The 57,671-nt window shown below is 52.2% G+C and carries 45 protein-coding genes and 1 pseudogene (1 of these 46 running past the window's edge); 12 read left to right on the top strand and 34 right to left on the bottom strand.

Annotated elements, in window-relative coordinates; genetic code table 11:
• A protein-coding gene (locus tag ELR57_RS25245) for a glycoside hydrolase family 35 protein (protein ID WP_126962246.1) crosses the window boundary here: on the top strand, nucleotides 1-538 show its final stretch. The gene continues 1,220 nt to the left of window position 1, outside the view; the window shows 538 of its 1,758 coding nt (coding positions 1,221-1,758); its start codon lies off the left edge, out of view; its stop codon occupies nucleotides 536-538.
• Between the two features lie 81 nt (nucleotides 539-619).
• Here the strand turns inward: ELR57_RS25245 and ELR57_RS25240 are convergent, their stop codons facing one another.
• The 3 genes from ELR57_RS25240 to ELR57_RS25230 all read right to left on the bottom strand — a co-directional run bounded on the left by ELR57_RS25240 (nucleotide 620) and on the right by ELR57_RS25230 (nucleotide 4,515).
• Nucleotides 620-2,287: a GTP-binding protein gene (locus tag ELR57_RS25240; RefSeq protein ID WP_126962244.1), complete on the bottom strand. Its 1,668-nt coding sequence runs from the start codon at nucleotides 2,285-2,287 to the stop codon at nucleotides 620-622.
• 1 nt (nucleotide 2,288) lies between these two features.
• On the bottom strand, nucleotides 2,289-3,188 hold the full coding sequence (cysD, locus tag ELR57_RS25235; protein ID WP_126962242.1) for a sulfate adenylyltransferase subunit CysD: 900 nt from the start codon (nucleotides 3,186-3,188) through the stop codon (nucleotides 2,289-2,291).
• A gap of 154 nt (nucleotides 3,189-3,342) precedes the next feature.
• Entirely contained in the window at nucleotides 3,343-4,515 is a 1,173-nt protein-coding gene (locus tag ELR57_RS25230; protein WP_126962240.1) for a cobalamin-independent methionine synthase II family protein, read from the bottom strand.
• 212 nt (nucleotides 4,516-4,727) lie between these two features.
• Here ELR57_RS25230 and ELR57_RS25225 point away from each other — a divergent pair, with 212 nt between their 5' ends.
• Together ELR57_RS25225 and ELR57_RS25220 are read left to right on the top strand one after the other, a co-directional pair.
• Entirely contained in the window at nucleotides 4,728-5,375 is a 648-nt protein-coding gene (locus ELR57_RS25225) for a bifunctional transcriptional activator/DNA repair enzyme AdaA (RefSeq protein ID WP_126962238.1), read from the top strand.
• Nucleotides 5,365-5,895 carry a methylated-DNA--[protein]-cysteine S-methyltransferase gene (locus tag ELR57_RS25220; protein WP_126962236.1) on the top strand — a complete coding sequence of 177 codons (531 nt, stop codon included), beginning with the start codon at nucleotides 5,365-5,367 and terminating at the stop codon, nucleotides 5,893-5,895. The genes ELR57_RS25225 and ELR57_RS25220 overlap by 11 nt, the downstream gene beginning before the upstream one ends.
• Nucleotides 5,896-5,951: 56 nt before the next feature.
• Here the strand turns inward: ELR57_RS25220 and ELR57_RS25215 are convergent, their stop codons facing one another.
• The 4 genes from ELR57_RS25215 to ELR57_RS25200 all read right to left on the bottom strand — a co-directional run bounded on the left by ELR57_RS25215 (nucleotide 5,952) and on the right by ELR57_RS25200 (nucleotide 16,333).
• A complete protein-coding gene (locus ELR57_RS25215; protein ID WP_158630170.1) occupies nucleotides 5,952-10,544 on the bottom strand; it encodes an S-layer homology domain-containing protein in 4,593 nt (1,530 codons plus the stop codon).
• A gap of 537 nt (nucleotides 10,545-11,081) precedes the next feature.
• Entirely contained in the window at nucleotides 11,082-12,185 is a 1,104-nt protein-coding gene (locus tag ELR57_RS25210; protein WP_126962232.1) for a response regulator, read from the bottom strand.
• 19 nt (nucleotides 12,186-12,204) lie between these two features.
• A complete protein-coding gene (locus ELR57_RS25205) occupies nucleotides 12,205-15,291 on the bottom strand; it encodes an ATP-binding protein (protein WP_158630169.1) in 3,087 nt (1,028 codons plus the stop codon).
• 70 nt (nucleotides 15,292-15,361) lie between these two features.
• Complete coding sequence (locus ELR57_RS25200; protein ID WP_126962305.1) at nucleotides 15,362-16,333, bottom strand: tRNA dihydrouridine synthase; 972 nt, start codon at nucleotides 16,331-16,333, stop codon at nucleotides 15,362-15,364.
• A 238-nt stretch (nucleotides 16,334-16,571) separates the two neighbouring features.
• On the opposite strand from ELR57_RS25200, the gene ELR57_RS28165 reads away from it, so the two are divergent.
• Nucleotides 16,572-18,002 (top strand): chitobiase/beta-hexosaminidase C-terminal domain-containing protein, encoded by a 1,431-nt coding sequence (locus ELR57_RS28165; RefSeq protein ID WP_238162689.1) that lies wholly within the window; start codon nucleotides 16,572-16,574, stop codon nucleotides 18,000-18,002.
• A 42-nt stretch (nucleotides 18,003-18,044) separates the two neighbouring features.
• Here the strand turns inward: ELR57_RS28165 and ELR57_RS25185 are convergent, their stop codons facing one another.
• The 14 genes from ELR57_RS25185 to ELR57_RS25125 all read right to left on the bottom strand — a co-directional run bounded on the left by ELR57_RS25185 (nucleotide 18,045) and on the right by ELR57_RS25125 (nucleotide 33,583).
• Nucleotides 18,045-18,737, bottom strand: coding sequence for a response regulator transcription factor (locus tag ELR57_RS25185; RefSeq protein WP_238162688.1), 693 nt, complete (start codon nucleotides 18,735-18,737; stop codon nucleotides 18,045-18,047).
• A 4-nt stretch (nucleotides 18,738-18,741) separates the two neighbouring features.
• A complete protein-coding gene (locus tag ELR57_RS25180; protein WP_126962228.1) occupies nucleotides 18,742-20,889 on the bottom strand; it encodes an ATP-binding protein in 2,148 nt (715 codons plus the stop codon).
• A 264-nt stretch (nucleotides 20,890-21,153) separates the two neighbouring features.
• Complete coding sequence (locus ELR57_RS25175) at nucleotides 21,154-23,877, bottom strand: S-layer homology domain-containing protein (protein WP_238162687.1); 2,724 nt, start codon at nucleotides 23,875-23,877, stop codon at nucleotides 21,154-21,156.
• 1,426 nt (nucleotides 23,878-25,303) lie between these two features.
• The gene (locus ELR57_RS25170; RefSeq protein ID WP_126962224.1) at nucleotides 25,304-25,678 is read right to left on the bottom strand and encodes a hypothetical protein; all 375 of its coding nucleotides are present in this window, start codon (nucleotides 25,676-25,678) and stop codon (nucleotides 25,304-25,306) included.
• 13 nt (nucleotides 25,679-25,691) lie between these two features.
• Nucleotides 25,692-25,862, bottom strand: coding sequence for a hypothetical protein (locus ELR57_RS27975; protein ID WP_158630168.1), 171 nt, complete (start codon nucleotides 25,860-25,862; stop codon nucleotides 25,692-25,694).
• Between the two features lie 291 nt (nucleotides 25,863-26,153).
• Nucleotides 26,154-26,918 carry an ABC transporter permease gene (locus ELR57_RS25165; protein WP_192896618.1) on the bottom strand — a complete coding sequence of 255 codons (765 nt, stop codon included), beginning with the start codon at nucleotides 26,916-26,918 and terminating at the stop codon, nucleotides 26,154-26,156.
• Nucleotides 26,915-27,679: an ABC transporter permease gene (locus ELR57_RS25160; RefSeq protein ID WP_126962222.1), complete on the bottom strand. Its 765-nt coding sequence runs from the start codon at nucleotides 27,677-27,679 to the stop codon at nucleotides 26,915-26,917. Before ELR57_RS25160 ends, ELR57_RS25165 begins: the two co-directional genes overlap by 4 nt.
• The gene (locus ELR57_RS25155) at nucleotides 27,676-28,383 is read right to left on the bottom strand and encodes an ABC transporter ATP-binding protein (protein WP_126962220.1); all 708 of its coding nucleotides are present in this window, start codon (nucleotides 28,381-28,383) and stop codon (nucleotides 27,676-27,678) included. The genes ELR57_RS25160 and ELR57_RS25155 overlap by 4 nt, the downstream gene beginning before the upstream one ends.
• A 73-nt stretch (nucleotides 28,384-28,456) precedes the next feature.
• Complete coding sequence (locus ELR57_RS25150) at nucleotides 28,457-29,464, bottom strand: sensor histidine kinase (RefSeq protein ID WP_126962218.1); 1,008 nt, start codon at nucleotides 29,462-29,464, stop codon at nucleotides 28,457-28,459.
• Nucleotides 29,461-30,141, bottom strand: coding sequence for a response regulator transcription factor (locus tag ELR57_RS25145; protein ID WP_126962216.1), 681 nt, complete (start codon nucleotides 30,139-30,141; stop codon nucleotides 29,461-29,463). The genes ELR57_RS25150 and ELR57_RS25145 overlap by 4 nt, the downstream gene beginning before the upstream one ends.
• A gap of 17 nt (nucleotides 30,142-30,158) precedes the next feature.
• Complete coding sequence (locus ELR57_RS25140; protein ID WP_126962214.1) at nucleotides 30,159-31,802, bottom strand: M56 family metallopeptidase; 1,644 nt, start codon at nucleotides 31,800-31,802, stop codon at nucleotides 30,159-30,161.
• Between the two features lie 9 nt (nucleotides 31,803-31,811).
• Nucleotides 31,812-32,165, bottom strand: coding sequence for a BlaI/MecI/CopY family transcriptional regulator (locus tag ELR57_RS25135; RefSeq protein ID WP_238162686.1), 354 nt, complete (start codon nucleotides 32,163-32,165; stop codon nucleotides 31,812-31,814).
• A 344-nt stretch (nucleotides 32,166-32,509) separates the two neighbouring features.
• A complete protein-coding gene (locus ELR57_RS25130; protein WP_126962210.1) occupies nucleotides 32,510-33,136 on the bottom strand; it encodes a type 1 glutamine amidotransferase family protein in 627 nt (208 codons plus the stop codon).
• A gap of 75 nt (nucleotides 33,137-33,211) precedes the next feature.
• Nucleotides 33,212-33,583, bottom strand: coding sequence for a helix-turn-helix transcriptional regulator (locus ELR57_RS25125; RefSeq protein ID WP_255414980.1), 372 nt, complete (start codon nucleotides 33,581-33,583; stop codon nucleotides 33,212-33,214).
• A 214-nt stretch (nucleotides 33,584-33,797) separates the two neighbouring features.
• Here ELR57_RS25125 and ELR57_RS25120 point away from each other — a divergent pair, with 214 nt between their 5' ends.
• The 3 genes and pseudogenes from ELR57_RS25120 (at nucleotide 33,798) to ELR57_RS25110 (ending at nucleotide 35,610) form a co-directional block, all read left to right on the top strand.
• Nucleotides 33,798-34,577 carry a class I SAM-dependent methyltransferase gene (locus tag ELR57_RS25120; RefSeq protein ID WP_126962208.1) on the top strand — a complete coding sequence of 260 codons (780 nt, stop codon included), beginning with the start codon at nucleotides 33,798-33,800 and terminating at the stop codon, nucleotides 34,575-34,577.
• Nucleotides 34,578-34,633: 56 nt separating this feature from the next.
• Nucleotides 34,634-34,933, top strand: a pseudogene (locus ELR57_RS25115) (IS1595 family transposase); the annotation flags it as partial.
• Nucleotides 34,934-35,016: 83 nt separating this feature from the next.
• A complete protein-coding gene (locus ELR57_RS25110) occupies nucleotides 35,017-35,610 on the top strand; it encodes a GNAT family N-acetyltransferase (RefSeq protein WP_126962206.1) in 594 nt (197 codons plus the stop codon).
• Nucleotides 35,611-35,777: 167 nt separating this feature from the next.
• Here the strand turns inward: ELR57_RS25110 and rlmD are convergent, their stop codons facing one another.
• The 9 genes from rlmD to ELR57_RS25065 form a co-directional block, all read right to left on the bottom strand.
• Nucleotides 35,778-37,313: a 23S rRNA (uracil(1939)-C(5))-methyltransferase RlmD gene (gene rlmD / locus ELR57_RS25105; RefSeq protein ID WP_126962204.1), complete on the bottom strand. Its 1,536-nt coding sequence runs from the start codon at nucleotides 37,311-37,313 to the stop codon at nucleotides 35,778-35,780.
• An 83-nt stretch (nucleotides 37,314-37,396) separates the two neighbouring features.
• On the bottom strand, nucleotides 37,397-38,314 hold the full coding sequence (locus ELR57_RS25100; RefSeq protein ID WP_255414979.1) for a diacylglycerol kinase: 918 nt from the start codon (nucleotides 38,312-38,314) through the stop codon (nucleotides 37,397-37,399).
• The gene (locus ELR57_RS25095; protein ID WP_158630167.1) at nucleotides 38,301-39,119 is read right to left on the bottom strand and encodes a sirohydrochlorin chelatase; all 819 of its coding nucleotides are present in this window, start codon (nucleotides 39,117-39,119) and stop codon (nucleotides 38,301-38,303) included. Before ELR57_RS25095 ends, ELR57_RS25100 begins: the two co-directional genes overlap by 14 nt.
• A 199-nt stretch (nucleotides 39,120-39,318) precedes the next feature.
• A complete protein-coding gene (locus ELR57_RS25090) occupies nucleotides 39,319-40,944 on the bottom strand; it encodes an ABC transporter substrate-binding protein (RefSeq protein ID WP_126962198.1) in 1,626 nt (541 codons plus the stop codon).
• A gap of 118 nt (nucleotides 40,945-41,062) precedes the next feature.
• Complete coding sequence (locus ELR57_RS25085; RefSeq protein WP_126962196.1) at nucleotides 41,063-41,986, bottom strand: carbohydrate ABC transporter permease; 924 nt, start codon at nucleotides 41,984-41,986, stop codon at nucleotides 41,063-41,065.
• A gap of 35 nt (nucleotides 41,987-42,021) precedes the next feature.
• Nucleotides 42,022-42,996 (bottom strand): ABC transporter permease, encoded by a 975-nt coding sequence (locus ELR57_RS25080; protein ID WP_126962194.1) that lies wholly within the window; start codon nucleotides 42,994-42,996, stop codon nucleotides 42,022-42,024.
• Nucleotides 42,997-43,182: 186 nt separating this feature from the next.
• Nucleotides 43,183-44,796, bottom strand: a complete 1,614-nt coding sequence (locus ELR57_RS25075) for a response regulator (protein WP_158630166.1) — start codon at nucleotides 44,794-44,796, stop codon at nucleotides 43,183-43,185.
• The gene (locus ELR57_RS25070; protein ID WP_158630165.1) at nucleotides 44,771-46,612 is read right to left on the bottom strand and encodes a cache domain-containing sensor histidine kinase; all 1,842 of its coding nucleotides are present in this window, start codon (nucleotides 46,610-46,612) and stop codon (nucleotides 44,771-44,773) included. The genes ELR57_RS25075 and ELR57_RS25070 overlap by 26 nt, the downstream gene beginning before the upstream one ends.
• 183 nt (nucleotides 46,613-46,795) lie before the next feature.
• Nucleotides 46,796-47,116, bottom strand: coding sequence for a YerC/YecD family TrpR-related protein (locus ELR57_RS25065; RefSeq protein WP_126962189.1), 321 nt, complete (start codon nucleotides 47,114-47,116; stop codon nucleotides 46,796-46,798).
• A 247-nt stretch (nucleotides 47,117-47,363) separates the two neighbouring features.
• On the opposite strand from ELR57_RS25065, the gene ELR57_RS25060 reads away from it, so the two are divergent.
• Nucleotides 47,364-47,861 carry an oligopeptidase gene (locus ELR57_RS25060; protein ID WP_126962187.1) on the top strand — a complete coding sequence of 166 codons (498 nt, stop codon included), beginning with the start codon at nucleotides 47,364-47,366 and terminating at the stop codon, nucleotides 47,859-47,861.
• 62 nt (nucleotides 47,862-47,923) lie between these two features.
• On the opposite strand, the gene ELR57_RS25055 is transcribed toward ELR57_RS25060, so the two are convergent.
• The 3 genes from ELR57_RS25055 to ELR57_RS25045 all read right to left on the bottom strand — a co-directional run bounded on the left by ELR57_RS25055 (nucleotide 47,924) and on the right by ELR57_RS25045 (nucleotide 50,636).
• Entirely contained in the window at nucleotides 47,924-48,883 is a 960-nt protein-coding gene (locus tag ELR57_RS25055; protein ID WP_126962185.1) for a DUF1861 family protein, read from the bottom strand.
• 107 nt (nucleotides 48,884-48,990) lie between these two features.
• Nucleotides 48,991-49,989, bottom strand: coding sequence for an inorganic phosphate transporter (locus tag ELR57_RS25050; RefSeq protein WP_126962183.1), 999 nt, complete (start codon nucleotides 49,987-49,989; stop codon nucleotides 48,991-48,993).
• 32 nt (nucleotides 49,990-50,021) lie between these two features.
• The gene (locus tag ELR57_RS25045) at nucleotides 50,022-50,636 is read right to left on the bottom strand and encodes a DUF47 domain-containing protein (RefSeq protein ID WP_126962182.1); all 615 of its coding nucleotides are present in this window, start codon (nucleotides 50,634-50,636) and stop codon (nucleotides 50,022-50,024) included.
• A 339-nt stretch (nucleotides 50,637-50,975) separates the two neighbouring features.
• Here ELR57_RS25045 and ELR57_RS25040 point away from each other — a divergent pair, with 339 nt between their 5' ends.
• Nucleotides 50,976-52,085, top strand: coding sequence for a rhamnogalacturonan acetylesterase (locus ELR57_RS25040; RefSeq protein ID WP_126962180.1), 1,110 nt, complete (start codon nucleotides 50,976-50,978; stop codon nucleotides 52,083-52,085).
• A gap of 28 nt (nucleotides 52,086-52,113) precedes the next feature.
• On the opposite strand, the gene ELR57_RS25035 is transcribed toward ELR57_RS25040, so the two are convergent.
• The gene (locus tag ELR57_RS25035; RefSeq protein ID WP_126962178.1) at nucleotides 52,114-52,641 is read right to left on the bottom strand and encodes a general stress protein; all 528 of its coding nucleotides are present in this window, start codon (nucleotides 52,639-52,641) and stop codon (nucleotides 52,114-52,116) included.
• 172 nt (nucleotides 52,642-52,813) lie between these two features.
• On the opposite strand from ELR57_RS25035, the gene ELR57_RS25030 reads away from it, so the two are divergent.
• The 3 genes from ELR57_RS25030 to ELR57_RS25020 all read left to right on the top strand — a co-directional run bounded on the left by ELR57_RS25030 (nucleotide 52,814) and on the right by ELR57_RS25020 (nucleotide 57,576).
• Complete coding sequence (locus ELR57_RS25030; RefSeq protein ID WP_126962176.1) at nucleotides 52,814-54,559, top strand: cache domain-containing sensor histidine kinase; 1,746 nt, start codon at nucleotides 52,814-52,816, stop codon at nucleotides 54,557-54,559.
• 3 nt (nucleotides 54,560-54,562) lie between these two features.
• A complete protein-coding gene (locus ELR57_RS25025) occupies nucleotides 54,563-56,125 on the top strand; it encodes a response regulator (RefSeq protein ID WP_126962174.1) in 1,563 nt (520 codons plus the stop codon).
• Nucleotides 56,126-56,235: 110 nt separating this feature from the next.
• Nucleotides 56,236-57,576, top strand: a complete 1,341-nt coding sequence (locus tag ELR57_RS25020) for an ABC transporter substrate-binding protein (RefSeq protein WP_126962172.1) — start codon at nucleotides 56,236-56,238, stop codon at nucleotides 57,574-57,576.
• The last annotated feature ends 95 nt before the right edge of the window (nucleotides 57,577-57,671 follow it).

Genomic DNA, 57,671 nt, shown 5'->3' with positions numbered 1-57,671 from the left:
AGCGCTGGTTTACTTGGACGATGAGTTCAAAGGGATCGTCGAAAGATGGGATTCCAGCAAGAAGGTTCATTTCGAAGTGCCGAGCGGAGGAGCGCGTCTGCGAATTCTCGTCGAGAATATGGGGCGCATCAACTACGGTCCTTATCTAGCCGATCGCAAAGGGATTACCGAGGGAGTTCGCCACGGCAATCAATTCCTCTACGGTTGGACCGTTTGGACGTTGCCGCTTGATAACTTGAAGCCTTTGTCCTTTGCGGCCATAGAGAAAGAAACGATGAACGGCCCGGCCTTCTATCGTGCGGAATTAACCATTGAGAATACGCCGGCAGACACGTTCTTGAAGCTGGAAGGATGGTCCAAAGGGGTCGTTTACGTCAACGGATTCAACTTGGGAAGATATTGGAGAACCGGTCCTCAGCAGACGCTTTACATTCCTGCACCGCTTCTTCGCCAAGGCAACAACGAATTCATCGTATTCGATATCGACGGAACGGATAGCTTGGAATTGCAGTTCGTGGACCAGCCTCTACTAGGGTAACGTAACATTCGAAGGGCAAGAAAAAGGAACAGAACCCTCCGTCGCGAAAGACGGAGGGTTCTTTATTCATGCTTATCGCAATTAAATCTCGTAGCTGATCGAATTCGGATTTTGGGCGATAACCGCTTTGACGACGCGGTTGAACGCGTCATTCGCCGCTTCTTCGAAGGACTTGTTCGTCTCGTCCGAATTCACTTCGATATACTCTTTGCCGATGATTTCCCTTGCGGTCTCAAGGTCGCTTGCGCTGGAAGAATCATAGGATACCAGCGCGATAAGCCCTGCATCGTTCAATACTTTGGCAACCTCCGCGACTCTCCGGAGCGAATCTCCCTGTACGTTCTCGAGCAGCATCGTATGGTAGCCCGAAGCCACCAGCCGCTTCTCGACTTCCTTCGCAAGTGCAGCCTTAGCCGAATTCGCGCCGGCGAACCAGACGGTCAACGGAGTCTGTCCCTTCTGCTGGGCGCGAACCTTCCTCGTGATCTCCGTATCCAGCCCCGCCGAGCTCTGCAGCGCTTCCTCGATGACCCCGCAAGCGGAAGTCATATTCGTCACGCGGTCGATCAGAATGAAGCCGCCGATGCTCTTGTTCTCTTCAAAGGTATCGAAGACGATGCTGTCGGATAACGAGAATTCGACCTTCGCCAATTCATTCTTGACGATTCGATCCGCCGGGACCGTATTGCCCGTATTAATATCGATCTTATGAATAATAGCCGTCACGGTACCGGGAAGAGTCTTCGTTCCTACCTTCACCCAATACGGCTTGCCCGGAGTCAGAACGGAATCGTCCATCCACAGAATCGTGGAACTGAAGCTGTCGGCCTCTTGAATCCGACTATCCGTCGTCAGCACGCAGCCCCGGGAAACGTCGACTTCGCGGTCCAATTGAATGGTAACGGGCTGACCGGCATAAGCCGAATCCCGATCTTGGTCGGTTACCAGGATCCGTTTAACTTTCGCCTTCTCATGACTAGGCAGTGTCGTCAGCTCGTCGCCAACCGAGATTTTCCCCGCTTCGATCTGGCCTTGGAAACCTCGGAACGTATGGTCCGGCCGGCAAACGCGCTGAACGGGCATCATGAACGCTTTCGTGTCGCTGGTCGTATGCACATCCACATTCTCTAAGTAAGGCAACAAAGCAAGCCCTTCGTACCAAGGGGTATTGGACGATTTGGACGTGATGTTGTCCCCTTCCGTAGCGGACACGGGAATGACCTGAATGCTTTGAATTTTGAACTCGGCCGTCGTTTGGAGGAAATCTTCTTTGATCGCCTCGAACGTCTTCTGGTCGAATTCGACCAAGTCCATCTTGTTCACGGCCAACACCAGATGCTTGATCCCCATTAGCGCGCAGATCCGGGCATGGCGCTTGGTCTGGGTAATGACGCCTTTGGTCGCGTCGACCAGGATGATCGCAAGATCCGCGAACGAGGCGCCAACCGCCATGTTGCGCGTATATTCTTCGTGTCCCGGCGTGTCCGCCACGATGAAGGAACGATGATCCGTCGTAAAATACCGGTAAGCCACGTCGATCGTAATCCCCTGCTCGCGTTCGGCCAGGAGTCCATCCAGAAGCAGCGAATAGTCGATCTTGCCGCCGCGGCTGCCCAGCCGGCTATCGAGCTCGAGCGCTCGCTCCTGGTCGGCGAACAAGAGCTTGGCTTCATAGAGCATATGCCCGATCAGAGTGGATTTGCCGTCGTCCACGCTTCCGCAAGTGATAAATTTCAGCAGACTTTTCATCTTAGAAGTAGCCCTCCCGTTTGCGCCGTTCCATGCTTCCGGCCGCTTCTTGGTCGATAACCCGGCTGGTCCGCTCCGAGGAGACCGCGCCCAGCGTCTCTTCGATAATCTCGTCCAGCGTAACGGCATCCGACTCGACCCCGCCGGTCAGCGGATAGCAGCCCAAGGTGCGGAAGCGGATCTTCTTCATCTCCACCTTCTCGCCGGGCTCGAGCTTCATCCGCTCGTCATCCACCATGATGATATGGCCGTCGCGATTGACGATGGGCCTTACGTCCGCGGAGTAGAGAGGGACAATATCGATGTTCTCCCGGCGAATGTATTGCCAGATATCCTTCTCGGTCCAGTTGGAGAGCGGGAAGACGCGAATGCTCTCTCCCTTGTTGATTCTCGTGTTGAACAGCTTCCACATCTCCGGCCGCTGATTCTTCGGATCCCACGAATGATTCTTGTTCCGGAACGAGAAAATCCGCTCTTTGGCGCGCGATTTCTCCTCGTCGCGTCTTCCGCCGCCGAACGCGACCGTAAAGCCGTACTTATCCAATCCCTGCTTCAAGGCTTGGGTCTTCATAATATCGGTATAGGCAGAGCCGTGATCGAAGGGGTTGATCCCTTGCTTAATGGCTTCCTCATTGGAATGAACGATCATCTCGATGCCGAATTCCTTCGCTTTGCGGTCGCGGAATTCGATCATCTCTTTGAATTTCCAGGTCGTATCGATATGCATGAACGGAAACGGCGGTTTCTCGGGATAGAAGGCCTTGAGCGCCAGATGCAGCATCACGGAGCTGTCCTTCCCGATCGAATACAGCATGACGGGCTTCTCGCATTCCGCCGCTACTTCTCGGATAATGTAAATCGCTTCAGCCTCGAGTTGATCCAGATGCGTAAGTTCTTGCATGGGCAAGGCGGCCTCCTTATAATCCTTACTAAAACCATCGTATTTGTACCTATACTATCAGATAATAACTTTTATGCAAAGTGGAAAAAAGTAAATTTCCAATAAAAAGACTCAGGTATGGGAACCTGAGTCTTGGGCCGTTGCCCAAACTTGCTTACACCTTTATTTCCGTTCCCCAATATTGCTCGGCGATGCGTTGGCCTTGCTTGATCTTCGCCCACTGTTCCTCTTCCGTCAATTCATTGCCGCCGTCGCAAGAGGCGAAGCCGCACTGGTGGGACAGCAGCAATCTGTCCTTGTCGATAATCTTCGATGCTTCGTCAAGCATGCGAACGACGCGGGCTTCATCGTCAAGCGTATGGGTCTTGGAGGACAACAAGCCAAGCACGATCTCCGTTTCCGGCCTGTCTTGGAACACCGCAAGCGCCTCAAGCGAGCCAGCGCGCTCGTCGTCCCATTCCAGGAAGAAACGATCGTATTTAAGCTGCTTCAAGAATAGATTCGCGATCTTCGCGTACGATCCGCCGCCCATGTTACGGGAATCATAGTTGCCTCGACAATTGTGGGTCCACATTTTCAATCCCAAGCGATGGCCGAAATCGATTACCGTATTGTTAATCTCAATGAATTCCGCGGCTAGAGCCTGCACTTCCTCTTGATCGATATTCTCGCCGGTATACGGGGAGTTCGGGTTATCGTCCGCGAACAGCTCCCATAGGCAATCGTCGAACTGCAGAATCTTGCCCCCGGCAGCGGCGAATTCCTCGACAAAGTCCTTATAAGCCTTCACAAGACCTTCTTTGAGCGCCTGTCTATCCTTATAGTAGGCTTCCGTGCCGCCAATGTTATCCGACCAGGACAACTCGCCGAAAATATGGGACGGGGATGGGACGCACAGCTTGGTTTCGCGGTCTCCGGCAAGGGCAAGAAGCTTCTTATAGACTTCAATGAAGTGATGGTTCTTGCCGCCCAATTCTCCCGTAATGCGCAAGCCGATATCTTTGCGGGTCTCGTACTTGGAAGTGCCATCCGTATCTCGGAAGAAGTAGCCATGATCCGCGATATAGCGGCTAACGCCTTGGAAGCCCCAGACGAAGTCCAGATGCCACATCGACTTGGAATATTCCCCGTCCGTAAGAATGGACAACCCGTTCTGAATTTCTTTGTCGACTACTGCCTGAATCGCATCCGCTTCGCACTGCTCATAGCCTTGGAAATCTTGGTAGAAGGGATAACGGATATCATCGCGATGTTCGATTTGATGCTTATATTCTAATAAGTTCGACGGACGCAGCAGGCTGCCTACGATTTGAAATTTGTTGCACATGTGAGTTCCTCCTCTAGCTAGCTCATGTCTCTCGGAATGCTCTGATTCTAGCACGGAGGAACTCATTCTACGTAACACTTAAAAGCGATACCTGGTTGTAGGCAGAAGCTATATCGAGCTTCGGCTATAAGTTTCGTTATCTTGCTGTTCTATTCGAATTAGCATACAAACAGCTCTTCAGAGGGTTATACTTATGAGGGAGGTGAGCGAGAATGGCAGATCGAGGCAGTCCTTATACGGATCGGGCGTTCAAGCGAGATGAGTCTAAGACATGCCCCCCTGAACCCGTCACCGATGAACAATGGCTAGCCATCATCAACAATGAAGCTTCCTATGATGGTCAATTTTATTACGCCGTAAAGACGACCGGAATTTTCTGCCGACCCTCTTGCAAATCAAGGCCGCCTAACAGAGAAAATATCGGCTTCTATCCAACGGCCGATCAAGCGCTGGCCGCCAAATACCGTCCCTGCAAACGGTGCAAACCGACAGGGCAGCGATTGCCTAATGAAGAATGGATCGCCCTGGCGATCGACTATATAGATCGGAACTACAAAGAGATGTTAACGTTGGAGAACCTCGCCGCCATTTGTCATGGCACGCCTTATCATCTTCATCGCACCTTCAAAAAGGTAATGGGCATTACGCCCGTGGATTATATCCAGCACATTCGGATCGAGAACGCCCAAACGATGCTGACTTCGTCAACTGCGCCGATTGCGGAAGTTGGAGCGCGCGTCGGTTTGTCGAACACCCCGTATTTTATTACCCTGTTCAAAAAGAAAACCGGGCAGACGCCGCAAAGCTATCGAAAGCGGCATTATCAACAACTCGAGGAGAGCGTTCAAAATGACGAATAAAATGAGCGGTCCTATCTACTGGTCGATTCTTTCCAATGAGGATTGGAACCTGCATATTGCCGCAACCGATGAGGGCCTTTGCTTTGTCGGTTCGCAGAACCAGCAGCTTGAAGAGCTAATCCAGTGGGCGAAAACCCGATATCCCGGCGGCAGCCTGATTCGAGACGATGAGAAGCTTCGTCCTTACGCGTCCGAACTTGCCCAATATTTGCAGGGAACACGCGAGCGCTTCACAGTCCCTATCGCCTTTCATGGAACGCCTTTTCAAGAAGCCGTATGGCATGCGCTCCGCGACATCCCGTACGGACAAACCAAATCCTACTCGGACATTGCCCAGCACATTAAGAAGCCTGCTGCCGTTAGGGCCGTCGGCGCTGCCATCGGGGCGAACCCGATCCTGATTACCGTTCCCTGCCATCGTGTCATCGGCAAGAACGGGGCGCTTACGGGCTACCGCGGCGGCATGGAAATGAAAACGAAGCTGTTGCAGTTGGAACGGGACTCCTTACGCTTAACCTAAATGGCAAAGAGACCTGGAATCTCAATGGATTCCAGGTCTCTTTGTGATCACTGATCTTAAATCAGTTCGGACTTCCGAAGCAGCCGCTGGATAACCGCCGCAACCTCGGCTCTAGTGATGTAAGCTTTCGGCGCGAGCTGCGTACCGCTTCTCCCCATGATAATGCCTGCTTGAATGCTGTTCGCGATGCTGCTCTTCGCCCAATCGGACGAAGCGGATGCGTCTGCGAACGGACTAAACAGCGATTCGGCCGATTGCTCCGAAAGTTTGGCGTTTAGACCGGTAATCTTCATCGCCTTGGCGATGATGACCATGGCCTGTTCCCGCGTAATCTTGTCTTGCGGGCGGAAGGAGCCATCGCCGATTCCGTCGATCAATCCGTATGCATATGCCGTACTGATGGCGCTTTTGTACCAATCCGACTCCTTGATATCCGAGAAAGGAGCGGCTTCTTTGCTTGGCTTCAACCCCAATCCGCGGACGATAATCGCCACGAATTCCGCACGGGTAATGTCTCGGTTCGGGCTGAACTTGCCATTGCCGGTACCTTCGGCAACCATGCGGGATCCCATGTCGTTCGCCGCATCTCTCGCCCAATGGTTCTCGACGTCGCTGAATTCGATCGGGTGCCACACGACCGAATAGGTGCTGTTGGTCAAGCTGTTGATGACGGCGTAATACTTGCCATCGATGACCATGACCTTGGTCGGCACATGGCGGGAAGTGCCGTCCGGATCGACGACGACGCCCGTCGTGATCTTGTTGGGGTCAATGCCGTCCGGAATGGCAATAGCACGTTCAACGTAAACGCTGAATGCTGCTACTTCTTCCGTCTTGTCCCCATAAGTCCACTTGACGATAAAGTCCATTGCCGACAAGACAGGCGTATAGCTTCCGTTCGTTGCCGCTTGCGAGACGACCTTGGCCATATCGTCCGGCGTTGTGCCGAATTGAAGCTCGACCTTGATGTCTTGAAGAGAAACCGTCTTGCCGATTTGGTTCGAAATCTCGTTCATGTTAATCTGCAAGGAAGGAACCGTGTAAATGGCACGATCGGTCTTCACGACCAGAGTAGCATGCAGATCTTCCATCTCCTGAATCAGCTGACCGTTAAGCTGAGCGACGACGACATCGGATTTGGTGCTCACCGGAACCGTCACGACCGCGCCGAATCCTTCGGCCGCAAGCTTGTCCTCAAGTTTCTTCTGATCGACGATGACGATCGTCCCCGATAGCCCGTTAATCGTCGTCGATTTTGCTATCCCTGCCTTCTCGACTTTGCCATTAACCAAAACGATGACGCCGTCTTCGGATTCGCTTGCTTCATTGGATTCCGAAGAATTTCCTGTTGACGGAGACGGATCGGGGCTTGAGCCTCCATTCCTAACCGTTACGGTGAATGTCTTGGTATCCGTCGATCCGGCTGCGGTCTCCCACTCCGTACCGTTCCATGTTTGCTTCTGGAACGTTACCGTTACCGTATGGCTTCCCGCGGTCGATGGCGAATAAAAAGACGTGTAATTGCCATTGCGGTCCTTCGCGAACGTTCCCATCTTGCCGCTCTCCGTCGAGCTCCAGCTAATTGGCACGTAACGCTCGTCACCGACAAATGCGCCGTCAGCCGATTCCCGGTCGCCCGCGGCCGTCAGCGTGACCTTACCGCCAGTCGTTACGCTGTCCGGACTTGCGCTAACGCTGTTGTTGTCGGAGTCCGCTTCGGTCGGTTCCGTTGCGGCCGTTACCGTTACCGTTGTCGTCTTCGTATCCGTCGTTCCGCTTACCGCCACCCACGCCGTACCATTCCACTTCTCCTTCTGGAACGTCGCCGTTACCGTGTGGCTTCCGACGGCCGAAGGCAAATAAGCACTCGTGTAGCTGCCGCTACCGTTCTTCATGAAGGTTCCCGTCTTGCCGCTCTCCGTCGAACTCCAGCTTACCGGCACGTAACGTTCATCGCCCACGAACGCGCCGACGGCCGATTGCCGATCGCCCCCAGCTGTAAGCATAACCGTTCTGCCAGTCGTTACGCTGCTAGGGCTTGCGTTGACAACGTTGCTATTGGCGTCTGCCGTCGTTGCCGTTGCCGTTACCGTTATCGTCTTCGTATCCGTCGTTCCGGTGACCGCCACCCACGCCGTACCGTTCCACTTCTCCTTCTGGAAAGTCGCCGTTACCGTATAGTCTCCGGCTGCCGAAGGCTTATAGGAAGCCGTGTAGCTGCCGTTGCCATCCTTCGTGAATGTTCCCGTCTTGCCGCTCTCCGTCGACCTCCAGCTTACCGGCACGTAGCGCTCGTCTCCTGCTATCGTGCCGTCATCCGCCTGGCGGTCGCCTTCTGCCGTCAAGGTGACCGTTCCGCCGGACGTAACGCTGTCCGGGCTTGCGTTGACCTTGTTATTGCCGGCATTCGCTTTATTCGGTTCCGCTGCAGCCGATACCGTCACCGTGGTCGTCTTCGTATCCGTCGCTCCGGCGACCGCTACCCACGTCGTACCGTTCCACGTTTGCTTCTGGAACGTCGCCGTTACCGTATAGCTTCCGGCGGCCGAAGGCGTATAGGCGGACGTATAGTTGCCATTATTGTTCTTCGTGAACGTTCCCGTCTTGCCGCTCTCCGTCGAGCTCCAGCTTACCGGCACGTAACGTTCGTCGCCGGCGATTGCGCCGTCTTCCGATTGCCGGTCGCCAATAGCCGTCAGCTTGACCGCCGTGCCCGACGTTACGCTGTTCGAGCTCGCGCTGACCGTGTTGTTGTCGGCATCCGCTTCCGTCGGTTGCGTCGGTTGCGTTACGGCCGTTACCGTCACGGTTGTCGTCTTCGTATCCGTCGCTCCGGCGACCGCTACCCACGTCGTACCGTTCCACATTTGCAGCTCGAACGTCGCCGTTACCGTATGGCTTCCGGAAGCCGAAGGCGTATAGGCAGACGTATAGTTACCGTTGTTATCCTTCGTGAACGTTCCCAGCTTGCCGCTCTCCGTCGAGCTCCAGCTTACCGGCACATAACGCTCGTCGCCGACAACCGTGCCGTTCGCCGATTGCCTGTCGCCCGCAGCCGTCAGCGTGATCGACGTGCCCGACGTTACGCTGCTCGGGTTCGCGCTGACCCCGTTGCTGCCGGCATCCGCTTCCGTCGGTTGCGGTTGCGCTACGGCCGTTACCGTCACCGTGGTCGTCTTCGTATCCGTCGCTCCGCTAACATCGTTCCACGCGGTACCGTCCCATGTTTGTTTCTGGAACGTGACGGTAACCGTATGGGTCCCCTCCGCCGCTGGCTTGTAATCGGATGTATATTTCCCGTTGCTGTCCTTCGCGAACGTTCCCGTCTTGCCGCTCTCCGTCGAACTCCAGTCTACCGGCACGTAACGCTCGTCGCCCACGAACGCGTCGTCCTCCGCCGGACCATCGCCTTCGGCAGTCAGCGTGACCGTTCCGCCGGACGCGACGCTGCTCGGGTTCGCGCTTACCTTATTGTTATCGGCATCCGCCGTCATTGCAACTGCTGTTACGTTGACCGTCTTCGTATCCGTTCCGTTATAATACCAAATGCCGCCATACCACATTTGCTTTTCGAAAGTAGCCGTTACCACATAATTGCCCGCCGCCGAGGGTTTGTAATCGGAGGTGTAGTTGCCATCGCTGTCCTGAGTGAACGTTACTGACTTTCCGTTCTCGCTCGATTTCCAACTCAACGGTACATACCGTTCATCGGTATTTTGCTTCCCTGCGGCTACCTCTTGGCGATCGCCTTTAGCCGTAAGCGTGATCGTTTCTTTGGACGAAACGACGCTCGGGTTGGCCGTGATGCTGTTCTTGGCAGGGTCCGCCTTCGCGATGACTATGATTACGGTCAAAGTCGGCGGAGATGTCAAGGAAACGGCGGGAGGCTGATCGTTCCACTGATCGTTATACCACATCTGCCTCATGAATTTAGCATCCAATGTCATTGTTCCGCCTGATTGAGGAGTGTACTGGGCAGTGTAGCTGCCATCGGCGCCGAGCGTGAAGGAACCGCCTGTATTGCCGCCGTTCTCGCTAGATGACCAAGTCAGCGGTAAATAACGTGTGTCCCCATAAGAGGGCGAACCGTTCGGAGATTTGTCCCCTTCCGCTGTCAGAGTGACCGTCTCGCCTCCGTTAATCGTCGTTGAGCTGATCGTAAGCTTGTTTTTGAGCTTATCGGCATTGTAAGCCTGAACGGTTACATACAGATCCATGTCGGGAGGCTGAATGGTCTGAGTGCTTTTCCATTCTTTTGCATATCCATCATATTCGAATGCTTTGAAGGAAACCGTCACTTTGAAGGTTCCTGTCATCGAAGGCGTGTACACGGAAGTGTATCGGTTGTCGCTGCCTAAAGTGAAAGAACCCGACGGACTGCCATATTCAGTCGAAATCCACTTGTCCGGAACAATCTTCTTATCCCCATGCGCGATTCCGTCTGCGAATTGACGATCGCCTTCCGCAACGATCGTGAAGGATGAGCCGCTGCTTATGGTCGTTCCAGGCTCGACTGCAGCCTTATCTTTGGATGTAATTGCCGTTGTCGGCGCCGGGGATACCAGGAACTGGGTCGTCTTAACGTCAACATCGCCGGTATTCACCCAATCGCTGCCGTCCCATACTTGCTTTTTGAAATAATACTTCAATTCAAATAAACCTAACGTACTGCTTAGGTTAAACCAAAGGATACCGGTATTCTCCAAGTTTGACATGCCGCCATCATAGTCGGTATACCAATGATCGAATACGTATCTCTCATCTCCGACAACTTCCGGAGAACTGTATTCTCTATCTCCCTCTACTGAACCGTTGTTTATTCTGATATTTCCGTTAGGTAAATACGACTGCACTGAAAGGTCTTGATACTTATTTCGGCTCGGATCCGCCAAAGTAGGGTCCGACGCAGCCGCTGCCTTTTGTCCGCCAAAAGCAAAATCAGGCAAAAGCAGGGCCAAAACGAGAAATCCCGCAATAAACCCTTTTAAACTTCTTATTCTTCGAGTCATCCTTCTGTCCCCTTCGTCGTATAATGTGAACTCGAGCTGCCGTTTTCTCAACAGGAATCGGCAATATTGTACAACAAGGGAATAAACGCAGAATAAACAAACAGCGACTTTAGTCCTAGATAGAACGACAAAAAAAGAAGAGTCCCCCGTCGTTTCGGGACTCTTCTCCATCTACTCTCAGCTATTCGCGTTTGCAAGCAATTCGGATATGCGGGGATCGGGCAGCGTCCCAAACTCGAGCCTTAGGGATTCTTCCAAGCGATGATATTGCCGAAGCGCCTCCGTTTTTCTTCCCAGCTCGATATATAATCGGATCGTCTCCTGAGCAATGTCTTCTCGAATCGGATCCCACTTCAGAATATCGACAAAGTACTGGAGCGACTGATTTGCCTCGTTCTGCTCCAGGCAAAGCCTTGCGGCAGCTTCCAGCAATTCGAGATAACTCGCCTCAAGCCGACGCGACTGTTCGCCGGCCCAATCATATCCTTTGCCATTCAACAGCGGCCCTGCGTACAGCAATTTCGCCCGTTGGAACAGATCATGGCTCTTAGCCGGATTCAGACGAATCTGCTTCAACAGTCGTTCGAACTCGTACAGATCGCAGGTTATACCGCTCTCTTCGATCCGAATCTCGTTTCTGCCGGCGACAATGATGCCCCCCGCATTATCCGTATCGATAGCCTTCCGAATATAGTATAACGTCGAGTTTAAATTTTTCCACGCCTTCTCAAGCTCCAATCCGCTCCACAACGTATCGACGATCTCTTCGCGAGTGACGGAACCTCTGCACAGAAGAAAAGCAAACAGCTCCTCTGTCTTCGGGCTTCTCAGCTTTAAAGGCTCTTCCAACCGATTCCGAGTAAAAGCCTTTAATCCATTGAACAATCGAACCTCCAGAGCCGGCTTGGCAAGCTCCGTCCTCCGTCTCGCTTTTATTCGGTTCAGGGTTTGGGACAACCGTTCGGCCGTTGCGGGCTTGATCAGATAATCCAGCGCGCTTCTATCGAAAGCTTCAACGGCATAGTGGTTATAAGCGGTAACAAAAACCACTTCGATGCCGGGATCGATCGCGTGAAGCCGTTCGGCCAGCTCCATCCCGCTTATTCCCGGCATTGCGATGTCCAGGAAAGCGACGTCTATCGGGTTCGTTCTCACGTATTCGCAAACTCCCAACGAATTGAGAAACGTTTGGCACCTATCGATCTCGCCGCTGTCGAATAGCATTTTCTCTAACCGTCTTACCGACAGCTCTTCATCGTCTACTACGATGGCGCGCAGCATGCTTTAGCCTCCAATCCGCTCAATCCGGAAATGCCGGAATATCGAAATACACCTTCGTGCCTATGCCTTCTTGACTTTCTATCCGAATGGTCTTGCCGTACAGGAGCCTCAGGCGCTGACTGATGTTCCATAGGCCGACGCCTCTCTGATTATCGTTCATTCCGATCGCTTCTTCCCGCACTTTGTCATTCATCCCGGAGCCGTTATCTTCGACGGCGAAGCGAATCGTATCGTCTTCGCTTTGTTTAACCTCTATTCGGACGGTTCCGCCCTCTAAGGTAGACATCAAGCCGTGTCTGATCGCATTCTCTACCAACGGCTGCAGAATCAGCGGAGGAATTCGCGCATTCCGATCGGCATCCACGTCGTATTCGACTTGCAATCTATCTCCGAAGCGCGCCTTTTCGATGATGATATAGGCTTGGACCAGCTCCATCTCGTTCGCCAATGTAGTAAAGGAGTCCAACTGCTTGAAGTCAAAGCTGTTCCGCAAATACATCGACAGCTGGAGAGTCAGTTCCTCCGCCTTGGCAGGGTCGTATATACAGAGCGCGGCAATCGAGTTCAAGGCGTTGTTCAGAAAATGAGGCTTGATCTGAGAGCGCAAAAAGGCGATCTCCGCGTCTCTGGCGGTTTGCACGGATGCCTTCAAATGGATCAAGCTTCGAACGCGCGCCTTCAGCTCCTCCGATTCGAACGGTTTGCCTACAAAATCGTTCGCCCCGCCTTCCATCGACAAGACGATCTCGGCAGCCCTATTATTCGCCGTCAGCATAAGCACCGGCAGCTCGGAGGAAGATTGCCTAGCCCGAATCGCTCGCAGCACTTCATAGCCGGACATGTCGGGCATACGAACGTCGAGGATAACCAGGAAGAAATCCCGTTTTCTCTCCAGCTCCGTTAATGCCAATTGCCCGCGATTGACCACAACGAGAGAATATCCCTCCAGAGCGAACAGATTCATCATCGTTTGCAGGTTGGCAAAATCGTCGTCGACGACAAGAATCGATTCCGGCCTGGCGCCTTCGATGTAGATCGGATATTCGATATCGGAGCTTGTTGCATTCGAGTGCGGAAGCTTCAACTCCTCTTCCAGGCTTGCGCTTGCTGCCTCGAACCGCGAAATGGGGAGCGTAAACCGGAATTCAGAGCCGTTGCCCGGGGTCGAGATAACCTTAATCTCCCCGCCGTGAAGCTCCACCAATTCCTTCGTAATGCTTAAGCCGAGACCCGTCCCGTTTCTATTCTTGGTCACTACCGGATCTACTTGGTCAAACGGGTTAAAGATACGCTGCTGCATATCCTCCGCTATTCCGATCCCCGTATCGCGGACGCGGATCTCCACCTTATCGAGGATAACGACGGAACCGATCTCCACCGATCCCTTCTCGGTAAACTTGACCGCATTCCCCACTAAATTATGTAGGATCTGAACAAGCCGATTGCTATCCGCATGCACGGCCGGCATATCCTCCGGCACATTGTTGACAAGCTCGATCGGCTTGCCTCCTAGCAGGAACGAGTGAATGCGGACGATCGAGTCGACAACGGTCTTTAGATCGATGACGCTTCTATGCAAGGCGATATCGCCATTCTTCATTTTCGAATAATCAAGCAGTTCGTTCACGAGCTGGGTTAATCGGCGCCCGCTGTCCATCACAATAGTCAAATTTTTAGCCTGCTTTTCGTTGACGGCTCCCGCCGCCCCTTGCAGCAAAGTATCGGTAATGTTCACGATGGCGTTCAAAGGAGTTCTCAGCTCATGCGAAGTGTTGGAGAGAAAATCGTCCTTGATCTTGTCCAGCTTGAGCAATTGTTCCTTCATTTGGTTAATCGTATGATAGGCCTCGAAAAAGCGAAGAACAAGGAGAAAGACAATGATGCAGTTAAAGAGGAAAATATAGAATTGCCCTAGCCAGAGATTCTCCGTTAAGGATAAAGCGAACAACAACAGCGCTATCGAATATAGATTGACGCTAAGAATCGACATAAACAACAGGAAGGATTTGAACCGGTCCGCTCTGGCGCTTCTGATATAGAGCACGGCCACTCTCGCAAGAAGCCCGAATAGCAAAGTTTGATAAAAAATAGTGGCGCCGGAATAAAGAATCACATACCACCGAATGGGAAGAACGACAATCAGCACAACTAATATGCCCAGCACGATCGTCGTCGCTTTGGTCCACTTCAAAGAAATAATGTTCTTCTGCAATTGATAGAAGAAGATGGTCAGCATGATAAACGCGGTTAGCGAGCTGATGTCCTTGAGTTTATATAAAAATTCGAATGAAAATCCGGGCAAGTACAGAAAGAGAGGCCGTTCTCCGGTCAGTCCGCTATAAAGGGCAAAGAACAAGCATAGAATGGCGAAAGAAAGCAGGGAGAAGTCCGTCCGGCGGTAAATAGCGGTGGTTGCAAAGCAGATGAAGAAAATGAGAGACAATGTGGCAAGAATGGCAAACAAGCTGAACTCGCGCATAACGTCCTTCTGATGCTGCTGCATCATGACCGCTTGATCGCCAAAATAAAGGGATACCGGTATGCCCGCATTTACATAATCGTAATTGGAGACTTGAACGATAATCTCCACATCGCTTCTATCGGCAGTAAAATAACCGATCTGCGGAGCGTTCCCCGCTCTATAGCTTGAGGCGTCCCCGGACGGCTTGCCGTCCTCAAGCAGTTTGGCTCCGTTTACGTAAATCGTGCTGGCAAAACGAACATTCATTTTTTTCAAGGCAAAGGAACCGCTAACGGGCAAGTGGGTCAATGTCATCCGGTAAGTAGCGGAACCGTCAGCGGGAAAAGATTGACCATCGATTCGTTTGCCGTTCCATTGCCCAGGTACCTTCATATAAGCGGTGCGTACCGGTTTTTCATTCGTCTTGAAGTCTTCTGGAGTCAGCAATCGGTTCCAATAAAACTCCCAATCCCCGTTTAGTCTAATGCTTTTAGTATGAGGATTCGTCCAGGAGGCGAGGTCCATCACGCCGTCTCGAACCTGCAGAACATCTGCGTCTCTTTGGCTCTCCATATACATGGTTAGCGGAATGAATGAGAAGGCAAGGAAGCTGACGAGACAAACCAGCAAGGTTCTTCTGAGCACGATAGACGCTCCTCCGGCGGTGATGCTTCTCATTCTCTCATTATCGTTTCTTCGTGTCTAGAAAAACGGGTCAATCAGCGTGCTTGCCGCTAAATTCATCCAGCAATGCGCGCACTTCGCTTGTCGACTTTGCGTTCATTAAGGTATTTCTTAATTCGCTTGCCCCTCGGAATCCACGGACATAAATTTTAAAGAAGCGAGTCATTGGCTTGAACAAACGCGGTTCCAGCGCAGAATATTGATCATGGAGATCCAGATGAAGCCGTAAGAGGCCGAGCAATTCTTCGCTGCTATGCTCCCTCGGCTCCTTCTCGAAGGCAAACGGATTGTTAAAAATACCGCGCCCGATCATAACGCCGTCTACGCCGTATTGTTGGGCGAGTTGTAAGCCGACTTGACGGTCGGGTATGTCTCCGTTTATGGTCAACAGCGTATCCGGAGCCACTTCATCGCGAAGCTTCTTTATCTCCGGGATGAGTTCCCAATGAGCGTTTACCTTGCTCATTTCCTCTCTTGTCCGCAGATGAATGGATAGATTAGCGATATCTTGTCTCAGGATATGGGTTAGCCAATCGCGCCATTCGTCTACCGCGCTGAACCCGAGCCTTGTTTTGACGCTTACGGGCAGTCCTCCGGCTTTGGCCGCTTGAATGATGTCTGCTGCGACTTCGGGACGACAAATCAAGCCGCTTCCCTTCCCGTTCTCCGCAACGTTGTCTACGGGGCACCCCATATTGATATCTATGCCCTTAAACCCTAGTTCCGCCATGCCGATGCTCATCTGACGGAAGTATTCCGGCTTATCTCCCCATATGTGCGCGACAATGGGTTGTTCATCCTCCGTAAAAGTCAAACGACCGCGCACGCTATGGTGCCCATCCGGGTGGCAATAGCTCTCCGTGTTCGTGAACTCCGTAAAGAAAACATCGGGTCTCGCCGCTGCGCTCACGACATGGCGAAAAACGACGTCCGTCACATCTTCCATGGGCGCCAGTACAAAGAAAGGGCGCGGCAGCTCGCGCCAAAAATTAGTTGTTGTCATATCAAAAACCTCTCCGACTCTGTTCATGGTCATGCTTCTTCTACCCTTATAGCATGTTAAGCACCTTTTATCAAACGGCATAAAATCCTAACTGAACGCATGGCAAAAAAAAGTGCGATCTTAAAGTTTTCTTTATGTTTCATAGTTGTGCTAATCTATCATGATAAAATCGCAAGGAGGAAAATCGATATCATACTTCAGGAGGACAAACGATGAGAAAAAAATGGTTGGTTTACTGATGGCGATGCTGCTGCTCATAAATTCCGCCATCTGCTATGCCGATAGTGCAACAGCTGCTAAGTCTGCAGCCGATTTTGCAGACTTGAAGGATCTGGACGCGGCAACGAAGGCCAAGTTCGACGCCATGATCAGCGCTGGGATTTTCGACGGCGTCAGCGATACGACATTCGGGCTCAAAGACGAGATGAACCGAGCCCAGTTCGCCAAGGTTGCGGCATTGATTATGGGCCTTGATGTCAATAAAGATCTGAAGGCGTCCAGCTTCAGCGACGTCCAAGCGGATGGCGCCAATGGTTATGCGCTGCCCTATATTGAAGCGCTCAAAACTGCCGGCATTACGGATGGTTATGGCGAAGGTACATACAATCCGGCCGGCAAAGTAACCAAGGAGCAGCTGGCCACGTTCTTGGTCCGAATCCTAGGCAAGGACGCGGACGCCAAGGCAACGCCAGGCGTGAATGATTCTACTGTATCTGACTGGGCAAAGGGGTATGTCGCCTTGGCTTTGAATCAAAAACTGTTGTCGAACGGATCGGACGGGAAGTTCGGCGGGACAACCAACGCAACGCGCGATCTGCTTGTGCTAGGCTCATACGAAACCAAGGGGCAATACGAAGCACAGGAAGAACAGAAAAAGAAAGAGGAAGAAGAGAAGAAGAAGGAAGAAGAACGGAAGCAAGAGGAAGAAGAAATGAAGAAACAGGAAGAGCAGAATTCGTCGCCCGCTCCGCAGCCCGTACAGGCTACCGTCGAGACTCCAACGGCACTTCCCGCAGGGGGCGCTGTCGTGTCGGATACGCAAATATCGCTTAGCGCAACGAGTGGCGCTACGATCTACTATACGACAGATGGCAGCACTCCGACGAAGACGAATGGCCACGTCTATAGCGCTCCGATCGTCGTGAATAGCGCAATGACGATCAAAGCTATTGCGGTACGCTCAGGCATGAGAAACAGCAACATCCTGTCAGCTTCGTACACTATTATCGTGCCGAGATCGGCGCTGGATCTGATCAATGAAGCGTCGGAATCCGGAGATTGGACCGATGTTACTGTGACGACTTTCGGCGATGCAGGCGTTACGGGCGTTACGGCAGAGAACCTATCTGCCGTCCAATACAATTTGGAAATCGACGCAACGCCGCTTCCAAGAACATTGGCTCAAATTCAAGCGATTGTTGTTGAGACTAATCAATTAATGGTGGTACAGACAATCTATGATTATTTGAGAAATCCCTTTGGAGAATCTGCACCTGACGAAGAAGTATTCGCTAGCGCAGGCATAACCCAAGTGACAGCTTCGAACTTAAGTCAAATCTTAGATGTCCTAGTAACGGCCTATCAAGATTCCCAGAATCCATTTAGCGGTGGAACGCCCATGTCTACTAAACAAGACATCCAGGACGTTATTGACCTTTACTTGCAATAAGAAGCACAACAGCGGCGAGATAGGGAAATGACCCCCTCGCCGCTATTTATTTCTAGCCACCAACATATACCCGCTCCCCCGAATCGTAACGATTCTCTCCGGATTGGCAGGGTCAGTCTCGATTTTTTTGCGTAAATTGCTTATGTGTACCGCGACCGTTCTCGTATCCTCCAGACTCTCCATTCCCCAGATGAGCTGAAACAACGCATCGACACTGACGACACGATTGACGTTTTGTGCCATATAGGACAGCAGACTGAACTCTTTTTTCGATAAAAAGACGGATTCACTACCCACGTTGGCGGACTGTGCGTAGAAGTCCAGAGTCAAACCCGGTAACTCCAGCAGTTGTTCCCTTCTGCCCTTGGACACTCTGCGAAGATGAGCCTTGATCTTGGCCATAAGGACTCCTGGACTGAACGGCTTGGTCACATAATCGTCGCCGCCATAGGATAATGCGCTGATTTTGACCTCGTCCTCCTCGCGGCTGCTTAGAAAAACGATCGGCGCATTCGTGTAGCTGCGTGCATTCATGCACCAATCAATGCCGTTTTCATTAGCCAGCAGTACATCCAGTACGATCAAATCCGGCTCGAAAGACGCAAGCAGCTCCATGGCTTCTGTCCCGCTGTGACTGTAGGAGGATAGGTACCCCTCCCTCTCGCAATACGCCTGAACAATCTCGCATATATGGGGATCATCATCGACGATCATGATTTTGTGCTTGTCCATCATACCGTCACCTTCCTTCTTCTCCAATGCAAGGAAGCAATACATAGAATATCGACCCCGTCTTGCCGTCGCTCTCCGCTCGAACCGTCCCTCCATGCGCTTGCACGATTTCCCTGCAAATCGCCAACCCGAGCCCGCTTCCCTCAATGCCCTTCTCCATGCCGGGTCTATCATACCTGTAATTGCGATCGAAGATTTGCTCGAGCTGATCTGGAGGAATACCCATGCCGGAATCTTGTACGCTAATGATCGCATAGCGGGCATGATTTACCTCGTCCACATCTAACGCAATACGCACCACCCCGCCTCTAGAGGTGAACTTCATCGCGTTCGACACGAGATTAAATAACGCCTGATCTATTCTTTGCGCATCCATCTCGACAACAGGAACGTTAGAGCGTTGATCTTCCGCCTCTCCGATATCAAGAATGAAATCCAGCCCTGCGTCACGCACAACCAGCTCATATTGTTCATAGAACCGGCGCAAGAAGTGAACCGCATGAACCTTCTCCATTCGGTACGAGACTTGTCCCGTCTCCAAATGCGACAAGAAGGACAACTCCTCGATCATGCGGTTTATTCTTATCGTGTTATCCCGGATATACTTCAGGTACTGTTCATTGCGTTCCGGCTTAACCATATCCTGCACAGCTTCTACATAACCAAGCATGCTGGACAGCGGCATACGCAGATCATGCGTAATATAGGCAAGGAGCTTCTTCCTCCCTTGTTCGGAGTTAAGCAACCGGTCATATGAAGTGCGGAGATCATCATGAGCTGCGGATAAGTCCTGCGTGCGTTCCTGCACGGTTCGTTCCAAATTCATATTCATTTCGGTCAGCTTGTTGTTAGCGTCCTGCAGCTCGCGGGCAATCCTCTCCTCGTTCGATGCCGCCCTCGTAAATCTCGAAGAAAGCAGAATCATCTGTGCAATCGTAAACACCAACAGACCAAGCGGAGAAGTATTTCCGATTCGAGACCATCCGTTGAAATATAAGAAATCGTTGATGACCGTCACTAGAGTAACCATCGACACCAACAGGAAGATCAGCGCTCCCTCCATACGCCGCACAGCCGCATGGATCAGCCCAACCATCAGATAAACCATATGCAGAACAACGATCACACCGATTACCAGTAACAATTTCGAATATATTAGTGCAGGGGTCACCACAACAACTAGACAAAGTGCGCCGGTTGCGATCCGGGTGCCAAGACGAAACCATCGCGACACATAATTCGGGAAAATGCAATCAAAATACATGGTGATGATATACCCACAGATGCAAAGAATCAGATACTCGATCTTGAACTGCAATTCCCACGGAAAATGAGGAAACAATTGTGTAATCATGAGCTCGCCGACCAGCAAGGATCGGATACCGAACAACACGGTGAACAGACCGAAATACAACGGCGCCCTATCCTTGCGTCGCTGCAAGAACAACAACAGATTATATACGCCAATCACCAGCAGGCTTGCAGTTATGAATATCTCTGAGGCAATTTTCAGATTTGTCCTGACCGTTAACACGTCACTGCCGCCCAGCTCGATATACTTGGTGATGCCGCCTCGCTTATGATGGAAGTTCGCTACTTGCATAACCAGCTCCAGCCTGTCAATCCCCGGCTGGATGAACACCAGCTTCGTCGCCAGATGCGGTATCACGCTGCTCTTGTCTTGACCAACCGCACCGACTTCTGCCAGCAGCTCGCCATTCACCCATAATTTATACGCATGGAAAATGGTAGGCAGCCGCAGAGCAAGTCGCTCGTTCCGATCCCGCTCGCTAAGCTCTATGACCAACCGAAAGGTTGCATAACCTGTACCGTTCAGCTTCTGACCATCTAACCGATAGCCTAGCCAGGAGCTCGGGATACTGATCCAACGATCATGATTTTCGTCCCTTGCTAAGCGATTCTGGATGTCCTCCGGTGACAGCAGCTCTTGCCAGTAGAACGCCCACTCCCCTCTTAACTTTATCGGATTCTTACTGATATGAACCTGCGTTAAATCCAGAATGCCTTCTTTACTTTGGAACTTAGGGGAGTCCGGCGCAGAGATGACGGCATAGCTTGCAACTAAACCGACAATAACGGCAGCCGCTATATAAAGCAAGATAGTACGAGAACCGAATCGGAGAATACCCCTCATGATGAGACCGACCCCAATCGACAGGATGCGAGATAATTTAGTTATTATTAATAATAGCATCATTAATAGAAAATGTGCCTAGCAAATATCTAAGAGGCGTTGAATACAAACTTCACGATGAGTTCCCTCTTTGAACGTAAGAAAAACCGTCCACCCCACGGACGGTTCATTAACGTGCGTATACGAATAAGCCTCCATTTCCACTGTATTAGAGTGGCGATGGAGGCTTATTATCAAGTCAGTGTTGAGATTCCGAACGGCTACTTAAATCAAGTCGGATTTTTGCAACAGTCTCTGAATAATCGTTGCAACCTCAGCCCTAGTCACGAAATCCTTCGGCGCAAGCACGGTTGCGCTTCTACCGGATACAATTCCGGCCTGTACGCTTTCCGCAACTTCGCTTTGCGCCCACGCGGATACGCCTGCGGCATCTTCATATTGGCGTAAAGTCGCGTCTGTCGTCTGAACGGGCAGCTTGGTCTTTAATCCGGTAAGGGCCATCGCTTTGGAGAGAATAACCATTGCCTGTTCTCGCGTGATCTTGTCATTCGGGCGGAAAGTACCATCCTCGAAGCCGCTAATGAGATGATACGTATACGCCGTATTAATCGCGCTGCTATACCAATCCGATGCTTTAATATCCGAGAAAGTCATCGCTCCGCTCTCTAGCTTTAGCCCTAGTCCGCGAACAATGATAGCGGCAAATTCCGCGCGGGTAATCTCACGGTCAGGGTTAAACATGCCGTCCCCTATGCCGTCGATGACCATTCGCGCCCCCATGTCGTTTACCGCATTTTTCGCCCAATGGTTCACTACATCGGCAAACTCAATCGGATGCCATACGGTAGCATACGTACTGTTGGACAAGCTGTTGATGACCGAATAAAATGTACCGTCGATCATTACGACCTTCGTCGGAACGTGGCGAACCGTTCCGTCGGGTTCGATCACGACGCCTGTCGTAATCTTGCTCGGATCAACGCCATCCGGAATGGCAAGCGTTCGTTCCACGTACTCGCTAAATTTAGAGATTTCGATTGTCCTATCGCCATACGTGACTTTTACGCTAAAGCCCAGCGGGGGTGCGACAAGCGCGAATGTTCCTTTCGCAGCCGCATTCTCGGCGACTTTTACCGTATCCGAATTCGGCGTAGCGATTTCGATACGAACCTTGATGTCTTGCAGTGTAACCGTACTACCGAGTTGATCGGCTATTGCGCGAATGTTGATTTGCTGTGCCGGAAGCGTGTAGGTTGCCCGATCCGTATTGATCTGAAGAAGCGCTTGCCTGTCTTCCATGCTCTTGATCATCTGACCGTTTAGCTCGCCAACTAGAATGTCTGATTTGGCATTTGCCACGATTGTAACGACGGAATTTTGCGCCTCGGACTTCAGCTTTTCTTCCAGTTTTTGCTGGTCCACAACAATAGTCGACATCGTCTGATCGTCTCGTTTGGAATTCACCATTTTACCCAGGTTTTCAGCTTTTCCGTTAAACAGTACGATCACATCGAGATCCGAAGGCGTCGATGGCGTAAAATTGCCGGTTGGAGAAGGTGCGTTCACCGTTACTTTAGCCGCGCTGCTTGTTGCCGTTGCCGTTTGGGTGCCCGTTGCGCCGCTGTCCGTGTTGGTCACGACGACGAAATAATACGTCGTACCTGCCGTCCCCGTCGGCGCGTTATACGTGGCGCTCGTCGCTCCCGGGATCAAAGTGCCGCCGCTCGTACTGTTGGTCGTGTTGCTGTACCATTGGTAGCTCAGCGATACGCCACCGCTTGCCGCTACGCTTAAGCTCGCGCTTCCTCCTACGTTCACCGTCTGATTCGCCGGCTGCGTGTCGATGCTTGGCGTGGCCGCGTGGGTCAGCGCATTCACTGTTACCTTAGCAACGCTGCTCGTTGCCGTTGCCGTTTGACTGCCCGTTGCGCCGCTGTCCGTGTTGGTCACGACGACGAAATAATACGTCGTACCTGCCGTCCCCGTCGGCGCGTTATAMGTGGCGCTCGTCGCTCCCGGGATCAAAGTGCCGCCGCTCGTACTGTTGGTCGTGTTGCTGTACCATTGGTAGCTCAGCGATACGCCACCGCTTGCCGCTACGCTTAAACTCGCGCTTCCGCCCACGTTCACCGTCTGATTCGCCGGCTGCGTGTCGATGCTTGGCGTGGCCGCGTGGGTCAGCGCATTCACTGTTACCTTAGCAACGCTGCTCGTTGCCGTTGCCGTTTGACTGCCCGTTGCGCCGCTGTCCGTGTTGGTCACGACGACGAAATAATACGTCGTACCTGCCGTCCCCGTCAGCGCGTTATACGTGTCGCTCGTCGCTCCCGGGATCAAAGTGCCGCCGCTCGTACTGTTGGTCGTGTTGCTGTACCATTGGTAGCTCAGCGATACGCCMCCGCTTGCCGCTACGCTTAAGCTCGCGCTTCCTCCTACGTTCACCGTCTGATYCGCCGGCTGCGTATCGATGCTTGGCGTGGCCGCGTGGGTCAGCGCGTTCACCGTCACCTTGGCTGCGTTGCTTGTTGCCGTTGCCGTTTGMCTGCCCGTTGCGCCGCTGTCCGTGTTGGTCACGACGGCGTAATAATACGTCGTACCTGCCGTCCCCGTCGGCGCGTTATACGTGGCGCCCGTCGCTCCCGGGATCAAAGTGCCTCCGCTCGTACTGTTGGTCGCGTTGCTGTACCATTGGTAGCTCAGCGATACGCCACCGCTTGCCGCTACGCTTAAACTCGCGCTTCCTCCCACGTTCACCGTCTTGTCCGCTGGCTGCGTGTCGATGCTTGGCGTGGCCGCGTGGGTCAGCTCGTTCACCGTTACCGTCACCGCATACTGCTGCGTGCTGTTGTCTGCTGCTGTCACCGTATACGTTACTGGACTGCTAAAATTCTGCGCCACCCCGCTATTCGGCGACACACTCGCACCCGTATGTGTTATCGTCGGTACTAACGACGTCACGTTCGTCCCGTATGGAACCGTCAGCGCCACTGTCTTCGTACCCTCATTTACGGTACCTGTCACCGCCGGCGTCAAACCGCCAAACGAGAATCCGGTTATCGCCTTCTCTGAACTAACAGAAGGAGGAGGATCTACAGAAGCATTTTTAATAGTAAAGTTAATTAAATTAAAACTTTCATGGAGCGTTCCACTATCCCTCGTATAGTAAACCCGGAAAGAATCAATAGATTTTCCATTTGCAACAGAATAATCGATAGGGAAATCAGATGTTATTAACGAGTCTTTTGCATTTGAATACGGTACGGTTGAGAATTGTTCAATGCCGGCAGCATAACCTTTCACTGTAACATTAGAAAAACTCCCATCATCATATTCGCCTAAATATAGCCTGCCTAATTCAAAGCTGCCCAATAAACCCGCTGCCGTTATTTCAAAATAAACCGTTTCAGAACCGGTAGAGTTGTTGTTACCATTAATAAAAGCTCCATACTCATCCGCCATAAGTCCTGACCTGGACGCAGATAACTTAAAAAATCCGTCCGGACTGTCCCGGAGGTTTCCAGATTGCGTATATCCAGTGAAATCTTGCGTCCCGTTCGGCAACATAGTGGCATTGGCCTTCGTCGTTACCATCCCGGATAACATACCTAAAATTAACGTTAGAACTGGTACGAGTGCGATGCTCCGCCTATGAAATCGTGCAAACATGTTTATCCTCCCCCGTCAATAATCGCAAAGTACGAAATTTCCCCCACGATCTGATCTGATTCCTCTCGATTTTTCTCCTCCTATTTTATCATGGTAAATTGGACCAGTTGTGAATTACAAAAAAAACTTTAAACTCGCGCTTAACGTTTATTGCGCATTTGAAGATGGGAAAATGGCAGGTCAATTGCCTCTCTCTGTCCGTAGATACTTATCTCTACATTACTTTCTCAAAGCGAAACATTTCGTCAAAATATTCATTATCCATTGTGTCATCCGTTTCATCAGGGTCATTCGGGTCGATTATGGTATTTATTGTAAAAACTCTACAATATGAAAGCAGCCGCTCCAGAAACTCACGACTGTTCATGTTACCCACCAGCAGCATTTCCTTTGCACCGTCATAGTCCAAATACAGTTCAAGCCCGTTTGGGACACCAAAACATGTTGATGTATTTGTAAAAATTGCAACGGGCGTTTGACCGAGTCCAGAGTCGGATATCACTCTTGCTCAATTATGGTCATACCGCTAAAAGGATGACGCTCACTGGATTAAAGCTAAGCTTTCTAGTCAATCGGTAGACACGATACAAAGATCAGATTTGATCTAGACGGGTTATTGCATGTCTCGACATAAAAATCGCCTTGTCCCATTAAAGGGACAGGGCGATTTTTATGTTCGCACATCAGTGCGCCAAGACCAAGCTGGATTTCGGAAGCGATTTGGCCTCAACTTCCTTGATCGCAGCAACTACGCAACTTTTCTGCTTAAATTTGCTAATAAAGCGAATTCACGACCCACCCGCTTGCCTGTGTCGACATAGCCATTTGCATCGATGACTGGTACATCGCGAATTGCTGCACAAGTTTTGCTCGCAGCGCCGGCCGAAGCAGTTGCGGCAACCTTCTTGCTGTCCGATGATTCCGCAGTCCGTGCTTGGAAAGATGAATTTTCCTTCTGCATTAATTTTTGCGCCGATGCTTGCATATCCTGCGCAGATTTCAAAAAATTCACAATTCCGGTTGCTGCTATCTTGATATATTGCTCATATGGCTTGTTCTTCGAAATGAACTTTGAGAATAAAGACGGGTTCGCACCCAGACTATTGGAAGATTGGAAACTCAAAGACGTCGTTCTGTTAATCCTGTCGCTTTAAGTAGTCCATTTCTTCGGTGCGCAGCTTCTTGCCCAGCATGAGCATATTTCGAATAGATGCCAAACGCGATTGATCCTTCGTCGTGCGTGCGTCCTTGCATTGCTGCATCGCTTTGAAATATTCACTGACCGGCTGCACGGATTTTATCTTCACGACATCCCTCCTAATTACAAATATCATCACATGCAACGATACCTTGGTCCAAGTATGTGATTGTAAAGACCCTCTCTCATGACAGCAAGCTTCGCTTCGTCAAAAAACTCCAAATGTTACTTCAAATTTATCATTGTAGATCGGCCCATTTGTGGAATATAAAGAAAACTTTAAGTTCGCTCTTATAACGCGTTTCTGGCAACAGGCGATGCTAATCTCTCTCGTCGAAGCCAGCGCACAAGCCGGAAACCATCACCCGCGTCGTCAGTTATTTTCCAATGTTACCTCGATTCACGCATCTCGCTTTCGGTATACGGTAGCAGCAATAATGATTGCGGCAAGTGTCCAAGCACTCAAAAGGATGCCGCCTTGCACTGGGGTGAGCGCACTTGCATGTTCGGGCCGCGGAGTCCATCTCCCAACTCCTGCCGTATCCGGAAGATACTTTGCGAGGTCTGCTTGCTCCCGTATAAGCGGTTCCGCTATGAAGTAATAGCCGAGAATGATCGAGAGCGCAGGAAGCATCCGGCGCAGAACAACTCCGATTGCCGCACTGATCAGTGCGGTCAACGTGAGGTATCCGCTTACTCCCAATATGGCGGACATAAAATTTCCCCATACAATAGGAGTCCCGGCATCTCCGATTAATATTTCGGTTAGCAGAACTCCAGAAGATGATACAACGAATGCAGCAGGGATGAGCACGACTGTCAGCGCGAATAACGCCGAGAAAATCTGGATGCCTCGCAGCGGCATTGCCGTCAGTGTTGTGCGAATCTGACCGCCGTTATATTCGGAGCAAACGGTCAGTATACCAAGGATCATAAGTCCCGCTTGCGAATAACCGACTGAAGCCAACCCGATTTCCAGCTTGCTCTGTGTGGAGGCTAAGCCCTGTAATCCGGCGTTTGAGTAAGCGCAGGCCAGAATAAGATTGACGATAAAAGTACCGCAGAGGGTATACCATGTAATTGGCAGCGAATATAACTTTGACAGCTCCGCCTTGATCGCCCGACGCATTTCTTGGCCATACGTCCGGGTTATCGACGTACTCATAGATCCCTCCGACAAAAGGTAACCGTTCCAATGCTCAATAATGCTGTCACCCAAGCCGCCATGACTACACCGCCCCAAATCGGCGTGAGTGGACTCCCGGCATCTTTGATTTCAACGAACATGCGAATTCCGGCCATATCCGGCAGATAGTTCGCCAAAGGGGTGACGCGTGTCAGCAAATAAGTCACGCTCACGACGGAGGTATTCAGAAGCAGAACGGCCATCGGCAGAGCGGCATGCCGTGTCAGGATCGTAATTCCAAAGGCCATAAGCGCGGTAAGCACCCAATAGCATACAACGCCGATAAACCGGGAAATATCGGCAATCCCAAGCTCAGGAGCATGCTCCGCAAGGATGATCCGAACCGCTACTAATGTGAGAGCAATGGCGATGATGGCGAGAATGGCGCTAACCGTTGCAACGGCAGATGCTTTCGACATCAGAAAACGAATTCGTGATGGGTTGGCGGTCAAACTGGTGGTCAACTGGCGTCCGCCGCCGGATTCTTCACTCTCGGTGAAGTATTCGCTACTGATTGCTATAACGCCAACAATAATAACGCCCATAACGCCGAACCCCAACTCTTCAAATCCGATAGGGTACTCGACCGCTGTTTGTACGCTTTTTTCGATTTCGAAAAGCTCCTGAAAGGAGCGGATTACGGCGATTGCAGGCGCAACAAGGATGCCGACCGCAACTGCGATCCATATGGCGGGTAAGGAGAGAAGCTTTGAAAGCTCTGCGGCAAGCGCATTTTTCATGAGATGTCCCTCCTCGCGGTAAACGCGAAAAAGGCATCTTCTAATGTCTTATGGGAACCGACGATATCGGTAAGCGTACCGCTCGCCACAATGTGCCCCTTATTGAGAATAACAATGTCGTCTACCGTTTCGGCGGTTTCCCCCATCAGATGGCTCGATAGTAATACGGTGCGCCCTGATGCCGCACGTTCACGGAGAAACGTCCTGAGCCAACGAATTCCCTCGGGGTCAAGCCCATTCGTAGGTTCGTCCAATATCAGAATCTCCGGATCGCCAAGCAGCGCGGCAGCCAGGCCTAGTCGCCGCGCCATGCCAAGAGAGTAACGGCCAACCCTCTTCGAGGCAGCATGGGCAAGCCCTACCATTTCGAGGACTTCGTTGACCCGAGAACGGGGAAGCCCCGCGGACCTGACAATCCAGTTCAAATGCGCTCGCCCTGTACGCAACCGATGCGCTCCCGATCCGTCAAATACGGCGCCAACGGTCGTTAGCGGATCGGTAAGCTGGACGTATGGCACGCCATTGACCAGCGCAGTGCCTGAGGTCGCCCGGTCAAGTCCCAATAGGATTCGCAGAGCAGAACTTTTCCCTGCGCCATTGGGACCGAGGAACCCGGTTACGCGACCGGGCTTAGCTTTAAAGCTAATGCCGTTTAGGATATTGTGCGACCCGCGGCGCTTAGTTAACTGTTCGATAGTTATCAAGCATAACACCTTCCTTGTCTTGGTTATGCTTCACATCCTATCGAACCAAATCTAAAATCAGGGAAGGTTATTTCTAAGTTTGGTCTAATTTTTTTCCGATCCGCACGGTCGTTCCCTCCGCATCGGAACTAAAATGGACTTGCAGCCCCATTTCCTTCAGCATGTACTTTGAAATCGTGAGTCCCATGCCGGCGCCGCGATTGGCAGACTGGGTCCCCATCCCCGGTCCATGATCTTGAATGATAAACCGCTCTTGCCCGATATCCACAGCAATACCGATAAACCTACCATCGTCCGCATGGCGAAGGACATTTTGAAACAGGTTGCCAAGCACGCGCGTCATCCATTGCGAATCGATGTCCCATGAGAAGGTCGCATCGAACGGCAAGTCAGCGTCTATACGGAAGCCTGCGTTCTCAAATGCCGGATACCATGATGCAACAGAGGATCTTAAGAGTCGAACCATATCGGTGGGCTCGGGATGGTACGGGTATTTGCCCGCAGTAAGCAATGTATAGGATAAAAGGTCATCCATTAGCTCGCTAATATGCGTAATCGTGTGGTCAATCGCCGTGAGAGAGGCCACACCTTCCTGGCTGAGAGGCTCCCTATGCAATCTGGAGGCGTGCCCGCGAAGAGCGGTGAGCGGCGTCCGTAAATCATGGGACAGATTGGCAATCAGTTGCTTTCTGAGCGATTCTTCTTCTTGCTCCCGCAGGCGGCTATCGCGAAGCTTCCGAATCATCTGATTAAACGAAGCCCCCAACTGATCCACTTCGTTCATACCAGAAGCGCGCTCCGGGATCGGTTCTGGAATCCAGGAACCTTCCCCGGGAACAGTCATCGCCTTTTGCAGGCGGACGAGCCGCTGCCTAAGGCGATAAAAAAACACCCCCGATACGGAAATAAAGGTGGCAATGATGAGGGCGATCAAACCGGATATGCTGCGTGTCGTATCCATGCTTGACGGGTCAGAAGACGGATTCACGCCAGCTACCATCATAAGGATCATTACGGGAAGCAACGCAAGGCCCAGGAAATGAACCACTAAGTACCGTCGAAAAAAAGAGCGTTGTTTCATATTTTCACCCGATATCCAATGCCGCGTACGGTCTGGATAATTACCGGCGCATTGGGATCCTGTTCCAGTTTTTCGCGAAGGTGACGAATATGGACGGACAGAGCTTTATCTCCATTGATGTATGGCTCTGCCCAGACAGCCATCCATATTTGCTCTTGCGTAAGAATTTGATTCGGATGGCGAAGGAAACACTCAAGAATTTGGTATTCCTTTCCGGTCAAGGCAACTCCTTCTCCGGTAAGCTCGTTGAACACCGTGCGTCCGGCAAGATCAACAAGGATGTGCTGTCCAAGCTTGATGCGATCCGGGAGTCCCGTTCCACTGCGTCGGAGCAGCACCTCTATTCTGGCAGCTAGCTCATCGAGGTGAAAAGGCTTGGTGACATAATCGTCGGCAAACTGCAGCCCTTGCAGCTTATCATCGACAGCCGCTCGTGCGGATAGCAGCAAAATGGGCACCGAAGGCGCTGCTTTCTTCAATCGCTGGCCTACCGTAAAACCATCCAGTCCGGGCAGCATGATATCGAGAATAACCACATGAATCCCCTGTATATCGTTTTCCACCTCTTCACCGGATAACAGCCAACGAACGACATATCCCCGCTTTTCAAGTTCCTCCTGAACCCAGCGTCCGATTTCTTGATTGTCTTCTATTAATAGAATCCGTTTCTCTTTCATGATACCAGTAACCACCTTTATTTCGTTACAATAAAGAAGTCATTTTTTTTAAGATACTTGATTCGTTCCGAATAATCTTGTTTTGCAACAGTTTCCGAAAGGATATTGTTCGACACTAACAAGTCGTAAAATGATTTCAGCATCTGTGCAGATATATGATACGGGATACTCTCGACCGTAACCATCATCCTTTGACCGTCAATCAGAACGGAAGCTATTTTTTCAGGTTGTACAAGTTCGATCTGTACGCCGTTCCCGTCGATGATGAAATACATCTCCTTCCCATTTTCAAGCACTAAATGTTTTACTTCTGCCCCGTTTGCCAATCGATACTGAACCTCTTCCATTGAATATCCCGGATTCGGATCATGTTTCAGCAGCCATATGGCAAACTCTTTTGCGTCGACTTCTTTTGTATCGTATTTTTTCCAAACTGCGCCTTTATCTTTGCTTATCTGAATGGCGTTATCCGTCATGACGCGAAGAGAGATTTCGTTGTCCATATAAACGGCTCGATACTTTGAAACCATAAGGCTGTCTATCAACTTCGGTACATCATATTTCTTGTTGAATGTGAGATCGATCGGATTTAAAGACATATCGGTGTCGGCACCTTGATATAGCGAGGGCACACTATAGGCTTTAGGTTCGTCGACATCCGTTGAAGCTTCCGTTTTGTCCAATGCTGATGTCGCAAAGACGATAACGACACCGACTGCAAGCCCAATAGCGAGAAGCATCGTGGCGATCGTGACTTTCTTGGTTCTCATGATCGATATAATCCTTTCTTCGGTCGAGTTTTTGGAAAAGCTGCTAATCATCGGCGACAAACCGATTTTCTTCTCTTCCAAACGGACAAGTGCCCTAGCATAAGCAGGTTTCGTGTTTTCCCCGAATTTTCGAATGACGGTTTCATCACAGAATAGCTCGATATCGCGGTTGGCAAGAATATACATGGCCCATACAAAAGGGTTGAACCAATGGACGCATACGCTAGCGGCAAGAATCCATTTCTTTAATGTGTCGAATCGATTGATGTGCGTAAATTCGTGGGTTAGGATAAGCGCAAGTTGTTTCTCATCGTCATAGTCTAAATTTTTCGGCAAGAGTACGACAGGCCGAAAAATACCGTATGTAAGCGGAGTTGAAAGATGATCTAGTTGCCTGATTTGAACCTCTCGCCATAACAAATTCGAATGCTGCCATTTTTTTATAAAATCGTTTTTAATAGGCACGGCCATTTTGTAGATTTTGCGATACCTTATATGCGGAATGATAAAAAATAAAGCACACAAAGTAAAACCAACTACCCAAACCCATACGATAGGCGATATTATCTGTGAAGCCGTCTTCAATGGCATAATCGGCGCGGTCGCGTGTTCTGTAATGGATGGAAGGATTGCCGTAGTTCCATTAATAGACGTTGAACTTCCTTGCGTGGGAATCGCTTTGGGCGCTGCAAACATTCTGCTTACATGTTCCGCTGCCGTAAAAATGCTAAATGGCGATGGAACGGAAACAGGTACAAGCAATTGAAGCAACGCAACACCCCAAAGAAACATAAAGGTCATTTTGGGAAGCTTGTGAATAAGCAAGGAACGCAAGAAAATAACGGCAAGAATAAAGACGGAAGCCGAGATACTTATTTGAAGCAACGACATTCCCTCACCTCATTCCAAACTATCGATTAGGCGTTTTAAGCGATTTATTTCTTCTGTCGATAGCCGTTTCTGTCCCAATAAGGAAGCAATCAATCTGTCGGGGGCTCCATCGTACATTTTGTTAATCAACTCGGTTGTTTCGTGTTCTTGCGCTTGCTCTCGCGTAACGAGCGCATGGCAAACGAAATTAGGTTCTCGTCGCTCGATCGCCCCTTTATCGAGACATCTCTTGATAATGGTGTACGTTGTTGTTTTACTCCAACCTACTTTTTCTTTTGTCATTTCTGCAATTCTCTTTGCGGGGGTATCGCCTTCTTTCCACAAGATTTCCATAATATTAAGCTCGCTATCGAATAACTTCATAACCAAATGAGCACCTCTTTCACATTCATTCTACTGCCGTAGAATCACATATCAACATTCTACTGTAGTAGAATTGATTTGTAAATACAATCCTGTCATTTTTTTACACCAACTCTCTCTTCCCCGTGTAGCCCTTCTTGATTGTCTTTGAATTTAATAGTCAAAACGAAAAAGACGCCGATTATTCGACGTCAATTCATCGTTTCATTTCGTGAGGGGAAGATGTAAAAAAACGGCACTACATGCCCCTTTCCCATCAATCCATTTAACTTAAACGAACCTCCCACATCTCATTTCCGAACCATCAATATGACCGTCTCCACATGCCTTATATCCCTATACTGTCATTGGATTGAATTCATTAACTCGTAGAAATATTTAGGTTCATGAGTTTTATTAAGACGATACCAAGCGTCTAATGTTTTGGGAGAAAATACATCTAGCGCTTTTAAAACATGAACAGAAAATTCTAATGGAGCTACTCCGGATGCAGTGATCAATCTCTCATCGGTGACAGCCGATTCCATGTTGTAATATTCTTCTCCCGTGTAAGATGGGCAAACCATTTTAAGGTAGGCCAAGTCATTGCTTGTGTGCCAATGTGAATCCAACAATCCTGCTTGAGCAAGTCCTAAGGTAGCGCCGCAAATTGCTCCAACGACTATCCCTTCCTTTAAACACATCTCGGCCATTTTTAATATGGGTACGTGAACAGCTTCTGTCCATGTATTTCCACCAGGTAAAATCAGCGCATCTATGCTTTTAATGCTGCACTCATCCACTTTGATGTCAGGCATTATTTTCAATCCGCCCATTGTAGTTACTGGAGTCTTTTCTATCCCAACGGTGACTATTTTGGCAGGAGCCAGCCCCTGTCTGAAGTATCTTCCAGAGTTCAGTTCGGCGGCTAAATAACCTACTTCCCAATCGGACATGGTATCGAACACATAAAGATATACGGTATTATTCATTTCTAAGTGCTCCTCATCAAGTTTATTAGGTAACAGCAACCATTCATCTGCTCTAATGAGTGGTTATCCCTATAATTAAACAACCTCACTGACAACTGCTGTCAGTGAAGCTGTTAAACTTGATAATATTCCATTAACTCCGAAGCAATCTCCACAAGTATATTCTTTAGATTCTGTGGCTCTATAATTCATAAAAAAAGTACACGCTGAAAATTCATTGGGACGCCTAAATGAGAATGGCGTGCGTGTGATGCTCGGAATTCGTTCTACCTGAAAGCTGCGGATCTCATTCCGCAGGTGGCAGAATGCAATGGTATACCACTTATTGTTCCAATTAACCACGCCATAGGGGTCTATTACCCTATTGGGGGACTGCTCTTCATGACTGTTACGATAAGAAATTTCTACAGACCATACATTTGCTACAGCGTTCTCCAATTCCTGCAATACCGGCTGTACAGCGGGGTATCCCCTGCGGTTTATTACTTCAATTCCGGCTAAATGATGGCTACAATATCACCCACCTATTCGATGACAGGTATCTTGAAATAAGTAGCGCCACATTTATAGAGTTTGATGGAATTATATGGTACAATTAAGATAAATGAAACTAAGTTTCATACAATGAAACTTTTTTTTCGAGTGGGAGGGGAATTTACAAATGCCAATTAACTTTCACGATGCACAAAACAGGCAGACGTATGCAACAAGAAACGCTGATGAATCTTGGATATCTTTAATAAAAGATACAGTAGATGTATCGAATAAGCGGATTGCAGATATTGGTTGTGGAGGTGGCATTTATACGAAGGCTCTTATTAAGATGGGGGCATCTCATGTAGTTGGTGTAGATTTCTCGGATGAGATGTTAAAAGGGGCGGCTAATAACTGTAAGAACATTCAAAACGCTACATTTCTAAAGGGAGACGCTTACCAATCAAACCTACCTGCAAACGAGATTGACATTGTTTTAGAAAGAGCATTAATCCACCATCTTAACGACTTAGATGCTTGTTTCAAGGAAGCATATCGCATCATTAAAGATAGCGGAGTTCTCATCGTTCAGGATAGAACCGCTAAAGATTGTTTACTACCGGGGGATGAAAATCACATTAGAGGATATTTTTTTGAAAGGTTTCCTCAGTTAATTGATAAAGAGATTTCTCGTAGGTATGATTCAGATCAAGTACAGCAAGCGTTAGAATCGAATGGATTTCGATTAGCTAAAACTGTTTCACATTGGGAAACAAGACGTGTTTATAATGATTATGAAGAATTAAAGAAAGACTTACTGCTAAGAACTGGGCGTTCCATTCTTCATGAATTGACGGATGTGGAACTTCAAGAATTGATATCTTTTATAGGAGAGAAACTCAACGATAGTCAACCACCAATCATTGAGAAGGATTCGTGGACGGTATGGTTCGCTATTAAAGAGTAATCTCAAATGACCAGCTTTCCTTCACAAAAATATTTCTGTACTCGGAAAATGATTGCTCTGGCGTACTTGGGCGTGGACGTATTCGGACAGCGAAATTGGATGAGGCGATTGGTGATCATTTATCTGACTCCAACGTGCTTTGCACCGATTCGTGGAGGGTGTTCAGTTCCTATGCGAATTCAAAAGGGTTGGCTCATTATCGTTTTAAATCCGATGGGAAACAGCGAGTAAAAGGCGTGTATCATATCCAAAATGTCAACAGCTACCATAGCCGTTTGAAAAAATGGATGGATCGCTTCAATGGTGTTGCAACAAAGTATTTGCAGAATTACTTGGCGTGGTTTCGTTACTTAGACAGCAAGGAATAAATATTTAGTGGTATATTTTTAGAGACAGAGACATCAAATTTCATTTTTTGGAAGGAGAGTCTGTGGTTGATATGATTAAAGGCGACATTACCCTTGAAGGAGAACGAGTAAAGTTAGTACCAGCGGCATATGAGCATTTGGAGGGGTTGTTCAATGCAAGTAATCACAGCGATATATGGACGTTCAGCCCCTCGATAATAAGTAAACCTGAGGATTTGGTAACTACTATGAATCAGTGGATGAAGTTAAAAGAGCAAGGATTAAGATATCCGTTTGTGATTTTTGATAAAAGTACAAATGAGATTGTTGGAAGCACCAGTTACTTAGATATTTCCCTGCTAAACAAAAAACTTGAAATAGGTGGCACTTGGTTGGCACCAAAGGTCTGGAGAACGAGGATAAATACGGAGTGTAAATTTCTTTTACTGGAATATGGTTTTGAAAACTTGAAAATAGTTCGAGTACAGTTCCGTACGGACACAAGAAATGAACGATCAAATAAGGCAATTCAAAGAATTGGAGCACAGTTTGAAGGTACCCTACGGCAAGAATTGATAATGCACGATGGCTATCTTCGAAATTCCAACGTATACAGTATTTTGGAGAAAGAATGGGCAGATATAAAGACAAAATTGCTTTATTATTTGAACAAAGAACATAGCTGAATGTCGAAGCATCGATTAAACTAATGGACACGATAGCAATAAACCGTCTTTTCAACGAAGGCGGTTTTCTTATGGTCATATATCAACATTAGAATTTAACATAGCCTTGCAAAAAAAAGAGGGGTTTGCTGCCCCTCTTTGCTATTTCCGCCAATACATCTCAACTATTAGTCTTTCCTTACCAACAGTGAGCAACATTCCACATGCGCCGTATGCGGGAACATATCCACCGGCTGAACCTCAACCGTCCGGTAGCCGCCGTCTTCCAGCACCCGCAAGTCGCGCGCGAGGGTGCTCGGATTGCACGACACATAAACGATCCGCTCGGGCCGTAATTGAAGCATCGTCTCCAGCAGCGCCGGATCGCAGCCCTTGCGAGGAGGATCCACCACGATGACGTCGGGCGAGACGCCTTCGGCTTGCCAGCGGGGCATGACGACGCCGGCGTCGCCGACGGCGAACTCGGCGTTGTTAATCACGTTCAGGACCGCGTTGCGGCGTGCGTCCTCGATCGCTTCGGGGACGATCTCGACGCCGTAGACGCGGCGCGCATGCCTTGCGAGGAACAGGCTGATCGTTCCGATGCCGCAATAGGCATCGATCACCGTCTCCTCGCCGGTGAGGGCCGCGTATTCCACGGCGGAGCGGTAAAGGCGCTCCGTCTGCGCGGGGTTGACCTGGAAGAAGGAGCGCGCGGAGATCGCGAAGCGAATGTCCCCGATGTCGTCGTAGATGACGTCGTTGCCCCACAAGACGCGGGTCTCGTCGCCGAAGACGACCGGCGTGCGCGCGGTGTTCACGTTCTGGCAGATGCTCTTCACGCCGGGAACGCTCTCTTGAATAAGCCCGACGAGCTCGTCCGCGTGGGGCAGATCCTTGCCGTTCGTCACGAGGACGACCATGCGCTCGCCGGTCGCTTCCGCGTGGCGGACGACGACGTGGCGCAGCAAGCCGCGGCCGGTCTCGCGGTCATAGGCGCTGTAGCCAAGCGAGCGAGCGATGCGCTTCACCAGCCGTACGCTCTCTTCATTTGGCTCTTGCTGGATGAGGCAGGCGTCCATGTCGACGATGTCATGGGTCCCTTGCTCGAAGAAGCCGCCGACAAGGCCGCCTGCCCGCGAGTAGCCGATCGGAACCTGAGCCTTGTTGCGGTAACGCCAAGGCTCTTCCATTCCGATAACGGGACGCACGACCGCCGAGGGACGGCCGTTCTCGTCGACCGGCACCGAACCCTCCGGATCGTAGGCAACGACCGGAAGCTTGCCGATCCGCGCGAGGTTGTCCAGCACATGCTGCTGCTTCCAGCGCAGCTGGGCCTCATAGCTCCAATGCTGCAGTTGGCAGCCACCGCACGTATTGTAGATCTCGCACGGCGGCGCGATCCGGTCGGGGCTCGCCGCCAGGAGCTCGACCAAGCGCGCCCGGCCGAACGACTTGCCGATGCTGACAACCTCCGCCCGCACCCGGTCCCCCGGAACCGCCCCGCGAACAAAAAGGGTATAGCCTTCAACCCGGCCTACCCCTTCCCCCTCGTGAGTGAGTCCCTGTATATCAAGCGGGACGATCTGTCCCGTCTCCACAGGAACGCCCGCTATCGCTTTCTTGGTCCCGTCGTTTCTCCCCGGTCTCCCATGGGCGGCGCGGCCGCTTGCGCCGGGGCGCCCCGATCTCCGGCTGCCGGAGGAGCCTTTCGTTGAATGCATAAGTTCATTGCTCCGTTCTGATCAGGTTCCCAATAGGTCCCTAAAGGTTCCTATCAGGTTCCTTGTAGGCTTCTATAAGATAACTACTTCTTGTAGGATGTTAAACCCTCTTCATCCACCACGACCGAGATATGCGACGGCAGCACGGACAGCTCAAGCGGCAGCGTTCCGCCGAATTCCCCGTCCAGGTTGAGCTGTACCCGATCGTCCGCCGTTACGGTTAATTGAGAGGTCTGGAAGTGGACGATGTGCGAATCGTTCAGATGCTCGCCCTTGACCGCGAGCGAAGCGATCCTTATCATCTCCGCCAGGTTGCACTTCTTCACCAGGATCACGTCGAGCAGGCCGTCATCGATCTTCGCATGAGGGGCAAGCCTCTCGAAGCCGGCGATCGATTGGCTGTTCGCCACGAAGAAGAGCATGTACTCGCCGTCGAAGGTTCCGACGCCTTCGGCCGAGATTCGAAGGCTTGTTGGACGGAAGTTCACGATCTTCTCGAAGCCCTTCACGTAATAAGCGAATTGACCGATCATGGTCTTCATCTTGCTCGGCACCTCGTAAGAGAGATCCGTCAGGAAGCCTCCGCCCGCCATGTAGAGAAAATACTTGCCGTTCGCGACCCCGACGTCCACCGGACGCGTATGCCGGCGCACGATCAGGTCGACGGCGTCCTGCCAGCGCTTCGGAATTCCGTTCGCGCGGGCGAAATCGTTCGTCGTCCCCATCGGCAGCACGCCGATCGGAGGCCTGCGCTCCTGCCCGGATATGCCGTTCACCACTTCGTTCAGCGTGCCGTCGCCGCCTGCGGCGATAATCATGTCGTAGCCTCTCTCGATCGCTTCGATGGTCGCGCGCGTCGCGTCGCCTTCCGCTTCCGTCGCATGGGTCGACGTCTCGATGCCGCCTCTCTCAAGCCGCTGCAGCACGTACGAAAGCCTGCGCCGCATCTCCTCCCGTCCGGAAGTCGGGTTATAGATCAACCTCGCCCTAATCTTCTCCAACTTGCTCCCCCTCTTTGCCATTAACCGACCGCTCTTGAAGCCATTCCGAAGCCTGCCTGCGAATCCATTCCTGCACCTTGGAATGCGGAATCAGCGAGCTCTCGGCATAGCCGCATGCCAGCCCCTCCAGCCTCCGCGGAATGACCGCGGAAGTGAAGTAACCCTCGCTGATGAACACCGGAACCGCCATGACGGGCCGTTCGGGCCGATCTTGCTTCATTCTGATAACTTGCTCCGCGACTTCATCCGGACGGAGCGTCGCCGCCCGTACGTCGGCGTATCCGCCTCGCTGCTTCACGAGGGCAGCGAGCCCTTCCAGCCCGCGATGCCACTCCTCGTAGAACCAGGCATCCTCGCTGCCATGGCCGACCAGGAGCAGCGATAAATCCTCTTCGCTTCTCCCCTGCCTGCTCAGCTCCTCGGAGACCCGCTCCGCCAACACGTCCGCGATCTCGGGATCGTCCGCGATCGGCCTGCCGTAGGTCAGCCTCGCGCTTACCCGCATCCGCTCCATATCCGTCGGCCGGCGCGGCTCCTCGTATGCCCCAAGCGCCCAGCCGATCTCGTCGACATGGGTGCTTCCCGCGGAGACGAACAGAGGAATGGCGAGAATATCGGTGACTCCGACCGCTTCCAGCCTATCGATGCCGTCCTGGATCAGGCTTCCTTCCACAAGCTCCAGATAGGCGCACTCGACCGGGAGGCCGCCAAGCTTCCCGCGGATCCCCGCTACCGTGTCTTCGACGCGCGTGACCCATTGCGGCTCGCGGGATCCGTGGCTGATCACCAATATTCCCGGCTTCATATACGGTCCTCCCCGTCTCGGATCAAGCATTCGTTTAAACCCTGCTCTCTCATGCTAGCGAATCGTCATTGCAATGTCAACGAAGCCCGACCGTTCCTTAATCCTCCAGCCGCGAACGAAGAAAGAGCCGGACAAAACGATGTTTTGTCCGGCCCTTCTCTATCGCCTAGCTTATGGTTAATAAAGTGGTTTCTTCGTATTACTTCGAGGCAAGGAAAGCGTCAAGCTGCTTTTGCTTCTCGGCGATTACGTCAGCCAATCCGTTCTTCTTCTCTTTGTCGTACCATTCTTGGGCTTTCTTCGGATCGATGGAGCCGGTCTCAAGCGCTGCTTGGTATTGCTTCGCTATGTTGATCAGAACGGCTGCTTGCGACTTAACCGGTTCGACGTCGAACGTGAAGCCGAGAGCCGGCGACTTGTGAGCGCCTTCGTTGAACTTCTTGAATTGGTCCCACTTGTCCGGAGCTTCCGTCTCGAACGTGTAGTTCAGGAATTGGTTGCCCAGCTCCCATGCGACGCCCGGATTGTAGTCCGCAGCATTCGGGCCTGCTTTGATGACGTTATCGGACACCTTCACATAGTGCTTGCCTTCGATACCGAAGTTGAGCAGGTTGTTCAGGTATTTGTCGGAATGCAGCAGGTTGATGAACATCATCGCGCGGGCCGGATCCTTCGACGTCGTGGAGATCGCGAGCATAGCGCCTGCCGTTTCGCCCGTGGATACGGTGCGAGGTCCGAGGTCGATCTGCTTGATCTTGCCCGGCATATTGATGGCGTTGCCGAATTCGGCATCCTTGCCCGGCTTCATCGAGGAAGTGATCATGAAGACGTTGCCTTTCTTCATGGCGTCTTGCGTGCCGAGCGTCGTCGTAGCAGCATCTTTATTGATAAGGCCTTCTTGGAAGAACTTGCGGGTCAGGTCGAGCTGAGCCATGTAGTCCGGATCTTCGAATTTGCTGATGACCTTAGGATCGTCTCCGTCCTTGCGAACCAGGCCGTCGATCGTCGCGTCGCCAAGGTAGTCGTGTTGGATCATGTAGTGGGTATTGAAGGTTTCGCCGTCTTTCATGAACAGAGGAATGATGCTGGAGCCCTTCTTCTCCTTGACGGTCTTCAGGATCGGTTCCAGATCGGCAACCGTCTTCACGTTGTTCAGAGCCTCCGTAAGTCCCAGTTCCTCGGCGATGTCGGTACGGTACAGTACGCCGCCTTGAGCCGCCAATTCCTTGTTCGTCGGGATGCCGTAGTTGAAGCCTTTGATCTTCGCGCCTTCGAGGAACGTCGGATCAAGCGATGCGGTGATGTCTTTGCCATACTTCTCGAGCAGGTTGCCGACCGGCAAGTCCGGATTGTTCAGAGCGAGGTAGCCGCCCTTGGCGACATTGTTCGCGTGGCCGTTCCATTGCGCCGTGAACACGACGTCCATGTCCGTGCGTCCCGCGATGAGCAGCGGCATCTTATCGGTGTATACGCCCCAGTCCAGCGTGGAGAGCTTAACGGTTGCGTTGATTTTCGGTTGCAGATACTTGTTGATCTCCGCTTCGATAGCCGGGAAGTCCTTCTGAGCGGGACCTTCCCAGAGAACTTTAAGCTCGTAAGGCTTCAGCTCAGGGGACGCCGATTCCGAAGGAGACGGGGATGCCGAATCCGAAGCCGAAGGAGACGGGGATGCCGACTCGGAAGCCTTAGCCGACGAAGACGGAGAAGAGGAGCCCTCCGAGTTATTGTTGTTTCCTCCGCAGGCTGTCAGCCCCATGGACGTCAAGAGGATGACGGACAGAAGCATGGTGGAGCTTTTGACGCGTTTACTGCCCTTTCTGAACATTGTTTGTTGCCTCCCTTTTATGATGATTCATATATGCTTAACCGGCCGGTAACCGGTGCAAGCCAGATCCATGGTTCCGCAGCCGCAGCGTTTCCATGCCGCAGCCGCGGAGCGAGCCTTATCCCTTCACGGCGCCAACGGTCAAGCCTTGAACGAAGTAGCGCTGGAAGAACGGATAAGCGAAGACGATAGGACCGATTCCGACGACCGCCATCGCCATGCGAACGGTCTCGCTCGGGAGCTGGAAGTTCGGGTTCTGGGCGAGGATCGCCGCATAAGCCGTCGAGTTGGAGCTCAGGAATTGCAAGTCCTGCAAGGCCTTGTACATCCGATATTGAATGTTGATGTGGACGTTGTCGTTAATGAACAGCATGCTGAGCCACCAATCGTTCCAGTAGTTCAACGTGCAGAGCAAGCCGACGCTCGCGAGTACCGGCAAAGACAGCGGTAGGACAATCTGGGCGAAGATCCGCCATTCGCCGGCGCCGTCGATCTTGGCCGATTCGATCAGCTCGACCGGCACCGAATTCGTGAAGAACGTCCGCAGCACGAGAACGAAGAACGCTTGAACGATATAAGGAATCATCAGGGCAAGAATCGAATTCTGCAGATGCAGGTATTGGGTGTACATCATATAGAAGGGAACGAGACCCGCGTTGTAGAGAATCGTAAACACCATGAGGAAGGAGAACAGCCCTCTGTGCTTGAAGTCGCGCCTTGAGATCGGGTAAGCGAACATCGCCATGACGAGCAGGGAGACGATGGTGCCGACCACGGTAACGAGGATCGAAATCCCGTAGGAGCGGACGACGTTAAGCCAGTCGTTCAACAGGAAGTCGTAAGCCGACAAGCTGAGCTTGTGCGGGAACAGGCTGTAACCGTGCAAGAGAACCGTCTTCTCGTCGGTGAAGGAGACCACCAGGACGAGGACCAGCGGAATAATGCAGATTGCGGAATAGATCCAGAAGAAGACATTGATCGCCGTATTGGCCGGCGTGGATATATCCATGACCGATTTGACTCTCTGATTTGCTGCTGCCATCGAAGATTCCTCCTACAATGACGGGCTGTTCCGGATTAGAACAACGCGTCATCCTTGCTGATCCGACGTATGATCAAGTTGCTGGTGAAGACGACCACGAACCCGACTACCGCTTGGTACATGCCGGCCGCGGACGACATGCCGAAGTCGCCGGTGACAACGAGTCCTTGATAGACATAAGTGTCGATGACGAGCGTCGTGTCGTACAGGGGACCGGAGTTTCTCGTGACTTGATAGAACAAGCCGAAGTCGGAGTAGAAAATGCGGCCGACCTGCAGCAGCGACAAGACGATGATAACCGGACGAATTAATGGGATCGTGATCGATCGGATCTGCCGCCACTTCGTCGCGCCGTCGATCGTAGCCGCTTCGTAATATTCCTTGTCGATCCCGATGATCGCCGCCAGGTAGAACACCGCATAGTAGCCGATACCCTTCCACGTGTTGACGATCGGCAGAATATACGGCCAATACTTCGATTCCGTGTACCAGTCGATCGGCTGATCGACTCCGAACCAAGGCAGAATCGTCTTGTTCAGTAGCCCGATCTCCGGGTTCAGGAATCCGTATACCAGATACGTAATAATGATCCAAGAAAGGAAGTAAGGCAGGAACATCATCGTCTGGTGGAACTTCGCCAGTTTCCGGTTGCGCATGGAGTTGAACAAAAGCGCCAGCGCGACCCCGATGATTAAGTTCAAGACGATGAAGATCACGTTGTAAATGATCGTGTTCTTGGTGATGTTCCAAGCGTCCGACGTGCTGAACAGGAACTTGAAGTTCGCCCAGCCGACCCAGGGGCTATGGAACACCCCGGTTTGATAGTTCACGTTCTTGAAGGCAATGATCGATCCGATCATCGGCAGGTAATTGTTCACGAGCAGCACGAGCAGCGCAGGGGCCATCATGAAGTAGAAAACGCCGTATTTCCGCCAATAGCCGATATTCTGTTTTTTCTGATTCACGGGCTTAGAGAGCGCAGAACCCGAGTTCTGTACAGTCTGTTCCATCCGGATCACATTCCTTTTTTGCTCTGAATAATCTCTCCACGCTCCTTATTCTATGGAGTAAAACGTTTTCCATCTATCTACTGCGATGACCGATATAGCACTATTGTGATCTTTTGGCAAAAAAAGAAAGGCCGGCCCGTTGTCAGCCAAGACCCCGGGACAGCCTGTGGAGGAAGCGCCTTCGCGCTACAGCTTCTGATATTTCTTGCGGTAGTCCTGCGGAGTAAGCCCGGTGAATTTCCGGAACAGCTTCGCGAAGTAAGAGAAGTGCTGGTAACCGAGCCCTTCCGCGATGTTGCTGACCTTGAGGTTCGTCTCGACGAGCATGCGCTTCGCTTCCTCGATGCGCTTCTGCGCGATATATTCGGACAGGGAGAGCCCCGTCTCCTTCCGGAACAGCCTCGACAGGTAAGCCGGGTTGCGGTACACCTCGTTCGCGATATCGTCCCGGCTCAGGTCGCGGTGCAGATTGTCCTGGATATACGCGTTGATCTTCGCGATCACCGCCGAAGAGTCGCGCGGCTTGTCCGAGAAGACCCGGACGAACTTCTCGGCGCTCTTGGACGCCCACTGCAGCAGCTGCTGGGGCGAACGCGAGGCTTGGGGATCGCTTAGCTCCTGGACGGTCAACGCGTCGTAGACCGATATTCCCTTCCGATGAGCAGCCTGATAGAAGAGATGCAGCAGGCCCGCGTGAAGCAATTCCAACGTCTCGCGGCTGGCCATCTCGTCCTGCAGCCGCTTCGTCGTCTCCTCGAGCTGGCGAATAAGCTCGTCTTGTCCGCCCTGATCGATCAGCTGTCCCCATTCCGCGAAGTTAGGCAGCGCCCCGTTCCCGCCGGCCGTTCCTCCTTCCGCAAGGGCGGACGCGTCGATGACGGCGCTCGCGGCGGAGACGTTCGTCCGCTCCAGCTGCTGCAGGCGGTCGACCGCGGAAGCGATCTCTCCGATCGGGACCGGCTGCGAGACATAACAGGAGATCCGGCAATGGAAGTAGCTCTCGCAATCGGCCTTGTATTGGTTGCATCGCTCCAGAAGCGCCTGCCGGTCCACGGGCGGTCCGTCCGGGCTAGCGTACAGAAGGATCAAGTTCAACCCGCTTCTGTCCTGAAGCACGGCTCCCGGCCATTCTCCGAGAATCGTCTCGGAGGCCGCCTTGCGGATCGCATACTCCATGATGCTCTCGTCGCGCGCGTTCAGCTCGGCATTCCATTGCTCGATGCTGACCATGACCGGCAGCACGAGGCCGTCCGCCTTAAGCGGAATGTCGTACAGCTCGAATTCCCGCTCCAGCCTCTCTTGTCTCAGAGAGACGCGATCCGCGAGCAGGTCCTGCCAGAACCGCTCCACGAGAAGATGAAGCTGCTGGGTCCACTGGCGATGATAGGCGGAGAGCATCTCTTCGAACGATTGCCTGTTCCGCTGCGCTTCGATTTCCCTTACGGCTTTCGCGACGATATCCTTCAACACCTCATGATCGATCGGCTTGAGGGCGTAATCGAAGCAGCCCAGCTGCAGCGCTTCGCGCGCATAATCGAAACGGGCGTGTCCCGTCAGGAAGATGACTTGGGTGTTCGGGAATCTATCGTTGATCCAGCGAAGCAGCTCCATTCCGTTCGCTCCCGGCATCTCGATATCGGAGATGACCAGATCGACCGGCTTCTCTTCCATATGCTTCATCGCCTGCTTGACGTTATCCGCCTCCAGAATTTCTTTGAAGGGCAGATCGCTCCAATCGATTCCCTGGGTGATTCCTTTAAGCGCGAAAATCTCGTCATCCACTACCAGCATAGTAAGCATCGTCTTCATCCTCCCGATCGGCGTTGCTAAGGCTCCGAGTCTCCTTCGTCTCGAACGCGGGCAAGTGCTTGACGGGCAGCCGCACCTCGACGATCGCGCCGCCCTCTTCCCCGCTTCCGTTAAAGAAGCCGATGCCGCCCTCATCCCCGTACAGCATCCGGAAGCGATGAAGGATGTTCCATATGCCCAGATGCTGCTCCCCCGAGCCTTCCAAGTACGTCCCGCTCGCAAGATCCTTCAGCATCTCGGAAGGGAAGCCCGGGCCGTTATCCCGGACCGTAATCCTCACGATTCGGTCCGGTTCGTCCGGATCGTTCGCGGAAGAGATTCGGATACGGAACGGAGTGCCGTCCTGTTCCCTCTTGCTGAAGCCGTGCAGAATGGCATTCTCCACGAAGGGTTGAAGCATCAAAGGCGCAATCTCGCAATTCAGGTGCCGCGGGGAGACCTCGATCTCGTAAGCCAGCTTGTCGACGTACCTAAGCTTCTGGATCTCCATGTAATGCTCGATGTGCTTCAGCTCGTTCTCCAGCCGAATCACCGTGCGGTTGCTGTGCATCAGGAACCGGAAGTAGTCGGCCAGATGCAGGGACAGCTTCTGAACCGTCTTGTAATCCTTCAAAGCCGCCAAGTTATAAATAATGTTCAACGTATTGGTATAGAAGTGAGGATTGATCTGGACCTGCAGATGCTTGTACTCCGCTCTCTGCACCCGAAGCTGCTCTTCGTACACGTCGATCTTCAGATTCTCGATCTGCTGCGCCATCTGGTTGAACGTCGTCGCCATTATCGAGAATTCGCTTCCGACGGTCTTCGCCGGAAGCCGGACGTCGAAGCGGCCATGGCCGATCCTCCGCATTCCCCGGATCAATCGGACGAGCGGCCGGAACATGAAGCGCTGCAGGAACAACAGATAGATCGTCACGACGGCGACCGAGAGCAGCGGAATCCAATAATAGAGCATTTTCTGGAAAAAGGGGAGGTTCTTCAGGATATAGGATTCCGTGGTGACGATGACGTATCGCATATTGGCGTATTTCGAGCTCTGCGTCAGAATCAGATACTTCTTGCCCTTCCACTTGATCGTGCCGGACCGATTCTCCATGTGCAGAATGGCCTTGCGGAACTCCTCGTCCTGCGTAGCCGGGACCGGTCCCGACGTCATAAGCGTTCCTTGGTCGTTCATCATGAAGACGGAACCGTCCGGCCCCACGTCGAACGTCGTAAGGGCTTTGTTCAGCGTGTCGATCTGGACCATGGCGCCGTCGTACATCCCGAGGTCGATATCGACCATCTTGATCAAGTAGAGGCTGTCTCCGGGAATCGAAGTAATCTCCCAGTCGTCCCCCATCGCGACTGCCCTCTCGATCGTCTTGACGCTGTACTCTCTCAGCAAAGCGTCAAGCTCGGGAGACTTGGATCCGTTCTGGGTCGCGAATAGCGGGTTGCCGTCCTTGCGCAGATATACGAAGAACGTATCGACCATCTTGTAGTAATTCGTATCGAGCAGAAACCGGTTGTTTAGGCGCACTTTCGCGAGCGTATAGTCGGAATCGTCGATCGGAAGCGTTTTCAAAGAAAGGACGTCATTATCGTTGACCGTCCCCAGCTGCACGAGGAAATCCGAGGTGCTCTTAAGAATCTCGTCGTTGGATTGGACCTGAACGTTCATCAGATTGCTATAGTGGACCGTGATTTGCTCTCGCACGATCTTCGTCGCGTAAAGATTGTTATAGATGAGGAAAATAACGAGCGGGGCGATGATCAGGAAAAAGCCGAACACGATGCGGAATCGCACCGATTGCCAGAAACGCATCCGATTATCCTCCATCCTTCGAGCTGAATGGAGCCATCCATTCTCCCCTAGCATACCTTATGAATGGGAATATCGGCAATAATTTACTATTCGCAACAAATCCTTGCCGCTTCACATAAACAAACCGGAGAGCTCCAGGAGCTCTCCGGCATGGATGATATCCGATAAGTCTTCGTTAATCTCTCAACCCTTGTCCGGCGCTATGTCGGCTCCGAATCGTCCGAGTCTCTCAAGCGCCAGCTTGTAACCGTCGTTGCCGTAATTCAGGCAGCGCTTCACGCGGGAGATCGTCGCCGTGCTCGCTCCCGTCTCGGATTCAATCTGGTTGTACGTATTGCCCTTGCCCAGCATTCGAGCGACCTCTAAGCGCTGCGATAACGATTGAATCTCGTTGACCGTGCACAGATCGTCGAAGAAGACATAGCATTCTTCGACATCCTTCAAGGTCAGAATCGCTTCGAAGAGCTGGTCGATGGACTTATCGTTCAGTTTCTTCAACTGCATCAGCTATGCCACCTTTGCTCGTATCGAAAATATCTCATTACCCTGTATTGTACTTCGTTTTGCTCATTTATTCAAACTTTACAGTGGTCACGCGGCAGAGAATTGAATTCTTGCATGTATAGGGCAAACGTCCATACGCAAGCGCCCCTCCGCACATATCCTATAGCAAAACGTCTGGAATGGCGTAAGGCAGGGGCAGGAACTCCTCCTGTCCGACTCCTTATTCGGAAGGAGGATGTGGTAGATCATGGACAATCAAGGGAGAGAACCCCCCTTCCAGAACTGGATGAGCGCTCCGCTGGAAGGGATTGGGCCCGGAGTTCCGGGCGCCTATCCCGGCCTCGGGGGAGACACGGCCGCGACGAACGCGCTTATCGGCGCACCGTCTCCGACCTACAGTCCGGTGCAAGTCATGCCCCCGGCGACCCAGCCGCCGGCCGCTTCGCCCTCTAAGGGGCTGTTGGGCAACTTTAATCTAGGCGACCTCAAAGGCATGCTCGACCGGATGGGCGGAGTCGAAGGCCTTCTCTCGAATATGGGCAAGGTGCAGAAGTTCATGTCGACCGTGCAGCAGGTAGCCCCGCTTCTCAAGCTGTTCATGGGCAAGAAGGGCAGCAAGGATGACGACGATAGCGCATCGAGCGCGCCGGCGCGGCGACGGCGGCGCCGGACCTCTTACAAGCCGAAGTCCAGGCGCAAGGGCTCCAGCCGAAGAAGACGCGGCTCTTCCAAGCGGCGCCGTTAGGGACGAACGCAAGAGAACCCCGTTGTTCCCGGCATCAATCTCGGGAGAACGAGGTTCTTTTCTTATTTCTCGTATTCGAGGAAAGGATCTTCGATCTCGATGCGATGAGCTTCCGCGTCGCTGACACCCGAATAGAGGGTTGCGGTACCGTCTCCGTGCCGGACGAGTCCCCCGCTAAACAGCACGTCGACCAAATCCAGCCGCTTGGCGGGCCCGTCCGGGAACATGTCCCGCGAAGCGATGATGCGAATCGGAGTCGCCGTTCGAGACTGCGGATCAAAGCCGAACGCCATCGGATAGTAGTGGCGAATATTGCCGTCGTCCATGCAAGCGATATGGCCCAACACGCCGATCCTTCCGTTGCGGAGGAGATGAGCCTCGTTGCCGCCGCCCCATTCTACCTTAAGGAACTGGCCGGGGATCACGTCGGCATTCTCCAACCGATCCTCGGTCAACTCCTCCAGCTCGCCGATGTCCGTATAACCGATCATCGCCCTGGCGTCGCCCACCGGCATCGGACGGGTGAATACCCCGATCCGGCCGTTCTTCAGCTCGACGAGGCGAATGTCCTTCATCGTCAGAGGCCCTTTGGCGAAAGGTTGAAGATCGGCAATCCGATAGCCCCGATAGAAGACGGTTCTCCAAGAAGTGACATAATGGGGATCCTCTCCGTCGAAGTAGACCTCCACTCCTCCGAAGACAAGCTCGCCTCGTATGAAGGCGACGAACGGATCTTGCAGATCGAAGACCGGAGCATGGCTTCGAGGCACCCACTCTCCGCCGCGTTCGACGAAGAACATGACCTGCGATCGCTCGCTGGAGCGATCCTCCACCCTTCCGGCGATGACCTGTTCCCCATCGTCCGGGAACGGAGCCGTGATATTGTAGACGTCACGTCCTCCAACCCCGGAGAATGTCAGCTTCTCCCCTTGAACTTCCTTGCCCCGACGTTCCCGGCGTTCCTGCTTGAATTGTTCGAATAAGACAGCGCACGATTTGGCTTGCCCGATGGATGCCTGCATGACAGTCCCCCAAACTTCGTACGAACGATGAGCCTATGCATCGTCCACTCGCTTCATTCTATAGTAGGATACCCGACGTCGATTGGTGAGAACCAGAAGGCATTCCGTTATTGGAAGATGCTGAAGATCCAATACAGAATCGCCGCCATCACAGCGGATACCGGAATGGTTACAATCCAAGAGATGAGAATTCGGCCCGCCGTATCCCATCTTACGCTCGAGAATCGCTTAGCGGATCCGACGCCCAGGATGGCGGACGTAATGGCGTGGGTCGTGCTGGCCGGCAGATGGGTCATCGTTGCCGTGAAGATGACGGTCGCGCCGGTGAGATCTGCCGCGAAGCCGTTGATCGGCTCGATCTTGAAGATCTTCGTCCCCATCGTCTTGATGATCTTCCAGCCGCCCATGGACGTTCCGAGGGCCATTGCCGTCGCCGCCGAGATCTTGACCCACAGAGGCACATCCAGGTGATCCTGGAACTTGCCCGCGACGAGCGCCATTGTAATGATCCCCATCGCCTTCTGGGCATCATTCGTTCCGTGCGTGAACGACTGCAGCGCAGCCGTCGCGATCTGGCCTGTCCGGAACATCCGGTTCACGTAACGCGGATTGGAATTCGCGAAGAGGTGTTTAAGTATGAACATCACGATATAGCCTAATATGAAGGCAACGATCGGCGATGCGATAAGTCCGATAAGTATGGTGGAGAAGCCGCTATAGTTTATGCCGTTCCAGCCTTCCGATGCGATGGCCGCTCCCGCGAGAGCGCCGATCAAGGCGTGGGAGGAGGAAGAAGGAATGCCGAGCCACCAGGTAACCAAGTTCCATATAATCGCTCCGACCAGGGTAGCGCAAATCACCGTCAACCCGTGCTCCAGCTTGAAGGGGTCCGTTACTTTGCCTCCGATCGTCTTCGCGACTCCGGTAAACATCAAGGCTCCCAAGAAGTTCATGGAGGCCGCCAGGATAATGGCGACTCTCGGTCTCAGAGCTCGGGTCGAGACCGAGCTCGCGATCGCATTCGCCGTATCGTGGAAACCGTTGATAAAGTCGAACGCAAGCGCTAATAGAACGATTAAGGCAACCATCAGTGTCATATGATCCATGCTTATTATCGTCTCTTTCCTATTCCGCGCGATTAAGAATTGCGCATGATGATGGATTGCAAGGTATTGGCGACGTCTTCGCAGGCATCGGTCGTCTCCTCGAGACGCTCGTACATATCCTTGAACTTGATGAGCTCGATCGGATCCTTGACGTTCTGGAACAGGTGCTTGATGCCTTCGCGCATCAGGTCGTCCCCTTCGTTCTCAAGCTCGTTCAGCTTGACGCAATGGGTTTGCATGGCAAGAAGCTTCTTCTGGGTCAGAAGATAGATCGCTGCCTTGATCTCCAGGGCGGAGCGGCGGAGGACATCGCCGAATTTGCGAATGAAGCTGTCGGGTTTGGAGATGTGGTACATATCGAAACGGGATGCGCATGCTTCGATTCCGTCGAGAACGTCGTCCAGAAGCTTCGTCAGCTCCATGATGTCTTCGCGTTCGATCGGAGTTATGAATGTTTTATTTAATTCCGTAATAATCAGATGCGCGAATTGATCGCCCCGATGCTCGAAGGCTTTCATCTCTTTGGCGAATGCTGTCACATCCCCCAATTCGCCATTCACGGCGTCGGCGAATCGGTCGACCGTCTCTTGAATCAGGTCGGCCATCGCCTCCAAGGTTTTAAAGAAAATGTCTTTTTTTCGGAACACCTGTAGCCCTTCTTTCCCAATAAAGATGCCTTGACCGCATTACTTTCTTTTTACAATCTTTACATTCGCATGACAAACCCATTCCATATCTTATCACAGCGATTACATGCATGGTATAGGGCTTTTTTAAAGCTTCGCCAACTACTTCCTTAAAGTTTTGCCTAACGGTGCCGACAATAACCGTCTAGGCCTTACGTACGCGATTCGACAAAATTCGATAAATTCCTTGCCGCGCCTGATTTTTAAACAGATTTACTCGGATATTTTTCTGTACGCGCCGTTTCTTGGAGGACTATTCTTAAAGGTAGATAAAAATCGTTTATCGGAGGTGCAGAATCGATGAACACGAGTTCTAGAAGGTTCGATTTCGGGCTTGGCGAAGCCGCTGAAGGCTATGCCAAGGTGACTCCCGCCACTCGGTATGATCCGTCCATGGGATACGGCTTCTCGGAAGGCTCACAGGTCTCCGCACGGAATCGCCGGGAGCCGGAGCCGCTAAAACAGGATCTGTGCATCCCGGCCGACGCGGAATTCCGCATCGACGTGCCCGACGGCCATTACCAGCTCGGCCTGCTGATCGGCGACTGGATTCTCCCCGCGCACACCACTGTTAAAGCTTCCCCGGGAAGGCTGCTCTTACACGGGCTTCGCACCTCTCCGGGCCAATTCGTTCGGGAGACGGTCTCCGTTCGCGCGCGCGGAGGCTGCATTCGCCTGCAATTCTCCGGATCGGCGCCGAGAATCAACGCTTTGGAAGTCGTCGCCGCGCCGCAAGCCGTCACCCTGTACCTCGCCGGCGACTCGACCGTCACTGATCAACCGGAGGAAGGCTATCCCTATGCCGGCTGGGGGCAGATGCTCGCCGCGCTGCTCAAGCACGACGTCATTATCGCCAACGAGGCGGTATCCGGCCGAAGCTCCAAGAGCTTCATCGGAGAAGGCAGGCTGGATGCCATCCTGGGAGAAATCAAGGCGAACGATTACCTCTTCATCCAATTCGGCCACAACGACCAGAAGCCGGACGAGATGAGGTTTACGGAGCCTTCCACGACGTACAAGGAGCATCTTCTCCGGTATATAGACGGCGCCAGGGAACGGGATGCCCACCCCGTTCTGGTCACCTCCGTCCACCGCCGCTACTTCAAGGAGGACGGCTCGCTGCAGGATACGCACGGCCGTTACTTGGAAGCGGTGCGAGAGCTCGCCGAAGAGACCGGGACTCCGCTCATCGATCTTGCGGCCCGCAGCAAGTCGCTGCTGGAAGAGCTTGGGCCCGAGGCGTCGAAGGAGCTTTTCATGTGGGGAGCTCGCGGCGAATTCGAGAACTACCCCGGCGGCATCGAGGACAACACGCACTTCCAGGAGCAGGGTGCCATCCGAATCGCCAAGCTCGTCGTCGAAGAGATTCGCGCCATCGGCCTGTGGCCGCTGAGCATGTATATTAGGTAGTAAGGAAAAAGAAATTGGAGCTCGATCATCAGAGCTCCAATTTCTTCATTCGTTTAAAATCCTTATTCAAACTGGATTTTTTCCATTTTTTGATTTTCATCAAATATTGAATGCCTGAGAGGTTGTAGGAGAGTTGAATGTAGAAGTAATTGATAAACTCCAAAATCGCAAAAACATATAGGAAGACGGCGATAGCTAAACCGCCTAAAGGCAAAGACGGATACCATTGTATGAAATCATAAGCGAATACAACGCTTGCGGCCATGATCAGAACCATATTCCCTGTTTTTAAACCATGGAACTGTCGAACAACCTTCATCGGAGTAATCGAATTTCTCTCATTTCTTAGTTTTTTAAGCTTTACATACCAATAAGTCGTTCCTTGCAATAAGAGAAATTCTAAAAGGATAAAAGATACCCAAAAGGAATATAGCGAATACAAATGGAGATCGGAAAAAGCGTTATTCAGCACGTAACTAACAGGTACAAAAGTGATAATGGAAAATAACTCCCCGGAAAATAAATAAGCCAACCTTTTTTCTAATGTTTTTTTCAAATTTGTCACTCGCCTCCCCTTTATACATTATATGGATTAATTCGAGACAAGAAAACCGCGCATTGTATTTTAATAGTCGCAAGCCGCTCTTCCATTCGACGTCCATTGACAGCGTTTCCACCTAAGTGACATAATTTTTGATAACATAGGGCTGTTTAGGTGGGATTAAAGCATGGAGAAATGGTTCGGCAAGTTCCGGCATATGAAGATTAGAAACAAGCTTTCCGGCGTTATCGCCCTCATCGTCATCTTCGCCTTCGCCTTCATCCTGATTGCCCAGCAGTACGCCTTCTCGGAATACGATAAACAGCTTCATTCCAAGTCCTCGCAGGTCCTTAACCTGTCGTCGGCGGCGATCGAGTCCGAGCTGAAGCAGATCGAGCAATCCTCCTATAATATCGTTGCGGACGTCCAGCTTCAGACCGTTCTTCGCCAACTCCGCGGCAGCGCGTCCGATTACGACGATCTCGTGCTGCGCAATAAGCTGTCCGATCTGCTGGTCAAATTCAGCGGCACGGAGCCCTATATGCGTTCGATCCAGCTTATCGACGCGCGCGGCGCCGAGACCAGCTCGGGCAATCCGATCGGAATCGGTTCCGGCAAACGGGCGCGCATCATGCAGCAGGCGGGAGATGCCGGGGGCGGCACCGTCTGGATTTACCCGGACGCCCAGGATTCCTCCCTCATCCTGGCCCGGGACATTCGTTCCTACACGAACACGAATCTTGACCTGCTATACCTCGGTACTCTGATCATCCGGATCGATCTGGACTCGATCGTCCACAAGCTGGCGGTCGGACAAGGAGAGCTGTACATTCTGTCCGGTTCCGATGTGGTGTACCCGCGGCAGACGTCGTTCCAACCGTCCGTGCTGTCGGACAAGCTGGCTTCCCGCACGGGGTATTTCACGCAATCGATCAACGACGAGACGCTGTTCATCTCGCATAATCGCTCGGTCTCGACCGGTTGGACGTATTTGAACCTGACCCCGTATAATCACATTTTCGAACGAATTCTTCTTATCAAGAAGGTCGTCGTTTATGTCTTCATCGGGATCTTCGCCATCGCGATTCTCTGGGGGATTCGCTTCTCGAGAAGCCTCACGCGACCGATCGAAGATCTGATCGGCCGGATGAAGCTCGCCGAGAAAGGCAACTTCGTCGAAGCGAACCTCGTCGGCAGCGACGACACGAATATCTCCATGGACGAGATCGGCTTGCTTCAACGGACTTTCCGTCTCATGGTAGAGAGAATCAACATTCTGATTACCGAGAATTACTCGAACCAGCTTCTTATCAAGGAGACCCAATTCAAAGCGCTGCAGGCCCAGATCAATCCGCATTTTCTATACAACACGCTTGAATCGATCAACTGGATCGCGAAGATGAACAAGCAGACGCAGATCTCGCAGATGGTCGAGGCGCTCGGCATGCTGCTCCGCAACTCGGTCAGCATCCGCGAGCCTATCGTTTCCCTGTCGGACGAGATCGATATCGTCGAGAGCTATATCACGATCCAGAAGTTCCGCTTCGAGGATCGGCTCTCGTTCTCCATGGAGATTCCGGAGCGCTATCGCGGCCTCCGGATTCCGAAGCTGACGCTTCAACCGCTTGTCGAGAATGCGATCCAATATGCCCTGGAGCCTTCTATCGGCGTCTGCCGGATTACGATCCGTTCCTATGAGACGGAGTCCGGCCTCCATCTAACCGTCGAAGACGACGGGCCGGGAATGCCTGCCGATACGCTGGTCAAGCTGAGAAGCGGCGAGCTGGAGACGAACGGCAAGGGCATCGGCCTCCTTAACATCGACGATCGCATCAAGCTGAGCTTCGGAGAAGGCTATGGCGTGCAGGTCGAGAGCAGGCCGGGGAACGGCACGAGGGTTATCGTACGAATACCGAAGCATCTGGAGGGATAATTCATGTATAGAACGCTGCTGGTCGACGACGAGAGAATCATCCTAGACGGCATATCCAGCATGGTCGACTGGCCGCGGCATCGCACGGAGCTGATCGGCACCGCGCAGAATGGAATCGCGGCTTATGAGAGAATCGTAGCGGAATCCCCGGATATCGTCATTACGGACATTCGCATGCCCGGCTTGGACGGGCTTGAGCTTGTCGCCAAGACCTACGCTTCGCATCCTCATATCCGATTCATCATCTTGTCCGGGTTCAGCGAGTTCGAATACGCGAACCGCGCCATGCAGTACGGAGTGAAGCATTATCTCCTCAAGCCGACCAACGAGCACAAGATCGCCGCCGCGCTGGACGAGCTTGTCGCCGAGCTGGACGCGGCAAAGGACCAGCTGACTTTTATCGCGAATATGAAGCTGAGGTTCCAGCGAATGGTCCCTCACGTCAAGGAACAGGTGCTGAAGGAGTTCGTCACCAACAAAACCTACGGCGCTCACGACTTGAACTATTACCGCGGCTTGTTCCAGTACGACTTCGATCGCCCCGTTCAACTGTTGCTTTTCCAATTGGAAGGCCCCGCCGAATTCGAGTACCTGTTCGCCATCAAGAACATCGCGGAGGATATCCTCGAATCCACGCTGCTCAGCACGACCATCGGCAATCATGCGCTGATCCTGATCGAAGAGCCGGAGGACGCCGAAGCCGTGCAGGAGCGGCTGACCCGGATCCGAACGACCTTCCTGCAATATTACAAGCTGGACGTGACGATCGCCGTCAGCAGCCTCGGCGAGATGATCCGGGCCCGGGCGCTGTACCAGGAGACGCTGCAATGCTTGAACTACCGCTTCTACCTCGGAGAAGGAGGCATCATCACGAGCAAGGACATCCTGTCCCCCGCTCCGCTTCCGCTCGACGATTACGAGTTCGACGAAGAGAGGATCCTGCTGCCGGTCCGTTCGGGCCACCTTCAGGAAGCCGAAGAGCGGCTTGCCGAGCTGTTCGACCCGCTGAAGAGCGCCAAGCTGGATATCGGAATGGTCAAGACTTACGCGATTCAGCAGTTCATCGCCCTGATCCGCCTGGACGATCCCCAGCGCATCAACGAGAACTACAAGAAGCTGCCGCTCCTGCTCGAGTTGAATACCCTTCAGGGGATGCAGGATTTTCTGCTGGCGATCGTCAAGGAGATTGCCGCGAAGTACTATGAGCAGAACGTCGTGAAGCATACGAGCATCGTTCGCAAGGTCATCGACATTATCAACGATCAACTGGGCAACCCCGGCCTCTCCCTTAATTTCGTCGCCGGCGAGATGCTCTATATGAACGCCGACTATCTCGGCAAGCTGTTCAAGAAAGAGACCGGGGAGAAATTCTCGAACTTCGTCGTGAAGGCGCGGATGAAGCAGGCGGCGCACCTGATCTCTGCCCAACCCGATATCAAGATCTTCGAGTTGGCCGAGCGTCTCGGCTTCGGTGACAACCCCCAATACTTCAGCCAAGTGTTCAAGAAACAGTTCGGATGCACGCCGTCGGAGTATATGAGAGGTTTGGAGAACTCTGCTTTTTGAACAATCATATCGGTTTTTTGCCTTACCCTCTCCTCCTTTATTCAGGATAATAGCAAATGTAAGCAGTTACAATACGAATGAAGCACATGCATAAAGGGGAGGAAAAAGAAATGAAAAAAGCGTTAACGACGCTGCTCGCGAGCTCTCTTGTTCTCGGTCTCGCCGCCTGCGGCAACAGCAACGACAACAGCAGCTCCAACTCTGGCGCAAACCCGTCCGGATCCGCGGCTAACCCTGCGACTGCCTCCGCATCCGCGGGCAACGACGATCCCGTCACTCTGCGCGTAGCTTGGTGGGGCGGCCAATCCCGTCACGATTACACCCTTAAAGTCATTGAATTGTACGAGAAGCTCCATCCGAACGTCACGATCGAGCCGGAATACGCAAGCTTCGACGACTACTGGAAGAAGCTCGCTCCGCAAGCGGCCTCCAAGAACCTGCCGGACGTTATCCAGATGGATATCTCTTACCTGAACCAATACGCGACGCAAGGCCAGATCGCCGATCTGGGAACTTACATCGACAGCAAGCTGATCGACACGACGAACATCAGCGACACGGCGATCTCCGGCGGCAAGGTGAACGACAAGCTGTACGCCTTCAACCTCGGCAACAACGCGCTGCTCGCGATGGTCGACAAGGCCATGGTAGAGAAGGCCGGCGCTACGATGCCGACTCAGGAATGGACTTGGGACGACTTCACCGCTCTCGGCGACAAGCTGAAGTCCCAAGGCAAGCTGCTGGCGGGCGACCTTCGCCACGACGTCTTCTTCCCGTTCTACCTGAGAAGCCAAGGCCAGCACATGTACGCAGCCGACGGCAAGGGCCTGGGCTACACCGACGACAAGTACTTCATCGACTTCTATAACATGTACAACAACTGGTACCAGAACGGCTACCTGCTCTCCCTGGACAAGCTGGCCCAGAAGAAGGGTACGCCGGAAGACGGCGAGCTCGAGCTCGGCAACGCGGTCAGCACCTGGAACTGGTCGAACCAGTACATCCTGTCCTCGCAAGTCGCTAACCGTCCGCTCGAGATCCTGCCCGTACCGGGCTGGAATCAGAACGGCGCGCTGTTCCTGAAGCCTTCCATGTTCTTCTCGATCTCGGAGAACTCCAAGGTTAAGGAAGAAGCGGCGAAGTTCATCGACTTCTGGGTCAACAACGTCGACGCGAACAAGATCATCATGGGCGAACGCGGCGTGCCGGTATCCTCCGCAGTCAAAGACGCCCTGAAGGATTCCCTGTCTCCGGAGCAGACGAAGGTATTCGAATACGTGGCATGGGCCGAGCAGAACAGCACCCAGATGGACCCTCCGAACCCTGCCGGCGCTACGGAAGTCGACAAGCTGCTGAAGGAAACGGCCGAGCAGATCATGTACAAGAAGCTCTCCGTCGAGGATGCGGCCAAGAAGTTCCGCGAGCAAGCGACCAAGATCCTGAACAAGTAATCTCGACATCAGCGAAAGCTGTCCGAACGGCGGATTTCCCGCCGGCCGGACGGCTTTTTTATTCCCGTTCGCCCCCCCTTCCCCTTCCCCTTCCC

Origin of the sequence: Cohnella sp. AR92, assembly GCF_003990975.1 — a bacterium.
Taxonomy (GTDB): Bacteria; Bacillota; Bacilli; order Paenibacillales; family Paenibacillaceae; genus Cohnella.
Note: the sequence above shows the minus strand (reverse complement) of the source record. Positions and strands in the feature narration are given on the sequence as shown.

What these genes read in the sequence shown, in the direction of transcription:
- ELR57_RS25240 (WP_126962244.1), bottom strand. Translation starts at nt 2,287, where the DNA reads ATGAAAAGTCTGCTGAAATTTATCACTTGCGGAAGCGTGGACGACGGC.
- cysD (WP_126962242.1), bottom strand. Translation starts at nt 3,188, where the DNA reads ATGCAAGAACTTACGCATCTGGATCAACTCGAGGCTGAAGCGATTTAC.
- ELR57_RS25230 (WP_126962240.1), bottom strand. Translation starts at nt 4,515, where the DNA reads ATGTGCAACAAATTTCAAATCGTAGGCAGCCTGCTGCGTCCGTCGAAC.
- ELR57_RS25225 (WP_126962238.1), top strand. Translation starts at nt 4,728, where the DNA reads ATGGCAGATCGAGGCAGTCCTTATACGGATCGGGCGTTCAAGCGAGAT.
- ELR57_RS25220 (WP_126962236.1), top strand. Translation starts at nt 5,365, where the DNA reads ATGACGAATAAAATGAGCGGTCCTATCTACTGGTCGATTCTTTCCAAT.
- ELR57_RS25210 (WP_126962232.1), bottom strand. Translation starts at nt 12,185, where the DNA reads ATGCTGCGCGCCATCGTAGTAGACGATGAAGAGCTGTCGGTAAGACGG.
- ELR57_RS25200 (WP_126962305.1), bottom strand. Translation starts at nt 16,333, where the DNA reads ATGACAACAACTAATTTTTGGCGCGAGCTGCCGCGCCCTTTCTTTGTA.
- ELR57_RS28165 (WP_238162689.1), top strand. Translation starts at nt 16,572, where the DNA reads ATGGCGATGCTGCTGCTCATAAATTCCGCCATCTGCTATGCCGATAGT.
- ELR57_RS25185 (WP_238162688.1), bottom strand. Translation starts at nt 18,737, where the DNA reads ATGATGGACAAGCACAAAATCATGATCGTCGATGATGATCCCCATATA.
- ELR57_RS25180 (WP_126962228.1), bottom strand. Translation starts at nt 20,889, where the DNA reads ATGAGGGGTATTCTCCGATTCGGTTCTCGTACTATCTTGCTTTATATA.
- ELR57_RS25165 (WP_192896618.1), bottom strand. Translation starts at nt 26,918, where the DNA reads ATGAGTACGTCGATAACCCGGACGTATGGCCAAGAAATGCGTCGGGCG.
- ELR57_RS25160 (WP_126962222.1), bottom strand. Translation starts at nt 27,679, where the DNA reads ATGAAAAATGCGCTTGCCGCAGAGCTTTCAAAGCTTCTCTCCTTACCC.
- ELR57_RS25150 (WP_126962218.1), bottom strand. Translation starts at nt 29,464, where the DNA reads ATGAAACAACGCTCTTTTTTTCGACGGTACTTAGTGGTTCATTTCCTG.
- ELR57_RS25145 (WP_126962216.1), bottom strand. Translation starts at nt 30,141, where the DNA reads ATGAAAGAGAAACGGATTCTATTAATAGAAGACAATCAAGAAATCGGA.
- ELR57_RS25140 (WP_126962214.1), bottom strand. Translation starts at nt 31,802, where the DNA reads ATGTCGTTGCTTCAAATAAGTATCTCGGCTTCCGTCTTTATTCTTGCC.
- ELR57_RS25135 (WP_238162686.1), bottom strand. Translation starts at nt 32,165, where the DNA reads ATGAAGTTATTCGATAGCGAGCTTAATATTATGGAAATCTTGTGGAAA.
- ELR57_RS25130 (WP_126962210.1), bottom strand. Translation starts at nt 33,136, where the DNA reads ATGAATAATACCGTATATCTTTATGTGTTCGATACCATGTCCGATTGG.
- ELR57_RS25120 (WP_126962208.1), top strand. Translation starts at nt 33,798, where the DNA reads ATGCCAATTAACTTTCACGATGCACAAAACAGGCAGACGTATGCAACA.
- ELR57_RS25110 (WP_126962206.1), top strand. Translation starts at nt 35,017, where the DNA reads ATGATTAAAGGCGACATTACCCTTGAAGGAGAACGAGTAAAGTTAGTA.
- rlmD (WP_126962204.1), bottom strand. Translation starts at nt 37,313, where the DNA reads ATGCATTCAACGAAAGGCTCCTCCGGCAGCCGGAGATCGGGGCGCCCC.
- ELR57_RS25095 (WP_158630167.1), bottom strand. Translation starts at nt 39,119, where the DNA reads ATGAAGCCGGGAATATTGGTGATCAGCCACGGATCCCGCGAGCCGCAA.
- ELR57_RS25090 (WP_126962198.1), bottom strand. Translation starts at nt 40,944, where the DNA reads ATGTTCAGAAAGGGCAGTAAACGCGTCAAAAGCTCCACCATGCTTCTG.
- ELR57_RS25085 (WP_126962196.1), bottom strand. Translation starts at nt 41,986, where the DNA reads ATGGCAGCAGCAAATCAGAGAGTCAAATCGGTCATGGATATATCCACG.
- ELR57_RS25080 (WP_126962194.1), bottom strand. Translation starts at nt 42,996, where the DNA reads ATGGAACAGACTGTACAGAACTCGGGTTCTGCGCTCTCTAAGCCCGTG.
- ELR57_RS25075 (WP_158630166.1), bottom strand. Translation starts at nt 44,796, where the DNA reads ATGCTTACTATGCTGGTAGTGGATGACGAGATTTTCGCGCTTAAAGGA.
- ELR57_RS25070 (WP_158630165.1), bottom strand. Translation starts at nt 46,612, where the DNA reads ATGCGTTTCTGGCAATCGGTGCGATTCCGCATCGTGTTCGGCTTTTTC.
- ELR57_RS25065 (WP_126962189.1), bottom strand. Translation starts at nt 47,116, where the DNA reads ATGCAGTTGAAGAAACTGAACGATAAGTCCATCGACCAGCTCTTCGAA.
- ELR57_RS25060 (WP_126962187.1), top strand. Translation starts at nt 47,364, where the DNA reads ATGGACAATCAAGGGAGAGAACCCCCCTTCCAGAACTGGATGAGCGCT.
- ELR57_RS25055 (WP_126962185.1), bottom strand. Translation starts at nt 48,883, where the DNA reads ATGCAGGCATCCATCGGGCAAGCCAAATCGTGCGCTGTCTTATTCGAA.
- ELR57_RS25050 (WP_126962183.1), bottom strand. Translation starts at nt 49,989, where the DNA reads ATGGATCATATGACACTGATGGTTGCCTTAATCGTTCTATTAGCGCTT.
- ELR57_RS25040 (WP_126962180.1), top strand. Translation starts at nt 50,976, where the DNA reads ATGAACACGAGTTCTAGAAGGTTCGATTTCGGGCTTGGCGAAGCCGCT.
- ELR57_RS25030 (WP_126962176.1), top strand. Translation starts at nt 52,814, where the DNA reads ATGGAGAAATGGTTCGGCAAGTTCCGGCATATGAAGATTAGAAACAAG.
- ELR57_RS25025 (WP_126962174.1), top strand. Translation starts at nt 54,563, where the DNA reads ATGTATAGAACGCTGCTGGTCGACGACGAGAGAATCATCCTAGACGGC.
- ELR57_RS25020 (WP_126962172.1), top strand. Translation starts at nt 56,236, where the DNA reads ATGAAAAAAGCGTTAACGACGCTGCTCGCGAGCTCTCTTGTTCTCGGT.